This window comes from Sedimenticola selenatireducens DSM 17993, assembly GCF_000428045.1.
Lineage (GTDB): Bacteria > Pseudomonadota > Gammaproteobacteria > Chromatiales > Chromatiaceae > Sedimenticola > Sedimenticola selenatireducens.
In genome coordinates this window covers 1-57671 of sequence record NZ_ATZE01000023.1, presented here as the reverse complement: position 1 = coordinate 57671, position 57671 = coordinate 1, and the positions used below count along the sequence as shown (strand labels likewise).

At 57.3% G+C, this 57671-nt stretch carries 42 protein-coding genes, 3 tRNA genes, 2 rRNA genes and 2 pseudogenes (1 of these 49 running past the window's edge); 34 read left to right on the top strand and 15 right to left on the bottom strand.

Annotated features, from left to right (window positions below; all coding sequences use genetic code 11):
• From A3GO_RS0116115 to A3GO_RS0116050, 14 genes are all read left to right on the top strand, one after another.
• Positions 1 to 1243 (top strand): 23S ribosomal RNA (locus A3GO_RS0116115) (it extends 1645 nt beyond the left edge of the window).
• Positions 1244 to 1357: 114 nt separating this feature from the next.
• Positions 1358 to 1473 (top strand): 5S ribosomal RNA (gene rrf, locus A3GO_RS0116110).
• A 129-nt stretch (positions 1474 to 1602) separates the two neighbouring features.
• Positions 1603 to 3432: a M61 family metallopeptidase gene (locus A3GO_RS0116105; RefSeq protein ID WP_029134281.1), complete on the top strand. Its 1830-nt coding sequence runs from the start codon at positions 1603 to 1605 to the stop codon at positions 3430 to 3432.
• Between the two features lie 24 nt (positions 3433 to 3456).
• Entirely contained in the window at positions 3457 to 4437 is a 981-nt protein-coding gene (birA, locus tag A3GO_RS0116100; protein WP_029134280.1) for a bifunctional biotin--[acetyl-CoA-carboxylase] ligase/biotin operon repressor BirA, read from the top strand.
• Positions 4438 to 4464: 27 nt separating this feature from the next.
• Positions 4465 to 5223 carry a type III pantothenate kinase gene (locus A3GO_RS0116095; protein WP_037375668.1) on the top strand — a complete coding sequence of 253 codons (759 nt, stop codon included), beginning with the start codon at positions 4465 to 4467 and terminating at the stop codon, positions 5221 to 5223.
• A gap of 5 nt (positions 5224 to 5228) precedes the next feature.
• Positions 5229 to 6143: an SPOR domain-containing protein gene (locus A3GO_RS0116090; RefSeq protein WP_029134278.1), complete on the top strand. Its 915-nt coding sequence runs from the start codon at positions 5229 to 5231 to the stop codon at positions 6141 to 6143.
• Positions 6144 to 6163: 20 nt separating this feature from the next.
• Positions 6164 to 6239 (top strand) — tRNA-Thr (locus A3GO_RS0116085).
• A gap of 431 nt (positions 6240 to 6670) precedes the next feature.
• Positions 6671 to 8749, top strand: coding sequence for an elongation factor G (gene fusA, locus A3GO_RS0116080; RefSeq protein WP_029134277.1), 2079 nt, complete (start codon positions 6671 to 6673; stop codon positions 8747 to 8749).
• A 557-nt stretch (positions 8750 to 9306) separates the two neighbouring features.
• Entirely contained in the window at positions 9307 to 11511 is a 2205-nt protein-coding gene (locus A3GO_RS0116075) for a GGDEF/EAL domain-containing response regulator (protein WP_029134276.1), read from the top strand.
• Entirely contained in the window at positions 11504 to 11887 is a 384-nt protein-coding gene (locus tag A3GO_RS0116070; protein WP_029134275.1) for a response regulator, read from the top strand. The genes A3GO_RS0116075 and A3GO_RS0116070 overlap by 8 nt, the downstream gene beginning before the upstream one ends.
• A gap of 260 nt (positions 11888 to 12147) precedes the next feature.
• A complete protein-coding gene (locus A3GO_RS0116065) occupies positions 12148 to 12912 on the top strand; it encodes a ParA family protein (RefSeq protein WP_029134274.1) in 765 nt (254 codons plus the stop codon).
• Between the two features lie 88 nt (positions 12913 to 13000).
• The gene (locus tag A3GO_RS0116060) at positions 13001 to 13303 is read left to right on the top strand and encodes an STAS domain-containing protein (RefSeq protein ID WP_029134273.1); all 303 of its coding nucleotides are present in this window, start codon (positions 13001 to 13003) and stop codon (positions 13301 to 13303) included.
• Positions 13304 to 13466: 163 nt separating this feature from the next.
• Complete coding sequence (gene ychF, locus A3GO_RS0116055) at positions 13467 to 14558, top strand: redox-regulated ATPase YchF (RefSeq protein ID WP_029134272.1); 1092 nt, start codon at positions 13467 to 13469, stop codon at positions 14556 to 14558.
• 156 nt (positions 14559 to 14714) lie between these two features.
• Positions 14715 to 14791: transfer RNA gene (locus A3GO_RS0116050), tRNA-Met, on the top strand.
• 454 nt (positions 14792 to 15245) lie between these two features.
• On the opposite strand, the gene A3GO_RS0116045 is transcribed toward A3GO_RS0116050, so the two are convergent.
• The gene (locus A3GO_RS0116045) at positions 15246 to 15818 is read right to left on the bottom strand and encodes a lipid-binding SYLF domain-containing protein (RefSeq protein WP_029134271.1); all 573 of its coding nucleotides are present in this window, start codon (positions 15816 to 15818) and stop codon (positions 15246 to 15248) included.
• Between the two features lie 652 nt (positions 15819 to 16470).
• Between A3GO_RS0116045 and A3GO_RS0116040 the strand changes: the two genes are divergently transcribed.
• Both A3GO_RS0116040 and A3GO_RS0116035 read left to right on the top strand, forming a co-directional pair.
• Positions 16471 to 17766, top strand: coding sequence for an ammonium transporter (locus tag A3GO_RS0116040; RefSeq protein WP_029134270.1), 1296 nt, complete (start codon positions 16471 to 16473; stop codon positions 17764 to 17766).
• A 257-nt stretch (positions 17767 to 18023) separates the two neighbouring features.
• On the top strand, positions 18024 to 18725 hold the full coding sequence (locus A3GO_RS0116035; RefSeq protein ID WP_029134269.1) for a response regulator transcription factor: 702 nt from the start codon (positions 18024 to 18026) through the stop codon (positions 18723 to 18725).
• Positions 18726 to 18764: 39 nt separating this feature from the next.
• On the opposite strand, the gene A3GO_RS0116030 is transcribed toward A3GO_RS0116035, so the two are convergent.
• Positions 18765 to 21488, bottom strand: coding sequence for a cation-transporting P-type ATPase (locus A3GO_RS0116030; protein WP_037375666.1), 2724 nt, complete (start codon positions 21486 to 21488; stop codon positions 18765 to 18767).
• Between the two features lie 358 nt (positions 21489 to 21846).
• Here A3GO_RS0116030 and A3GO_RS0116025 point away from each other — a divergent pair, with 358 nt between their 5' ends.
• From A3GO_RS0116025 to A3GO_RS0116015, 3 genes are all read left to right on the top strand, one after another.
• Positions 21847 to 23280 carry an MBL fold metallo-hydrolase RNA specificity domain-containing protein gene (locus A3GO_RS0116025; protein WP_029134267.1) on the top strand — a complete coding sequence of 478 codons (1434 nt, stop codon included), beginning with the start codon at positions 21847 to 21849 and terminating at the stop codon, positions 23278 to 23280.
• Between the two features lie 178 nt (positions 23281 to 23458).
• The gene (locus A3GO_RS0116020; RefSeq protein WP_029134266.1) at positions 23459 to 24280 is read left to right on the top strand and encodes a ferredoxin--NADP reductase; all 822 of its coding nucleotides are present in this window, start codon (positions 23459 to 23461) and stop codon (positions 24278 to 24280) included.
• Between the two features lie 9 nt (positions 24281 to 24289).
• On the top strand, positions 24290 to 25150 hold the full coding sequence (locus A3GO_RS0116015) for an alpha/beta hydrolase (RefSeq protein WP_029134265.1): 861 nt from the start codon (positions 24290 to 24292) through the stop codon (positions 25148 to 25150).
• A 21-nt stretch (positions 25151 to 25171) separates the two neighbouring features.
• On the opposite strand, the gene A3GO_RS24165 is transcribed toward A3GO_RS0116015, so the two are convergent.
• The 3 genes from A3GO_RS24165 to ispB all read right to left on the bottom strand — a co-directional run bounded on the left by A3GO_RS24165 (position 25172) and on the right by ispB (position 30761).
• A complete protein-coding gene (locus A3GO_RS24165) occupies positions 25172 to 29050 on the bottom strand; it encodes a PAS domain S-box protein (protein ID WP_084610161.1) in 3879 nt (1292 codons plus the stop codon).
• Between the two features lie 656 nt (positions 29051 to 29706).
• Positions 29707 to 29783 (bottom strand) — tRNA-Pro (locus A3GO_RS0116000).
• Between the two features lie 9 nt (positions 29784 to 29792).
• The gene (gene ispB / locus A3GO_RS0115995; protein ID WP_029134264.1) at positions 29793 to 30761 is read right to left on the bottom strand and encodes an octaprenyl diphosphate synthase; all 969 of its coding nucleotides are present in this window, start codon (positions 30759 to 30761) and stop codon (positions 29793 to 29795) included.
• Positions 30762 to 30999: 238 nt separating this feature from the next.
• Here ispB and rplU point away from each other — a divergent pair, with 238 nt between their 5' ends.
• The 4 genes from rplU (at position 31000) to proB (ending at position 33895) form a co-directional block, all read left to right on the top strand.
• Positions 31000 to 31314 (top strand): 50S ribosomal protein L21, encoded by a 315-nt coding sequence (gene rplU / locus A3GO_RS0115990; RefSeq protein ID WP_029134263.1) that lies wholly within the window; start codon positions 31000 to 31002, stop codon positions 31312 to 31314.
• Between the two features lie 16 nt (positions 31315 to 31330).
• Positions 31331 to 31588 (top strand): 50S ribosomal protein L27, encoded by a 258-nt coding sequence (rpmA, locus tag A3GO_RS0115985; RefSeq protein WP_029134262.1) that lies wholly within the window; start codon positions 31331 to 31333, stop codon positions 31586 to 31588.
• Between the two features lie 91 nt (positions 31589 to 31679).
• On the top strand, positions 31680 to 32756 hold the full coding sequence (gene cgtA / locus A3GO_RS0115980; RefSeq protein ID WP_029134261.1) for an Obg family GTPase CgtA: 1077 nt from the start codon (positions 31680 to 31682) through the stop codon (positions 32754 to 32756).
• An 11-nt stretch (positions 32757 to 32767) separates the two neighbouring features.
• Entirely contained in the window at positions 32768 to 33895 is a 1128-nt protein-coding gene (proB, locus tag A3GO_RS0115975) for a glutamate 5-kinase (protein WP_029134260.1), read from the top strand.
• 9 nt (positions 33896 to 33904) lie between these two features.
• On the opposite strand, the gene A3GO_RS0115970 is transcribed toward proB, so the two are convergent.
• Both A3GO_RS0115970 and rpsT read right to left on the bottom strand, forming a co-directional pair.
• Positions 33905 to 36847 (bottom strand): DUF748 domain-containing protein, encoded by a 2943-nt coding sequence (locus tag A3GO_RS0115970; protein ID WP_029134259.1) that lies wholly within the window; start codon positions 36845 to 36847, stop codon positions 33905 to 33907.
• Between the two features lie 164 nt (positions 36848 to 37011).
• Positions 37012 to 37272, bottom strand: a complete 261-nt coding sequence (rpsT, locus tag A3GO_RS0115965) for a 30S ribosomal protein S20 (RefSeq protein WP_029134258.1) — start codon at positions 37270 to 37272, stop codon at positions 37012 to 37014.
• 236 nt (positions 37273 to 37508) lie between these two features.
• Here rpsT and murJ point away from each other — a divergent pair, with 236 nt between their 5' ends.
• The 4 genes from murJ (at position 37509) to lspA (ending at position 43552) form a co-directional block, all read left to right on the top strand.
• On the top strand, positions 37509 to 39038 hold the full coding sequence (gene murJ, locus A3GO_RS0115960; RefSeq protein WP_037375664.1) for a murein biosynthesis integral membrane protein MurJ: 1530 nt from the start codon (positions 37509 to 37511) through the stop codon (positions 39036 to 39038).
• A 108-nt stretch (positions 39039 to 39146) separates the two neighbouring features.
• Entirely contained in the window at positions 39147 to 40082 is a 936-nt protein-coding gene (gene ribF, locus A3GO_RS0115955; RefSeq protein ID WP_029134256.1) for a bifunctional riboflavin kinase/FAD synthetase, read from the top strand.
• 129 nt (positions 40083 to 40211) lie between these two features.
• Positions 40212 to 43040: an isoleucine--tRNA ligase gene (gene ileS, locus A3GO_RS0115950; RefSeq protein ID WP_029134255.1), complete on the top strand. Its 2829-nt coding sequence runs from the start codon at positions 40212 to 40214 to the stop codon at positions 43038 to 43040.
• A gap of 41 nt (positions 43041 to 43081) precedes the next feature.
• Positions 43082 to 43552 carry a signal peptidase II gene (gene lspA, locus A3GO_RS0115945; RefSeq protein WP_029134254.1) on the top strand — a complete coding sequence of 157 codons (471 nt, stop codon included), beginning with the start codon at positions 43082 to 43084 and terminating at the stop codon, positions 43550 to 43552.
• 72 nt (positions 43553 to 43624) lie between these two features.
• Here the strand turns inward: lspA and ampD are convergent, their stop codons facing one another.
• The 4 genes and pseudogenes from ampD to A3GO_RS26770 form a co-directional block, all read right to left on the bottom strand.
• Positions 43625 to 44185 carry a 1,6-anhydro-N-acetylmuramyl-L-alanine amidase AmpD gene (ampD, locus tag A3GO_RS0115940; protein ID WP_029134253.1) on the bottom strand — a complete coding sequence of 187 codons (561 nt, stop codon included), beginning with the start codon at positions 44183 to 44185 and terminating at the stop codon, positions 43625 to 43627.
• A complete protein-coding gene (locus A3GO_RS0115935) occupies positions 44182 to 44580 on the bottom strand; it encodes a CBS domain-containing protein (RefSeq protein ID WP_029134252.1) in 399 nt (132 codons plus the stop codon). Before A3GO_RS0115935 ends, ampD begins: the two co-directional genes overlap by 4 nt.
• On the bottom strand, positions 44577 to 44927 hold the full coding sequence (locus A3GO_RS0115930; RefSeq protein WP_029134251.1) for a P-II family nitrogen regulator: 351 nt from the start codon (positions 44925 to 44927) through the stop codon (positions 44577 to 44579). The genes A3GO_RS0115935 and A3GO_RS0115930 overlap by 4 nt, the downstream gene beginning before the upstream one ends.
• Positions 44912 to 46440: pseudogene (locus tag A3GO_RS26770) on the bottom strand (DUF1538 domain-containing protein). Before A3GO_RS26770 ends, A3GO_RS0115930 begins: the two are co-directional and overlap by 16 nt.
• Before the next feature lie 301 nt (positions 46441 to 46741).
• On the opposite strand from A3GO_RS26770, the gene A3GO_RS24160 reads away from it, so the two are divergent.
• The 3 genes from A3GO_RS24160 (at position 46742) to nadC (ending at position 50548) form a co-directional block, all read left to right on the top strand.
• The gene (locus A3GO_RS24160) at positions 46742 to 49000 is read left to right on the top strand and encodes a DUF1631 domain-containing protein (protein ID WP_051302463.1); all 2259 of its coding nucleotides are present in this window, start codon (positions 46742 to 46744) and stop codon (positions 48998 to 49000) included.
• A 329-nt stretch (positions 49001 to 49329) separates the two neighbouring features.
• Positions 49330 to 49707, top strand: a complete 378-nt coding sequence (locus A3GO_RS0115905; protein ID WP_394707583.1) for an FKBP-type peptidyl-prolyl cis-trans isomerase — start codon at positions 49330 to 49332, stop codon at positions 49705 to 49707.
• Complete coding sequence (gene nadC / locus A3GO_RS0115900; protein ID WP_051302461.1) at positions 49664 to 50548, top strand: carboxylating nicotinate-nucleotide diphosphorylase; 885 nt, start codon at positions 49664 to 49666, stop codon at positions 50546 to 50548. Before A3GO_RS0115905 ends, nadC begins: the two co-directional genes overlap by 44 nt.
• Positions 50549 to 50554: 6 nt before the next feature.
• Here the strand turns inward: nadC and A3GO_RS0115895 are convergent, their stop codons facing one another.
• A complete protein-coding gene (locus A3GO_RS0115895) occupies positions 50555 to 50794 on the bottom strand; it encodes a hypothetical protein (RefSeq protein ID WP_029134245.1) in 240 nt (79 codons plus the stop codon).
• Positions 50795 to 50981: 187 nt separating this feature from the next.
• Here A3GO_RS0115895 and A3GO_RS24155 point away from each other — a divergent pair, with 187 nt between their 5' ends.
• Positions 50982 to 51692: an FKBP-type peptidyl-prolyl cis-trans isomerase gene (locus A3GO_RS24155; protein WP_051302459.1), complete on the top strand. Its 711-nt coding sequence runs from the start codon at positions 50982 to 50984 to the stop codon at positions 51690 to 51692.
• A 160-nt stretch (positions 51693 to 51852) separates the two neighbouring features.
• On the opposite strand, the gene A3GO_RS0115885 is transcribed toward A3GO_RS24155, so the two are convergent.
• The 3 genes from A3GO_RS0115885 to A3GO_RS0115875 form a co-directional block, all read right to left on the bottom strand.
• Positions 51853 to 52731, bottom strand: coding sequence for a radical SAM protein (locus tag A3GO_RS0115885; RefSeq protein ID WP_029134244.1), 879 nt, complete (start codon positions 52729 to 52731; stop codon positions 51853 to 51855).
• A gap of 2 nt (positions 52732 to 52733) precedes the next feature.
• Entirely contained in the window at positions 52734 to 53921 is a 1188-nt protein-coding gene (locus A3GO_RS0115880; protein ID WP_029134243.1) for an SUMF1/EgtB/PvdO family nonheme iron enzyme, read from the bottom strand.
• Between the two features lie 63 nt (positions 53922 to 53984).
• Positions 53985 to 55454, bottom strand: a complete 1470-nt coding sequence (locus A3GO_RS0115875; RefSeq protein WP_029134242.1) for an AAA family ATPase — start codon at positions 55452 to 55454, stop codon at positions 53985 to 53987.
• A gap of 246 nt (positions 55455 to 55700) precedes the next feature.
• Here A3GO_RS0115875 and A3GO_RS0115865 point away from each other — a divergent pair, with 246 nt between their 5' ends.
• The 3 genes and pseudogenes from A3GO_RS0115865 to A3GO_RS24150 all read left to right on the top strand — a co-directional run.
• The gene (locus A3GO_RS0115865; protein ID WP_029134241.1) at positions 55701 to 56411 is read left to right on the top strand and encodes a sulfite exporter TauE/SafE family protein; all 711 of its coding nucleotides are present in this window, start codon (positions 55701 to 55703) and stop codon (positions 56409 to 56411) included.
• Between the two features lie 17 nt (positions 56412 to 56428).
• Positions 56429 to 57319 (top strand): sigma 54-interacting transcriptional regulator, encoded by an 891-nt coding sequence (locus tag A3GO_RS0115860; RefSeq protein ID WP_029134240.1) that lies wholly within the window; start codon positions 56429 to 56431, stop codon positions 57317 to 57319.
• Between the two features lie 166 nt (positions 57320 to 57485).
• Positions 57486 to 57671, top strand: a pseudogene (locus A3GO_RS24150) (IS110 family transposase); the annotation flags it as partial.

Here is a 57671-nt window from a genome sequence, read left to right as displayed (position 1 = left end):
GGTGAAGGAACTAGGCAAAATGGTACCGTAACTTCGGGAGAAGGTACGCCTTTGATGGTGATGAGATTTACTCTTTAAGCTATTGAAGGTTGCAATAAAATGGTGGCTGCAACTGTTTATTAAAAACATAGCACTCTGCAAACACGAAAGTGGACGTATAGGGTGTGACGCCTGCCCGGTGCCGGAAGGTTAATTGATGGGGTTATCTTCGGAGAAGCTCTTGATCGAAGCCCCGGTAAACGGCGGCCGTAACTATAACGGTCCTAAGGTAGCGAAATTCCTTGTCGGGTAAGTTCCGACCTGCACGAATGGCGTAATGATGGCCACACTGTCTCCACCAGAGACTCAGTGAAATTGAACTCGCTGTTAAGATGCAGCGTACCCGCGGCTAGACGGAAAGACCCCGTGCACCTTTACTACAGCTTCACACTGGACTTTGAGCCTACTTGTGTAGGATAGGTGGGAGGCTTTGAAACCGAGACGCCAGTCTTGGTGGAGCCAACCTTGAAATACCACCCTGGTATGTTTGGAGTTCTAACCCAGACCCGTTATCCGGGTCGGGGACAGTGTGTGGTGGGTAGTTTGACTGGGGCGGTCTCCTCCCAAAGAGTAACGGAGGAGCACGAAGGTACCCTCAGCGCGGTCGGAAATCGCGCATTGAGTGCAAGAGCATAAGGGTGCTTGACTGCGAGACAGACAAGTCGAGCAGGTACGAAAGTAGGTTCTAGTGATCCGGTGGCTCTGTATGGAAGGGCCATCGCTCAACGGATAAAAGGTACGCCGGGGATAACAGGCTGATACCGCCCAAGAGTTCATATCGACGGCGGTGTTTGGCACCTCGATGTCGGCTCATCACATCCTGGGGCTGAAGTCGGTCCCAAGGGTATGGCTGTTCGCCATTTAAAGTGGTACGCGAGCTGGGTTTAGAACGTCGTGAGACAGTTCGGTCCCTATCTGCCGTGGGCGTTTGAGATTTGAGGGAAGCTGCTCCTAGTACGAGAGGACCGGAGTGGACGAACCTCTGGTGTTCCGGTTGTCACGCCAGTGGCATTGCCGGGTAGCTATGTTCGGACAGGATAACCGCTGAAAGCATCTAAGCGGGAAGCCCCTCCCAAGATTAGATCTCACCAGACCTTTAAGGTCTCTGAAGGGCCGTTGAAGACTACAACGTTGATAGGCTGGGTGTGGAAGTGCAGTAATGTATGAAGCTAACCAGTACTAATTGCCCGTGAGGCTTGACCATATAACACCCAAGTACTTTGTGCTGGGTGCTGGTGAAGAACGCAACAACCCATGTACTATTTACAATCTATACCGAATGCATGCAAAGTCGCGCAAGCGGCTTGCCAACAGTTTGCTTGGCGGCCATAGAGCACTGGAACCACCTGATCCCATCCCGAACTCAGAAGTGAAACGGTGTATCGCCGATGATAGTGTGGGGCCTCCCCATGTGAAAGTAGGTCACTGCCAAGCTTTATTCCCAAAACCCCATCCGAGTGATCGGATGGGGTTTTTTTATTCCCCAAATTCCTCCATTACCGGCTCTTCTTTAAGCGCTTAATTTGGTAGAGTGCTGCAAGGATTGCCACGAGCCAAAACTAAATGATCGACTACACAATCAAGCCATTTTCTCCAGAGTCCCATCAGTTTCAGGTAGATCTCGCCATTCAGAATCCTGACCCGGAAGGGCAGCTGGTTTCATTGCCCGCCTGGATACCCGGCAGTTACATGATCCGGGACTTTGCCAGAAATATAGTTTCGCTGAGTGTGTACTGTGGTGAGACGCGGCTGGATGCGGTTAAGCTGGATAAACAGACCTGGCGGCTGCCTGCGTGCAAAGGCCCAATAAAGGTCCGCTATCAGGTTTATGCATGGGATCTATCGGTGCGCGGTGCTCATCTGGATACCACGCACGGCTTCTTTAATGGAACCAGTGTGTTTCTCCGGGTACATGGTCAGGAAGATCAGGCTTGCCTGGTGGATATCAGGCCACCGGATGGCGATATTTATGCCGATTGGCGCCTGGCTACGACCCTGACTTCCTGCGGTGCCCGGCATCTCGCATTCGGAGTATATGGCGCAAGCAGCTACGAAGAACTGATCGACCACCCGGTAGAGATGGGCCGATTTACCCATGCCGTATTTGAAGTGGCCGGCGTTCCCCATGAAGTGGTGATTACCGGTAAACACTATGCTGACATGGAGCGTATCTGTTTTGATCTTCAACGGGTCTGCAGTCAGCATGTGCAGCTTTTTGGTGAGCTGCCGGAAATGGAGCGCTACCTGTTTCTGGTGATGGCGGTGGGTGAAGGTTATGGTGGACTTGAGCACAGGAGTTCTACCGCGCTGATCTGCAAGCGTGATGATTTACCGCAAAAACGCGTGACAGAAATGAGCGACGGCTATCGCCAGTTTCTCGGGCTCTGCAGTCATGAATATTTCCATTTGTGGAATGTCAAACGCATTCGCCCGTTGATATTAAAACAGGCGGATCTGACACGAGAGGCTTATACCTCGCTGCTGTGGTTCTTTGAGGGGGTTACCTCATACTATGACGATCTTGCGCTGGTGAGATCGGGCTGTATTGACCAACGCGGTTATCTCGAATTAGTGGCAAGGACTGTTAGCCGGGTCTATCGGGGTACCGGTCGACTGAAACAATCCGTGGCGGAATCCAGTTTTGATGCCTGGAGCAAATTTTACAAGCAGGATGAAAATGCACCCAATGCCGTCGTCAGCTATTACACCAAGGGCGCATTGATAGCGCTGGTTCTGGATCAGATTATCCGAAGTAAAACAGACGAAAGGCTGTCGCTGGATGACATCATGCGGGAATTGTGGAGCCGTTATGGACGGCGTGACATCGGGCTGGATGAGGATGAAATTGAGCGGGTGGTGGAGAGCTTTACCGGCATCAACCTGAAGGACTATTTTGATGCTGCGGTGCGCGGCTGCGATGACCTGGACCTCGCGGCCAACCTGGATCAGGTCGGTATCGGGTTCAGCTTGCGGCCCGCTAGCGGATCATCAGACCAGGGGGGAATCAAGGAGACTGCCGGAAAGGACAAGGAGTCTGCTCCGCCACGACTGGTGCTGGGGGTGGCCACGCGGATTGACGGGCGGGATGTAGTTATCTCCAACGTATTTGATCAGGGTGCCGCGCAGCGTGCCGGAATCTCAGCGGGTGATGTCTTCGTTGCGATGGATGGCCTGCGTGTGACAGAGTCCAACATGGACAATCTTGTTGCCCGGGCAATCAATGGCACACCGATCGAGGTGCTGGTTTTCCGTCGTGATGAGTTGATGCGTTTTGATGTAACTCCATTACCCGCTGTTGCCAACACCTGTGAGCTCTGGTTCAAGGATGGGGTTGATGCACGGGCGCTCGAACGTCGCCAACGGTGGCTGTCTGGAACGCAGGCCAAGGCATGACAAGCATTGCCCGTGGAGTATGAGATGAACAGTCGCCGACAGCTTTTGCATTTATTGGCGGACGGCCAGTGGCATTCCGGGGAGGCTCTGGCCGGGCGGCTGGGGCTGAGCCGGGCCGCCGTATGGAAACAACTGGGTATATTGCGTGACCAGCTTGGCCTGAATATCCATTCGGTGCGTGGCCGTGGTTACAAATTACCGGAGAAACTGGAGCTGCTGGATGCAGATCGTATCCGCTCGTTACTGGCGAATACCAGCCATGACTGGATAAGTCATATCGAGATACATGACACGATCACGTCAACCAACAGTTACCTCATGGAACAGGCTTCGGCTGTGCTGCAATCCGGACACGTCTGCCTCGCCGAGCGGCAGAGCGAAGGCCGGGGACGGCGCGGCCGCCACTGGGTTTCGCCATTTGGAAGCAACATCTACCTGTCTCTGTTCTGGGCGTATGGACTGGCACCGGCGGCATTGTCCGGCATCAGTCTGGCGGCAGGCCTGGCGGTGATTCGGGCTTTACGCCAGCTAGGGGTCAGTGATATCGGCTTGAAGTGGCCCAATGATATCCTGTGCGGTGACCGAAAGCTGGCAGGGCTACTGCTAGAGGTAACCGGCGAACAGAGCGGACCAAGTCGCGTCGTGCTCGGTCTGGGTATGAATGTGCGGCTTACGGAGGCCGAAGGGGAGTCGATCGACCAGCCGTGGGTGAGTCTCGCGCGGGTGCCTGGTGGGGAGGCGCTCTCCCGCAATCGGATAGTAGCCGCGCTGCTGGATAATCTGGTGACTGTACTGTCACAGTTTGAAGAGCAGGGGTTTAACGCGATGATTTCGGAATGGCGTCAATACGACCTCTACGACGGAAAGCGGGTGTTTTTACAGTTGGGCGCGCGGCAGATCGAAGGGATACATCGAGGTGTGGAGTCAAGCGGGGCGCTGCTGCTGGAGACTGCCGAGGGCGTGCGCGCATACCATGGTGGTGAGGTTTCGCTTCGACCGGCCTGAATCGGCGGTAAGTTGAACGGGTGCTTTATGAAAAGCGACAACATATTACTCATCGATATCGGTAACACCAACCTTAAGTGGTCACTGCTCCAGGCGGGGCGGCGGTCGCCTGTCACGGCAAAAAAGCATCGCGGTGTTACGAGTGATCTCCTGGCGACCCATTGCTGGGCTGATATTCCTCCCCCCGATAAAATATTTCTTGCCAATGTGGCCGGCGCTGAACTGGAGTCCGGTCTGATAAGTTGGATGCAGGGCAGGTGGGGCAGAACCCCTCAGGTGGTTCGGCCTGTTGCGCAAGGATGGGGTGTGATCAATGGTTACCTTGATCCCGGCCAACTGGGAGTTGATCGTTGGCTGACACTGCTGGCGGTTCGCAGGCAGGAACACAGAACGGCCTGCATTGTGGACTGCGGTACCGCGATCACCGTGGACCTGATGGACAGTGGCGGCAGGCATCATGGCGGAATGATCCTGCCGGGCCTCGATCTGATGCGGGAATCACTGCTCCATCAAACGCGAATACCCAGGGTCACCAATGTACCGGTCGACACCCTGTTTGCCCGGGATACCGCCTCCGCAGTGGCCTCCGCGGCCGTCAACTCGGCAGCCGCGCTGATCGAAAGAAGCATGCATCAGGCGGCGGCCTTTTGTGGTGAATCCCCGAGGCTGCTTCTCACTGGAAGTGATGCCGAACGCATCTCAATGCAGTTGGCTATTTCCTTTCAGATTGACCATGAGCTGGTTATGAAGGGGCTGGTTGCGATAGCAGAGACGGCGGCGGGCTAAGCGCGATGAAATGGCTCTTCACTCTTCTGGTATTGGTAAACCTGGCACTTCTTGGCTGGGGCTTACAGCGAGATCCCGATGCAGCGGTCAATTTCCCCAAGGTACGCCCTGGCATTGGACATCTGCAATTGCTTGCGGAGGTCGACAACCCCCTTGCTCAATCTGCTAAAGATCGGGCGGCAGAAGCATCAATGCCCGATGCGGGTAAAATAACGGCCGATCCCGGGAGCGAGACGGCTGAGGTCGTGCCGGCAGAAGAACGGGTTGCACAACAGGAGGTACCCCCCGTTCTGGCGACCGAGGCGCGACAGGAGAGCGATTCAGTGGCGAAGCAAGCTCTGGATGGTTCGCCGAAATCCGCTGTGATAGAGGATCAGGATAATCCGCCCGCGGAACCGGAGACTACAATGCCGGCGACACCCAAGGCAGCGCCCCCGGTGTGTGGCGCCTTTGGGCCGTTTGAGCGGGGAGCCGAGGCGCGGTTACTTGCCGAATCCCTGGCAAGCCAGGGCATGGATACGTCACTGCGGCGGGAATCCATGGAGAAGCCGATCGGCTACTGGGTGATGATACCCCCGATGCAGAGCCAGGAGGCGGCCATTGAAAAGGTGAAGCAGTTACGTGAGAGTGGCATCCAGGATATCCGCCGGTTTGTTAAGGGTGACCAGAAAAACGGCATCTCTTTGGGGGTATTTTCCAACAAGAAAAACGCCCAGAGCAGGCAGCAGGAGATAGCGAGCAAGGGGCATGTTGCAAGCGTGGTGCCGAGACTGATCACGGTTCCCACCTACTGGGTGGATTATCGCTCGGACCAGTCCAGGGTAAACCGTGCAATCGCGAGAATCAGCGAGTCCCAGGGGGCAATAAAAAACGAACAATATCCCTGCTCGCGCGTTGTCACATCAGGTGGGATCTTCTAGAATAGGCCCTCGAAATTTTGGCTGGCGTAGCTCAGTTGGTAGAGCAGCTGATTTGTAATCAGCAGGTCGCGGGTTCGACTCCTGTCGCCAGCTCCATATTCCTTTTTATTCCGGTGAATTGATAACGCATTAAAAAACAATGGGCTGCCGTTGTTTTGCTGCGCTGCCAGCCGCCCCGCCCTGGTTGATGACGGCCTGTATGCGGTCTGCATACTGTTGAAAAAATCTTTCAAAATAGGCAGGAAACTTTAGCACTCGGCCAGGATTTCGGGTTAAAATAACCGGCTATTTATGGCTGGGTTGCCTTGTGCTGCGTTAATTGCAGGGGTTTGGGCAATTCATCTCGTGCTGCCACCAGCATCTGGCACGTTGATCATATTGTTGTCGGTCCGCAGATCGCCCGGGCCAATGACTCAGATGGGGTTGTTTGTGTGGAGGGGTAAAGTCCCTGGCATTCATGCTTCCTGGGTAATCTGTATTGGTGGTCGCCGGATACTAAATTTAATGTCTAACTCTAGAGTACGAACATGACAGATCTAAGCCTTTACCGAAATATCGGTATCTTCGCTCACGTAGATGCTGGTAAAACAACCACCACCGAGCGCATCCTGAAGCTGACAGGTAAGATCCATAAGCTCGGTGAGGTGCATGACGGTGAGTCCACCATGGACTTTATGGATCAGGAGTCCGAGCGCGGTATTACCATCCAGTCTGCTGCTACCTCCTGTTTCTGGAAGGATCACCGCTTCAACGTCATCGATACCCCGGGACACGTGGATTTCACTATTGAGGTGTACCGTTCCCTGAAGGTACTCGATGGTGGCGTTGGCGTATTCTGCGGCTCTGGTGGTGTTGAGCCTCAGTCCGAGACCAACTGGCGCTATGCCAATGACTCCGAAGTGGCACGCATCATCTTCGTCAACAAGCTCGATCGTCTGGGTGCCGATTTCTATCGCGTGGTCAAACAGGTCAAGGATGTTTTGGGTGCGAATCCGCTCGTTATGGTATTGCCGATCGGCGTCGAAGATCAGCTCAAGGGCGTGGTCGATCTGCTGACCCGCAAGGCGTGGGTGTGGGACGAGAGCGGCGATCCGCTGAATTACGAGTTGCAGGATGTTCCTGCTGATATGGTCGACAAGGTTGAAGAGTATCGCGAGATGCTGGTCGAGACCGCTGTCGAGCAGGACGACGACCTGATGGAGAAGTACCTGGATGGCGAGGAGCCTTCCATTGAAGACCTCAAGCGCTGCATCCGCAAGGGTACCATCAAGCTGGACTTCTTCCCGACCTACTGCGGCTCAGCGTTCAAGAACAAGGGTATGCAGTTGATTCTGGATGCTGTGGTGGACTATTTGCCCAACCCGCAGGAAGTTGACCCCCAGCCTGAGGTGGACCTGGAAGGTAACGAGACCGGTAAGTTCGCTATCGTTACTCCCGATGCGCCGCTGCGCGCCCTGGCATTCAAGATTATGGATGACCGTTTTGGCGCCCTGACCTTTGTTCGCATCTATTCCGGTGTGCTGGAAAAGGGTATGACGGTGATGAACTCCTTCACCGGAAAGACCGAGCGTATCGGTCGTATCGTGGAGATGCATGCCGACTCCCGTGAAGAGCTGACCCGTGCCCAGGCCGGTGACATCGTCGCCGTCGTTGGTATGAAGAATGTGAAAACCGGTCACACCCTGTGTGATCCAAAGAACCCCGCCACCCTTGAACCGATGGTGTTCCCGGATCCCGTTATCGCGATTGCCATTGCGCCTAAGGATAAGGCGGCCGTCGAGAAGATGGGCATTGCCCTGAACAAGATGGTCCAGGAGGATCCCTCGTTCTATGTCGAGACCGACGAAGAGAGTGGTGAGACCATCCTGAAGGGTATGGGTGAGCTGCATCTTGATATCAAGATCGATATCCTGCGCCGTACCCATGGCGTGGATGTCAGTGTCGGTAAGCCCCAGGTGGCCTATCGTGAAACCATCACACAGCGTGTGGAAGACAGTTATACCCACAAGAAGCAGTCCGGTGGTTCCGGTCAGTTCGGTAAGATCGACTACATCGTTGAGCCGGGCGAGCCAGGCAGTGGCTTCCAGTTTGAGTCGGTGGTTGTGGGCGGTAATGTGCCGAAAGAGTACTGGCCGGCCATCCAGAAGGGCTTTGCGACCAGCATGGACAAGGGTGTTCTGGCCGGTTTCCCCTGCCTGGATGTCAAGGTCACGTTGGTGGATGGTGGCTTCCATGCGGTTGACTCTTCCGCTATCGCGTTTGAGATTGCCGCCAAGGGCGCTTACCGCCAGTCCATCCCGAAGGCTGCACCGCAGTTGATCGAGCCGATCATGAAAGTGGATGTTTACACCCCGGAAGATCATGTTGGTGATGTGATCGGTGACCTGAATCGTCGTCGTGGCATGATTAAGTCCCAGGATACGGCCGCCACCGGTATTCGTATCAAGGCCGAGGCGCCATTGAGCGAGATGTTTGGCTATATCGGTGATCTGCGTACCATGACCTCCGGGCGTGGCCAGTTCTCGATGGAGTTCTCGCATTATCTGCCCTGTCCCAGAAACGTCGCTGAAGAAGTAATCAAGGAGACGCTGGAAAGAAAGAAATAATCAGCAGAACCAAAGGCCGGGCGATGATCATCATCGCCCGGCCTTTTTTGTTGCCGGTCGGTTTGATGGGTACGTATTGTCTATAATGCTACTGCCAAGCCGGGGATATGCGGGAGTGGTTTTGTCCAGGAATGGACGTGTACTGCAGAGGTCAGCCCTATTGGGTGAGATGCCTGCGGTTTCTGATTTGTCCCCGCCAGCCTGGTTGTAATAAGCGATCACAGGTATGCACGATCGCTGTTTTAGTCTGGGACGGATAGTGGTTGCTGGCCTTTATGCTTAATATTATCAATAAGTTGTCAATTACATCTTGATTTATAGGTTTAATATTCCTTAAAGGTTTTTCGGCCTGGGTCGAGATATGGTGATACAGGTTCTTATTCATGCCGATGTGACGACACGTCTGCCGTTACATCCGGTTCGATATTAATGCATGCTGGTATTTCACCTGAATAATCTTGGTCGGGGGAATGCCTCGGGGAAGCGCATTTTGATCAGTACAACCATCTTGTCTGCATCTGGCCGGTCCACGGGTGGGCGTTGTCGGGACATTCTCTATGAGTGATGATTCTGCCGGAATTGCAACTATTCTGACGATCGACGATGAGCAGGCGATCCGGGAGAGCTTCCATCTCTATCTTGAAGATTACGGATATAGGGTGCTGGAGGCGGAGAACGGTAGAGTTGGCATAGCGTTGTTCGAATCCCAAAATCCTGATCTTGTGCTGGTTGATCTGCGCATGCCGGAAGTGGATGGACTCCAGGTGCTGGACTATGTAGTGAGTAATGCGCCTGATACTCCAATCATCGTCGTATCCGGTACGGGGGTGATTGGCGATGTGATACAGGCGCTACACCTGGGCGCCTGGGACTACATGCTAAAACCGGTTCAGGATCTCTCGGTACTGCTGCATGCGGTGAAGAAAAATTTGGAACGGAGTCGGTTGAGCCGGGAGAACCGGGCCTACCAGCAGCATCTGGAAGATCAGGTCAGGAAACGGACGGCAGAACTACAGCAAGCCAATGAGGAGCTGCGGGAGGCGAACAGGCAACTGACACGGAGCGAAGAGAAGTACCGCTCAATATTTGAGAGTCTTACCGATGTCTATTTCCAGGTAGATCTCAATGGGCTTGTTGAAGAGCTATCACCGTCTATCGTCAATAATCTTAATTATCAACGGGAGCGGATGCTGGGCTGCCGGCTGTGGGATTATTTTGCCGATCCCGCTCACTGCGACAGGATGCTCGACCGGCTTGAGCAGGTCGGCATGGTGAGCGACTTTGAGGCGCTGCTGGTGAGCCGTGACGGCTCAAGGCGGCCCTGTGCCATCACCGCAACCCGTGAACAGTCGCAGTCTGGTGAAGGGCGTATTTACGGCGTATTCCGCGATGTGACTGAACGTAAGCAGGCGGAGGCGAAAATCGAGCATCAGGCGTATCACGATAGCCTTACCAATTTGCCGAACCGGAGCCTGTTGCTGGACCGCCTTGAGCTGACGCTAAATCGTTCCCGGCGTCGCGGCTACGAAGGCGCGCTGCTACTGATCGATCTGGATCGTTTCAAAACGATTAATGATTCACTCGGTCATGGCGTGGGCGACCAGCTGTTGTGTGAGGTTGCGGAACGTCTGGCCAGCATCCTGCGTGAAGAGGATACGGTGGCAAGGATCGGCGGCGACGAGTTTGTTGTGTTGTTGACGGATGTAGGCAGTGATACCCAGTCCACGGCAAGAAAGGCGCAGGGTATCGCGGAGAAAATACGGCATCTGCTTTCGCTCCCGATTCGTATCCGCGATCATGAGCTCTACATTACCCCCAGCATCGGAATCACCCTGTTCCCGATACAGGAGGAAGATGCGGATACGGTCCTGAAACATGGTGATACCGCGATGTACCAGGCCAAGCTGTCAGGAAGAAATGCCATACGTTTTTTCCTGCCGGGAATGCAGGCAGAGGCCGACGAGCGATTGGGCCTGGAGAAGGAACTGCGGCTGGCGATAGCGCGCAATCAGCTAAAACTGTTTTTTCAGCCCCAGATCAATGCTACGGGGGCGGTGTGCGGGGCTGAGGGATTGCTGCGCTGGGAACATCCGGAGCATGGACTGATCATGCCTGACCGGTTTATTCCGGTTGCCGAGGAGACCGGACTGATTCTGCCCATCGGCGACTGGGTGCTGCGCACGGCCTGTCGGTTGATCGCGCGCTGGAGTGATAGTGAGCTGGCAGGATCCCTGGGTCATATTGCCGTTAACGTGAGTCCCTGGCAGTTTAGACAGCCGGATTTTCCGGGGCAGGTGGAACGGATTCTGGCGGATACCGGGGCTGATCCGGGGCGACTCGGCCTGGAACTGACAGAGGGTGTGGTGATTGACAACGTCGCCGACACGGTGGAGAAGATGGCCTCCTTTAAATTGCTTGGTGTGAAAATATCCGTTGATGATTTTGGTACCGGCTATTCTTCTCTCGCGTATCTTAAGAGACTGCCCCTGGATATTCTAAAAATTGACCGAAGTTTCGTTGAAGAGGTGACGGAGGATGAGAGTAATGCGGCGATTGTCGATACCATCATCGCCATTGCCGATCATCTGGGGCTTGAGGTGATTGCCGAGGGTGTTGAAACTCCGGGACAGCTGGAATTCCTGCAGGCAAAGGGGTGTGGTCAATATCAGGGCTACTATTTCAGCAAGCCACTGCCGGTAGAGCAGTTCGAGGCCTACGTGGCCGAGCGGATGAGCAACAAGGGGGTCGTCGGCGTTGTCTGAACCGTTTCGCATTCTGGTTATTGATGACGAGGCATCCATCAGGGAGAGCCTTTGTGCATTTCTTGAGGACTATGACTATGTGGTCGATTCAGCGGAGAGTGCAGAGGAGGCCCTGGAAATGCTGCACCAAGAGCGGTTTGACCTGGCGATTGTGGACATGCGACTGCCCGGTGAAAGTGGTGATGTCTTCATCGTCAAGGCAGCCCGGCTGATGGAAAACCTACGTTTCCTGATACATACCGGATCGGTCGAGTTTCATCTTACCGATACCTTAAAGCAGCAGGGCATCACAGCAGAGCATGTGTATCTCAAACCACTGAATGACCTTACCGTCCTGGTGGAGGGTGTAAGGAACCTGCTGAATAAAAAGAAGTGACCAGAGGCGGCTTTTTTGCCTGGGCACCAGCCGTTTATCTGTACCTTTTATTACCATCCGACTCTTCGACTCCTTTTTGTCTTGATTCCGCATGCCCAGTCCACGGGCCGTTCGCCATGGCAACAGGTGCTGCTGCTCAACTCGTATCAGCAGGGCATGGTCTGGGTAAAGCCTGTGGGGCGAGCATTTGTTAAGATCCCGGGATTGGAACAGTATCTTTCTAAAGCTCGTGCTACAGTCACCATGAAAGTGGAATAAGCATGTACACCATTGCCGTTTTTAACAACCAGAAAGATGCCGGTAAGACGGCCATAACAATAAATCTTGGGCATGCCCTTGCGTTGGCCGGTCACCAGGTGACACTGGTGGATTTTGATCCTGCCGGTGACCTGTCGGCAGGGCTGGGACTGTTCAGGCAGCCCACTCAGGGTATCGACCAGGTGTTACTGGAGGCTCTCGATATGGAGTCTGTGGCGATCAGCACCCGGAATGAACTGCATCTGCTCCCGGCGGGCGTCAGGCTGGGGGAGCTCGAACAGGAACACGGACAAACCGGAATACAGCGGGGGCTGTTGCTGCAACAGGCCCTGGCCAGGGGGATGGTCGACCAGGAGTTCATGATTTTTGATTGCCCCTCCCGATCCGGGCTGCTTACGGCGAATGCACTGCTGGGGGTGGATATGGCGCTGATGCCGGTGACCGGGGACGAGGTCGGGGCGACCGGGCTACCGCATCTGCTGGAGACGGTCCGGCGGTTTGGCGCCAGCAGGGGGCGGGCGCTTGACTATGCCGTGCTGATGAATCGCATACCGTCGCGACGTCGCTTAACTGGTGCCGCAGCGTCAAAGTTTTCCAGTCTTGCGCCGGGCCACTTTTTAAAATCCGTGATTTGTCAGTCCGATCTGATCAACGAATCCAGAAGCATCGGCAGAACGGTTTTTGAGTACCGCCCCAACAGTCGATCCGTTGCCGATTTCAGGCAGCTTGCCAGAGAGCTGCTGATGCGCGTCCGCCAAGGCGGGTAAGAGATTACCACGGCTGTTGGTGGCCTTTTAAGCGGGTAATATTGTGCTACTAAGCACAACGGTTTGGTGCTGCCAGGAGGAACGGTTAATGGGCATTGTCGTGGTAGATTCAAAAGACGAGCAACAAGTTCTGCTCAAAGTGACCGGGCGATTTGATTTCTCCAGTCATCATGAATTCTCATCGGCATATGAGCAGTTCCCTAAAGGTGAGTGGCAGTTTACGGTCGACCTTTCAGCTACAGAGTATATGGACAGCTCTTCCATGGGCATGCTGCTACAGCTCAAGGAGCATGCTTGCGGAGAAAAGCCGGTCTCCCTGGTCAATCCCAGCGACGCCGTCCGGGAGATTCTGCAGATTGCCAGCTTGGACAAGCTGTTCGTGATTGTCTGAACGACTGTATGGGCAAGGTATAATGCGCTGCCTATCCGATACTTGGTGGAATACCGGAAATGCCCGGTTTTTATCGTCTGATGCGGCTTAAACAGCCGCTACAGGCTAGAAACTCACCGTCAATTACCCTATCCTTGCCCTTTTTCTGTCGGGGCAACACAGCATGGGTTTTAAATGTGGCATCGTCGGCTTGCCGAATGTGGGCAAATCGACGCTTTTCAATGCGTTGACACAAGCCACTATCGCGGCTGAAAACTATCCTTTTTGTACCATTGATCCCAATGTCGGCGTGGTCCCGGTAGCCGATCCCAGGCAGAACGAGCTGGCGAAGATCGTCAAACCGCAGAATATCATTCCGACCACCATGCAGTTTGTCGATATTGCCGGGCTGGTGGAGGGCGCTTCCAGGGGGGAAGGGCTGGGCAACAAGTTTCTCGCCAATATCCGCGAGACGGACGCCATCTGTCACGTCGTGCGCTGTTTTGAAGATGATGATGTGGTCCATGTCGCAGGCAAGATCGACCCGCTGTCGGATATTGAGATCATCAATACCGAACTGGCACTGGCCGATATGGAGTCGGTGGAGAAGGCGCTGCTGAAGGTGGTGAAACAGGCCCGGACCGGGGACAAGCAGGTGCTGTCACAGAAAGAGCTGCTGGAGGCGGTCAAGGCGCACCTGGATACGGGTGAGCCGGTACGCTCCATGGCGCTTAGCCGGGATCAGAGGCAGGCCTTACGTGATCTGCACCTGCTGACTATCAAGCCAACCCTTTATATCGCCAACGTGGCCGACAATGGGTTTGTCGACAACCCGCTATTGACCGCGGTGGAGGCGCTGGCGGAGCGTGAAGGCGCTGGCGTGGTCGCCGTTTGCGCTGCTATCGAGGCGGAACTGGCGGAACTCGATGATGCAGAGCGGCAGGAGTTTCTCGCCGACATGGGGCTGGAAGAGCCGGGTCTGGATCGGGTGGTGCGCGCCGGTTACAGCCTGCTAGGGTTGGAAACCTATTTCACGGCCGGCGTAAAAGAGGTGCGAGCCTGGACCATTCCTGTGGGCGCCACGGCACCTCAGGCGGCTGGCGTGATTCATACGGACTTTGAGCGGGGGTTCATCCGCGCCGAAGTGATTGCCTATGACGACTTCATCGCCTGTCACGGTGAACAGGGGGCCAAGGAAGCCGGCAAGTTACGGCTGGAGGGAAAGGATTATGTGGTGCAGGACGGCGATGTGATTCACTTCCGATTCAACGTATGAAAGCGTCCGCCATGGCAATCAGCGCCTGCTCTGGGTGTGACCTGTCAAAATCTAAGTTTATCAGTAAGATAGGCTGCGTTATTTCAGACTGCAGCTACTAATGGCATGTTTTGAATTGACAGGTGGGGGAAGCCCCGGTATATTTCCCCGCCTTCTGGCTACGTAGCTCAGTCGGTTAGAGCGACGGACTCATAACCCGTAGGTCGGTGGTTCAATTCCACCCGTAGCCACCATATAGAGGCCCCATGGCAATTGCCATGGGGCTTTTTTTAGGCTCTGTCCCAGTTAACTGTTGCCTGAGAAGTGGCGATTTTGTAGGAGCGGATTTATCCGCGAAATTCGCGGCTGAAGCCACTCCTACCGCTACGCTTGGCCGCCGGGGAGGGGGTTAACCTGTAGGAGGCCCGCCACGGGCCGAATTGGCGGCGAGGCGCCGCTCCTACCGGGAGAATCGCCAAGCTAAGCCAAAACAACACCAACAACTAATTGGGACATAGGCTTTTTTATATCCGTGGATGGTGCGGGTGGAAAGCCGTATATAAAGGTCGATGCATACCGCAGAGGCCTGCTAAATGAGCCGAGCCCAGCGGGCGCCGCCAAGATGGTGGCGGGGATGGCGCGCTTTGGGGCCCAAGAGCCGGTCGATGAGCGGGAGCGCCGTTGTTCGGCGGCATGCACAGGCACCAACTAGCGTGCCGGATCGAAGCTGAATTTCTGTCCGCCGATGGTGGCCTCATACATCAGGCCGCCCTTGGGCATGGTAAAGATGGCGACGCCGTTGTCATAGTCCGCGTCGACGGAAGCGCCCGCGGTCACCGCCACGGCGGATGCCTGGGCGTTGAATTCAAAGTTTCCGCTGGTGAAGTCATCCAGCGAATGTTTGTCCTTGAAGAAGATGATCTCGGTATAGGCCTGTCCGCCAAGCTGGAATCCGATAGTTAACTGGGAGAGGCTGGAGGTGCCGATGAACCGCCCCTGCCGATAGACTTCGCCCTCGCCGTAGGCTCCCCCGAGTCCCATGCCGGCCTTACCGACCGTGGGAAATATGGCATAGCCGTAGGCCTTGCTGAAAAACAGCTTCAGGCTGGGGTCCTTGGTCTTGAGGCGGTTGATTGCTTCATCCACCGAGCGGTTGCCGGTGTTGCTGTTGCTGGAGCCGCGCTCTTCGCGCGGGTCCCAGCCTGCCTTAACGGGCTGGATTAAAGGGATGAGGATCAGCGTGATCAGGGCGAACAGTGTGGTGGTACTTCTACGATTCATAAACCTTCATCCCGTGTTGTTTTTTCTGCAGCACTATTTAAGCACAGAATGGCAGTCGAGAGGTGTGCACAGGCGGCACCATGAGAGCCGGTAGCCCGGTTGATATGAATATTTTTTGAAAGATGGAAACTTTTATCGATTGTCCCGGTCTTTATTACCGATGCTGAGAGTATTCAGACGGCATCAGCGATAGAAGTGTACTTTTGTTCATTTAGGACTCCCCTTCAGGCATTTAGTCTGATTTATAGCCGCCCTCTCCCCGGGCGGTTTTTTTTGTCCAGGGATGGAGGAGATAGAGCGAAGCAGGAAGCCCGCCGAGGCCAGGGATGGTCGGGCGCGGCCCCGCCACTCAGGCTGAGTGACGGGGCCTTTGTCTTTCCTGCCTCCCAAAAGGTGGCCGGGTGTTTTGCGCCTGCGCCTGTAGTTTGCACATTATTGGTGCGTAGCCGGGTCTGGCTCGCCTCTTAACTGTGCACGCTCTGGTTGTTTATGGGGCGTCGTCCATCTATCTCTATGTTTTTTCAATTATTTATTCATGGGCATGGATCGTGCATTTAGCAGGGACAATCTGTCGGCTGAGGTCGATGGTCACTGTTTTTTCTGCGACGGGCACTGATGGCGGGTGCCGTTTTTTATGTTGGGGAGTGATGTAATGAAAAAACCTCTATTGATGGTATTCCTGTCGGGTCTTCTGCCCGGAATGGTTCAGGCTGAGGAGGCAGCCCTGAATGGCGCCAATACCGCATGGATACTCACATCGACGGCGTTGGTCCTGTTCATGACGCTGCCTGGCCTGGCGCTGTTCTATGGGGGGCTGGTGAGGACCAAGAATGTACTCTCTGTATTGATGCAGTGTTTTGCCATTGCCGGCGCGGCTTCCATCCTCTGGCTGGTATTTGGTTACAGCCTCGCCTTCGGTGAAGGGAATGGCTGGATTGGTGATTTCAGTAAAGTAATGCTGGCGGGTATTGGACGTGAATCGCTTGCTGGCGATATCCCCGAGTCGCTCTTTATGCTGTTTCAGATGACCTTTGCCGTGATTACACCGGCATTGATTATCGGCGGCTATGCGGAGCGCATGAAGTTCTCCGCCATGCTGCTGTTCAGCTGCATCTGGCTACTGGTGGTGTATGTACCGATCACCCACTGGGTCTGGGGAGGCGGCTGGCTGCAGCAGATGGGACTGTTCGATTTTGCCGGTGGTGTGGTGGTGCATATCACGGCGGGTGTCGCCGCCCTGGTGGCCGCCCTGGTGCTGGGACCGCGCAAGGGCTTTCCGACAACCGCCATGCCGCCGCACAATCTGCCCATGACCGTGACCGGTGCCGGTATGCTCTGGGTAGGGTGGTTTGGATTTAACGGTGGCAGTGCCTTGGCGGCCAACGGGGATGCCGCGATGGCGATGCTGGCCACCCATATTGCAGCGGCAACGGGCGCCATGACCTGGTCGGTCATTGAGTGGAAACGGTTCGGTAAGCCGAGCGTTCTGGGGGCGGTTACCGGTATGGTGGCGGGGCTGGGTACCATTACACCGGCCTCGGGCTTTGTGGGTCCCGGTGGGGCATTGATCATCGGCCTGCTGGCCGGTGGCGTCTGTTTCACGGCGACGCAGTACATCAAGCGGGTACTCAAGATTGATGATTCACTGGATGTGTTCCCGGTGCATGGCATTGGCGGCATCATGGGCACGCTGCTGGCGGGTGTGCTTTCATCGACCGAATTGGGTGTCTTCAGTGGTTTCGGCTTTGCCGAGGGTATCGACAGCATGGGTGGGCAGTTTACCGTCCAGTTCACCGGCGTGGTGGTTGCCATTCTGTTTACGGCATTGGCCACCTATCTGATTCTGCGACTGGTGGCCGTGCTGACCAGTGGTTTGCGTGTCACTGAAGAACAGGAGGTTGTGGGCCTGGATATCTTCAGCCATGAAGAGTCCGGGTATAACTACTGATCAGATCGGGGCGGTGCGGACGGGCCGCCCCTGATTGGCTCGCACTTTCAGCGTGAGCCAAAACGGCCGGTGACGGCGTTGGATGTGCTGAAACAGCATGATGCCCGATACTATTGGCACCATGGCCGGTGGAAATCACCAGGTATCTGCAGGGCTGCTGCGCGGCAGCTTAGTACATCCCGTCTGAAGTGATATGATTGTTGTGACTCTGCTTGTTGAGTTGTATCCCGTGTATCGTCCGGTTTGTGAGGTTGGGTGTGCGTATCGCCATATTGGAGGACAACCAGGACCAGCGCAGGCTGATCCAGCTCTGGCTGGAAGAGGCGGGGCATCACTGTCATCCGCATGCCGATGCCGCCGCTTTTCAACGCAGCCTGAAGCGCAGCAGTTTCGATCTGCTGGTGATTGACTGGGAACTGCCGGTTTCGTCCGGGATTGAGGTGCTGGCGTGGGTGAGAGGCCATATCGACTGGCACATCCCGGTTTTGTTCATGACCGCCCGGGATTCCGAGGCGGATATTGTCCACGCCCTGGAACAGGGGGCGGATGACTACATCATCAAACCCGCGTCGCAAGCGGTGACTCTGGCGCGGATAAACGCCTTGGCCCGCCGCTTGGGCAGCCCGCAGCGTTCCCATGAGCCGCTCGCCTTTGGCGACATCTCGATCGATATCGAGAAAGGCGAAATCCAGGTCGGCGGATGCCGCTGTGAGTTGACGGAGCGGGAGTTTCAGCTGGCCGTCATGCTGTTTAACAATGTCGGCAGACTCATTTCCCGGGATCACCTGCTGGAGAATATCTGGGGCATTACTGCCAATATTGCCACCCGGACGGTGGATACCCATGTCAGCCGGTTAAGGCAGAAGCTGCAGCTGACGCCCGAGCATGGCTGGCAGCTGAAGGCTATCTATCAGCATGGCTACCGGCTGGAGCATCTGAACGAGCCCCCAATTGCCTGAACAGGGCGGTATCCGTTCCCCGCAGTTGCGCCGCTACCGTTAATGGAAAAACCGCCTTACCACCAGCTTTTCCAACTCCACCAGCAAAAACAGCAGCACCCCCGCCGCAATGATTCGCAGCCACGCGTCGGCCGGCAGTGGGGCGGAACGGAAGAACAGTTGCATCATCGGCAGATAAGTGAACAGCAACTGGAACAGTGAGACGATGAGGATAGCGATCAGGACATAGCGGCTGCCGAGCAGGCCATTCCGGTTGAGCACCGGCGCGATGATGTAGCGCGTGTTGAGCAGATAAAATATCTCCGCCACGACCAGGGTATTCACCGCCACGGTACGCGCGATTTCGATGCTGGAACCGGCGTTGCGCTCCCAGATAAACAGGCCGAATGTCGCCAGCACCATCAGCACGGAAACAAACAGGATTCGCCAGACCATAAAAGGTGAGAGCAGCGAGTCCCGTGTGTTGCGGGGGCGGCGCTGCATGATATTGGCTTCAGCCGGCTCAAACGCCAGGGAGAGTGCCAGGGTCACGGCGGTGATCATGTTGACCCAGAGGATCTGTGCCGCTGTCACCGGTAACAGTCGCCCAAAGGCGATGGCTGCCAGGATGGTCAGCGCCTCGCCGCCGTTGGTCGGCAGGATGAAGAGGATGGACTTCTTGATGTTGTCATAGACGGTCCTGCCCTCTTCGATTGCCTTGACGATGGAGGCGAAGTTGTCGTCGGCCAGTACCATTTCGGCGGATTCCTTGGCCGTTTCGCTTCCCTTGATACCCATGGCAACGCCAATGTCGGCGCGCTTCAGGGCCGGGGCGTCGTTCACCCCGTCGCCGGTCATGGCCACCACCAGTCCATTTTTCTGCAGCGCCTTGACCAGGCGCAGCTTCTGTTCCGGGCTGGTGCGGGCAAACACATTGTTATCGCGGGCTTTCTCGCTGAGCAACGCCTCATCCATGGACTCCAGTTCCGAGCCGGTGAGTGAGTTGTCGGCGTCCTTGATCCCCATGTTGTTGGCGATGGCCCGGGCGGTGGTGACATGATCCCCGGTGATCATTTTTACCTGGATCCCGGCAGAGTAGCAGCGTGTTATCGCCTCAATCGCTTCCTGACGCGGTGGGTCGACGATACCGATCAGTCCCAGCAATATCAGGTCCCCCTCCACATCCTGGAAATTAAGCGTCCGTTGCGCCTGATCCACCGGGCGCATGGCGACGGCCAGGGTGCGTTGTCCGCGACCGGCGATGATCTCGGTCTGTTCGGCCCAGAATGCCGGGTCGATCGGCTGCGGGCCGTTGCTGGTGAATTGGCTGACACACCGGGGCAGGATGGTTTCGCTGGCACCCTTTATATAGATGCAGCCCTGCCCGGTATGATCATGGTGCAGTGTCGCCATGAAGCGGTGTTCCGACTCGAACGGGATTACATCCGTCCGCGGCATCTGCTCGGCCAGCAGTGCCTGCTCAAATCCGCCCTTCATACCCAGGACCACGAGTGCACCCTCCATCGGGTCACCGTGTAGTCGCCAGCCACCTTCCTGCTCTGTCATCGTCGCATCGTTACAGAGCATGGCAGCGCGACAGCAGGCGCTGAGCAAGGGGTGGGCGGGATCCCGGGCATTACCGTCCCGATCAACAAACTCCCCATGAGGATCATAGCCGCTACCCTCCACCTCGAAGGCCGCGTCCGCGAACACGAGTGACTGGACCATCATCTCATTTCGGGTCAGTGTGCCGGTCTTGTCGGAGCAGATCACGTCGACCGAACCGAGGGTCTCAACTGCCGGCAGGCGCCGGATAATGGCATTTCTGGCCGCCATGCGCTGCACCCCGATGGCCAGGGTGATGGTGATAATGGCGGGAAGCCCTTCCGGAATCGCCGCCACCGCCAGCCCCACGGCGGCCAGAAACATCTCTTCCAGCGAATTGCCGTGCACCAGGATGCCGAACAGGGCGGCAACCAGGGCGATCGCCAGGATGGCGATTGAGAGCCCGCTGGCAAATTGCCCCATCTGCCGGGTCAGCGGCGTGCTCAGGACCTCGACCTGCGCCAGCAGGGTGCTGATTCTGCCGATCTCACTCTGTTCGCCGGTGGCGACCACCAGGCCCGTTCCCTGTCCAAAGGTGACCAGTGTGCCGGAATAGGCCATGCAGTCTCGATCACCCAGGGGAGCATCGGGGGCGACGGGATCAATGCTTTTTTCCACCGGCAGCGACTCGCCGGTGAGCATCGCCTCGTCAATACGCAGATTGCGGATATGAAACAGCCGCAGATCCGCCGGAACCCGGTCCCCGGACTGGATGAATACCAGATCTCCTGGAACGATCTGCTCGGCCGGCAGGGTGAATCTTTTACCGTCCCGGATAACCATGGCCTGGGGTGAAAGCATGTTGCGCACGGCTTCCAGCGCCCGCTCGGCCTTGCCCTCCTGGATAAAGCCGATAATCGCGTTGATGATCACGACACCGAAAATCACTCCGGAATCGACAAAATGGCCCATGGCGGTAGTCACGGCACCTGCCACCAGCAGGACATAGATCAATACGTTTTGAAACTGTTCCAGAAAGCGTGCCAGCGCACTGCGGGCAGCCGGTGGATTCAGTCGGTTCGGACCGTACTGGGCCCGGCGCTGCTCCACTTCAGACGGACTCAATCCCCCTTCATGGCTGAAGAGGAGCTGGAAAACCTCGCTCGTCTCCCTGGTGTGCCAGTTGGCTGTTGCTGTGTCCGGTCTATTTTTTTCTTGGTGTTTGTGATTTGCAGTCATTATCAGAGCCGAGGATCCGTGTGGTGGATAGTGTCACGATGTAAGAACAGTCTAGGAGTCTGTCGGACTTAACACTGATCTACTGCGGAAAAGCCGGATTTGGCCATATTTTCCGATCTTCCTCGTTGAATAGGTCCACTATTTGCCTCGAAAGATCAAAAAATCTGTCTCAAATCGGCTTTCCCTCGCGACGATCGGTCAAGCCCGACAAACTCCTAGTAGAATCATGATACAACTGTCGCCATTACTGATTGACAGGAGTCAACAATTATACGCTGTGGTAGGACGACAGGCCGCATCCTGTATATGATTGCCATGAGTGGTATGGGTTCTTGTTCTACTACCGGAGGGAGTGCGGGTGAGTACATTGACATTTTATGGTGCGGCTCAACGGGTGACCGGTTCTTGCTATCTCATCAGAAGCGGGCAACAGCAGATATTGCTGGAATGCGGCATGTTGCAGGGAGAAAACAACAATAAAAAAGGCGGTAAAGGGAAAAAATCAACCAACAAAGAGGAGAGTGCGCCCCCCTTTCCGTTCTCCGTGAGTGAGATTGATGCGGTAATCATCTCCCATGCCCACCTGGATCATTCAGGTATGCTGCCCCTGTTGGCGAAACAGGGCTATAACGGCCCGATCTACATGACCCTGCAAACCCAGGCGCTGCTGCCGACCATGCACAAGGATGCTGCGTTCCTGCAGCAGAAGGATGCCGAGTGGGAGAACAAGCGCCGGGCCCGGGCCGGAAAAAGAGCCATAGAGCCCCTCTATGACATGGATGACGTGGAACGGGAACTGGCCCTCTGTGAGGGCATGGCCTATGGCACCGTGTCGGAGATCCTGCCCGGTATTCGGCTCTGTTTCCGTGAGGCCGGGCATATCCTGGGTTCGGCCATCGTTGAATTGTGGATCGAGGACAAGGGAGAGACCCGGAAGCTGGTATTTTCGGGCGACCTGGGTAACAGCCAGGCGCCCCTGATGCGGGATCCGGCCGTTATCACCGAGGCCGACCTGTTACTGCTGGAATCGACCTATGGCAATCGCGATCACCAGCCGCTGGACCAGACCCTGAGCGAGTTCAGCGCGGCACTGGATGCGGCGGCACAGAGTGGCGGCAATGTGCTCATCCCATCCTTTGCCGTGGGCCGGACCCAGGATCTGATCTATCACCTTGGCCAGCTCTATCACTCGGGCCAGCTGAAACAGAACAATATCTTTATCGACAGTCCGATGGCCACCAGTATCAGTGAGATTTATGAACAGAACACCCGGCTGTTCAATAAGGATGACCCGGAATTTCGCGAGATCATGACTCATGACTGGCAGCAGTGGCTGCCGATCCTGCGTTTCACCCGCAGCGTCGAGGAGTCAATGGCGCTCAACAAGATTGCCGGTGGCGCCATCATCATCGCCGGCAGCGGCATGTGTCACGGCGGGCGTATCCGTCACCACCTGAAGTACAACCTCTGGCGCAAGAATACCCACCTGATCATTGTCGGCTTTCAGGCCCGTGGTACGCTCGGCAGGCTGCTGGTGGACGGGGTGAAAAAAGTAAAGATCCTCGGTAGTGAAATTGCCGTGAAGGCGCAGGTCCACACCCTGGGTGGCTTCTCCGCCCATGCCGGGCAGTCCCAGTTGCTGGCGTGGGCCGGCCATATGCGCAAGGCCATGCCCCGTCTCTACCTGGTTCATGGCGAGAGTGAGAGCATGCTTGCCCTGCAGAAACGGTTCGTCGAGGAATATAACTGGGATGCGTCGATTCCTACACTGGGAGAGGTGATCCATTTCTAGGAGTCTGTCCGGCTTTTCCGCAGCAGATCATTGTTAAGTCTGACAGACTTCTAGACGCTGGCAATGATATGACCGGGGGTATTTGACATCGCCGGCATAATGGTATCGAATGAAACTAATTTACCCGGGCTGGTGGCCGGGTATGTTTGTATTGGATCAGACATTTCAAAAAAAACAGATGAAAACAAGTAAGTTCAGTTATAACGCTACCGTGAGTCGATGTATTGAAGTTACCGGAGAGATCCGCATCCTGCAGGTGCGCCTGGATCAACCGGGATTTAAATTCAAGGCCGGGCAGTACACCATGCTGGGACTGCTCCAGGACGAGCCGAGGATTCCCGAGGCGCAGCCCGAGGATAACGGCGCCGAGCCGGGTGGCGATCCGATGATCAGAAGGGCCTACTCCATTGCATCAGGCAGTACTCAGCAGGAGTATCTGGAGTTTTACGTTTCAATCGTCTCTTCGGGTGCCCTGACCCCGCGGCTGTTCGCCCTGCAAGAGGGTGACCGGCTCTATGTGGCGGAAAAATCCAAGGGGCTGTTTACCCTGGACCGGGTGCCGGTCGAAAGTAATGTCCTGCTGGTAGGTACCGGTACCGGTCTGGCGCCCTACGTCAGTATGCTGCGCAGCGAAGTGCTGGCGAACCGGGACCGGCGTATCGCGGTGCTGCACGGCGCCAGTTTCTCCTGGGACCTGGGTTATCGCCGCGAGCTGGAGTCGCTGTCCCTCTACAATGATCACTTCAGCTATATCCCCACCATCTCCCGCCCGCATGTCGATAAGGACTGGCAGGGATTTACTGGCAGGCTTCCTCCGTTTCTGGACGATCCTACGCTGGAAGAGCTGTGTGGTTTTGCGCTCGAACCGGGGCCGAGCCATGTCTTGCTCTGTGGCAATCCCGCCATGATCGAAGATGCAACGGTACGGCTTGAGGCGCGGGGCTATCAACAAAAGCGTCCCCGTGAACCCGGCAATCTGCATATGGAAAAGTACTGGTAGGGGTTGCTGATGCTTTCAGGCAGAACAGCCAGCGCGGAAGTGAATGGCATCTCCCTGAGTTACCGGGAGTGGCCCGGTCAGGGTAAAACCATCATCTGTCTGCCCAGTTTCGCCGCCCACAAAGGAAGTTTTGATCAACTTGGTGCCGCCCTTTCCCCGCGCTATCGAGTGATGGCCATGGATCTGCGCGGTCGTGGTGACAGTGATAAGCCGGAGGAAGGCTACGGCTTTGCTTATCATGTGAGCGATATTTTGGCACTGACCCGGCAGTTGGGTGTGGAGGCCTTTTCCATTGTGGGGCACTCCTTTGGCGCCACGGTGGGGACCTATCTCGCCTCGATACGCCCTTCTCTGGTGGAGGCCATTGTTCTGCTGGAGGGAGGGGCGGATCCGACGGAGCGGGTACTTGAGGCGATACGTCCCAGCCTGGTTCATCTCGAATCACCCTATCCCTCCATGGATGTCTATCTAGAGGCGATGCGGGCGATGCCGTTTTACGGGCGACAATGGGGCGGAATGCTGGAGAACTACCTGCGGGAGGATGTCTATCTGCTTGAGGATGGGGCGGTACAACCGAAGGCCTCGGCACAAGGGCTGCACAAGGATCTGGATCTGCACTTTCTCTACAGCATGTGCCTGCACTTTCCCGCCATGTCGTGTCCGGCTTTGTTTGTCCGTGCGGATGAAGGGCTGATAGATGCCAGGCGCGGACATATCTTCACAGAGGCGGAAACCGAAGCCATCGTCCGCTGGATACCCAAGGGGCAGCGGCTGGATATTGCAGGGGTTAATCATTTCACCCTGTTGCTGAATGACCATAACCCCCTGGCCGGTCCCGTGAAATCGTTTTTCGATCAGAATTTGCGTTAGCAGGTTTGTGCTGTGGGATGGCTACTCCGTGGATAATGCCGGCTGTTCTGTGATCAGCGCCTCCACGGCTTCCGCGGTGATCGGCTTGCTGTAAAGGTAACCCTGACCCTCCTGGCATCCGGCCTGTTTCAGGAACTCCGCCTGTGCCTCGGTCTCCACCCCCTCGGCGATGACCCGCAGGCCGAGACTCTTCCCCATGGCGATAATGGCATCGGCAATGGCCATATCATTGCGGTCGTGCGGGATGTCGCGCACAAACGACTGGTCAATCTTGAGCTTGTGGATCGGTAGCTGTTTCAGGTAACTGAGAGAGGAGTAGCCGGTGCCGAAGTCGTCGATGGACAGGGTCAGCCCCAGTTCACGCAACGCCTGCAGCTGGGTAATGGCCGATCCTGCCTGCTGCATGATAAAGCCTTCGGTTACTTCCAGTTCCAGGCGGTCAGTTGGAAGTTGTGTCTCGTCCAGTACAGCAATCACCTCATTAAGCAGGTTGCCCCGCTGCAGTTGAGGGCCGGCGATATTGACGGCTATGCGGCCAAAGTCGATGCCCTGTTGCTGCCACTGCCGGCCTTGCCGGCAGGCGGTCCTGAGTACCCATTCACCTATTGGATGAATTAGGCCGGACTCCTCTGCCAGCGGGATGAATCTGGCCGGGGAGATGGTTCCCAGTTCCGGGTGAACCCAGCGAATCAAGGCTTCCAGGCCGATTATTCGGCCGCTTTGCAAGTCAAACTGGGGTTGGTAGAGCAGGCGAAGCTGCTCCTTCTCGATCGCCTGGCGCAGATTATTTTCCAGCGATACCCGCTCAAAGGCGTTGCGGGTCAGCTCTTTGGTGTAGAACTGGTAGGTGTTGCGCCCCTCTTCCTTGGCCCGGTACATGGCGGAGTCGGCGTTGCGCAGCAGGGTGGCGGAATCCTTGCCGTCCTGGGGGCAGATGCAGATGCCAAGGCTGGCGGTGATGCGTATCGCCTGCTGCTCCAGTTGGAACGGTTCGGCAAATACGGCAGCCAGTTTCTGCGCGGCGATACCGGCATTTTCCGGTTTGCCGATGTCCTCCAGCAGCAGCACGAATTCGTCCCCGCCGATGCGGGCTACGGTATCGTCCTGCCGGGTTGCCAGTAAAAGTTTCCGCGCCACTTCCTGCAATAACTGATCACCCACCGGGTGGCCCAGGCTGTCGTTGATATGTTTGAAGTTGTCCAGGTCGAGAAAAATTACCGCAAGCAGGGTATCGTGACGCTCCGCGTGCTTGATGGCCTGGTCGAGGCGCTCATTTAGCAGCAGACGATTTGGCAGGTCGGTCAGCGCGTCGTGATGGCCAAGGTGGTCCAGCTTTTCCTGCGACTGTTTGATATGGGTGATGTCGGAAAAGATACCGACGTAGTGGGTCAGGTTGCCGTTGCCGTCGACAACACTATTGATGGTCTGCCATTTTGGGAACAGTTCGCCATTCTTGCGTCGATTCCACATCTCGCCGCGCCAGTGTCCGGTCTCTGTCAGGGAGTGCCACAGGTCGCGATAGAAACTCTGATCATGATGGCCGGATTTGAACAGGCGGGGATTTTTCCCGATTACCTCCTCGCGTGAGTAGCCCTGTATCTGGCTGAAGGCACGATTTACATCCAGGATATTGCCGTTGCTGTCGGTAATGATTACTCCCTCGTCAGTGTTTTCAAACACGCTTGCGGCGAGGCGCAGTCGCTCCTCTACCTGCCTGAAGTGGCTCAGGTCATGCAGGCTGATCAGCATGCCAGTCTCAATACCGGACGCATCCCGCACCAGTTTCAGTTTTACCTCGATCGGTTTTTCGTCTGGATTGTGGGCGTCATTTGCCTCCAGGGTGATCGCCGTTTCACCCCGCTCCTCCAGAATTCTGCAGATCGGACAGAGCTCTTCCTCACCTTGCGGATGCATCAACTCCACTATCGAGCGGCCCAGACTCTGTTCGGGATTCAGTCCGGACATTTGATAAAATGCCGTGTTCGCCCTCAGCAGATGCTGCTCCATATCCAGCAGATAGATGGCGTCTCCGAACTGATCCATGGCCTGGGTCCATTCGCTGTCGGCGCGCGCCAACTGCTGTTCCGCCCGTTTTCGCTCGGAAACATCACGTCCCAGAACAATCAGGCCTTTTCGAGTACCGTTGTCCTCGTAGAGTGGGACTTTGATGATATCGTAGACCCTGGTCGTCCCATCCGGTTTGGAAATAATCTCTTCGCAGCGGCAGCCTCCCTCCGTTTGCCAGGCCTGCTCATCGCTTGCCTCGCAGCTGAGGAATGCATCCCGATACAGGGGATCGGTGAATTCGGCCAGCTCCCGGTCGGTCTTCCCCCGGTAATCAACATCGCCCAGTGAAAACAGTTTTAGGTCAGCCTCATTGGCCTCCAGCCAGCGACCCTTGCCATCCTTGAAACAGATAATATCCGGGGTTGCATTGATCAGGGTGCGTAGTTGTTGCTCACTCTCCTGCAACGCCGCCTCTGCACGCTTGCGTTCAGTGATCTCGACCACGACCGCGATGTAATTGCCCGGTTCCTCATGAGATTGCCAGGTAGCGGACGCGGTCAGATTGACCCAGACGATGGAGCCGTTTCGGTGGACGTAGCGTTTTTCCCTACTGAATTGACCTATTTCGCCGGCCAACATTGACGCCACATTGTCCAGGTCTTCCGGGAGATCATCGGGATGGGTGATTTCCCGGAATGTCTTGCCGTTGGTCATCTCTTCCATGGTGTAACCGACCATATCGCAGTAGCGCTGGTTGATGCGCAGGAAGCGCCCCGATCTTGACTCAATCAGCGCTACGCCAACGGCTGCCTGCTCGAAGATGGTACGAAAGCGCTGCTCGCTTGAGGACAGGGCCTGTTTTGCCTGGTGCTGGCCGGTGATATCCCGAACAATACAGATCAGCTGGTCCTGTTCCGGGAGTCTTATCAGGCGCGCTTCGTAGTGACGAGATGTTTTGAAGACAATGAGATCATACTCGAACACCTGCATCTCATCGGTCTTGCAAGCCCGGATGATTTTGCTTGCCAGCAGTCGGGTGAATTCGGCAGGCAAAACATCCTGGGCCCGCTTGCCGAGAAATTCCTCGGGGGGAACATAAAGCTCTGAACTGTTTTGTGCCCGATAGTCCAGTATGGTGCCGTCAGCGGATAAGCGGAAGTACATGTCCGGCAACGCCTGAAATACCGCCTGCAGTTCGACTTCACGCTCTTGTGCGTTGTGCAGTCCCGTTCTTATCTCATCCTCGGCCTGTTTGAGAGCAGATATGTCGCGGGCAATGGCAAAGATGCCCTCTATTTTTCCTTCAATCACCAGCGGACCCTTGGTCGTCAGGTAGGGCAGGGTCTTGTCCTTGGTGGTTACCGTCTCGTGATAGGTCTCGGTCTTGCCTGAGTCCATGATGCGCCGGTCGTCCTGACAGAACTGCTGTGCCACCGGGTCAGGAAAGAGTTGGAAATCATCCTTACCGATGATGGTGTCCAGCGGTCTGTCCAGCAGCTCTGCCAACGCAGGGTTGGCAACAATATAGCGCCCCTCCTTGTCCTTGATGAATATGGCGTCAGTCGAGTTATACGTGATCGAATTAAGCAGTGTCAGTGTACGGAGCTGCTCTGCCTGTAAGGCCTGCTCGCGCTGTGCCGCCCCGGAGATCTGTCCTGCCAGTCGGCTCATCAGCAGATAGAGCAGTAATGAAGTGATCAGGATGAAGAGCCACCCCTTGATGGTGCTGGCAACGTTAATCGCCTCGGGTGCACTGAGGAGCTGGCTGACCAGCGCGTCGGAAAACAGAATATAGAGCATGGAGATCCCGGCGTAGACCAGGACAATCCGCAATACTCCCTTGCTGGAACGGCTGCCGTTGTTTCGTTTGGAGTGAGGCGACCCTGATTTCATGCTGTACAGGTCGACTTGTGAGGTGAGGATTTCATCATGTCCTATATGCCAAATGTTCCAGGTTTTATTCGCTTAGCCATGAGTGATGATGCACGATTATTTAACAGGAATTTATATATATGTCGCTCTGGACATGATTATGGTAGTCGAAATTTTGCCGGCCAGCCCTGAAGCACCGGCCATAACGGCGTTCAACTGATATCGTTCGGTATATAAAATCCTATTGTGCCAAGATTATAGCGTCACTTGGGAGGAAAGCTTGAACTAGCCTAAGGGTGTTGTTGCAGATGCGGGGTGGTTCTGCGTCTTAGGCCCTGGTGGTTATGTATGCATGGCTGCCGATAATGGAAACAGGTGACTTGACGGACTCTTCGATGGTTACGATGACCGAACGATAGGTGTCTGACGCCCGAAAACACGGGTAATGCCGCCATCCGTATGAGAGTGTTGGGTTACGTTTGAATCGCGCTGACGGATAAAAACGGCTACCGTTTGGTAGCCGTTTAATATGCTTGGTCGGGGTGAAAGGACGACTCGGGTCGTTCTGGCCCTCGCCCTTCGGTCGAACCTCTAACGGTTCGAACCCTCTCACGTGAGGCCCCGGTTTTATGTTCAATGCCGTAGCGGCGTTTGTGGTTAGGGTTCTGAAAAGAATTTGGTCGGGGTGAGAGGATTCGAACCTCCGGCCCCTGCCTCCCGAAGGCAGTGCTCTACCAGGCTGAGCTACACCCCGAATTCAGGTTCAACTCCTGCGTCTGACGGCGAAGTCGGCCAGGGCAGCGAGTGCGTCGCGGAAGGGTGATTCGGGAATTGCTTCCAGGGCCTGTTTGGCCTTGTCGGCTTCCTCCGCGGCGAGGCGCGCAGTGTACTCGATCGCATCGGTGGATTCAATGGCCGCCATGACGATATCGATATGTTCCCGCCCGCCTTTTTCGATCACCTCCCGCAGGACTGCCCGCTGTTCGGCGCTGCCTACCTGCATGGCTCGCAGGATCGGCAGGGTCGGTTTGCCCTCTTCCAGGTCATCGCCGATATTCTTGCCGATCTCCTCGCTGGAGGTGCTGTAGTCGAGGGCGTCGTCAATAATCTGGAAGGCGATGCCCAGATGCAGGCCGTAATCAGCCATGGCCTGCTCTTCCTCCGGTGTGGCACCACCCAGTACCGCCCCGAGCCGGGAGCCGGCCTCGAACAGAGTGGCTGTTTTGCGCAGGATTACCTCGCGGTATTTCTCTTCCGTGGTGTCCGGGTCATTGCAGTTGAGCAGTTGCAGGACTTCGCCCTCGGCAATGCGGTTGGTGGCGTGGGAGAGTACTTCCATCACCCGCATGCTATTCATGTCCACCATCATTTCGAACGAGCGTGAGTAGAGGAAGTCGCCCACCAGTACACTGGCGGCGTTACCCCAGACCGCGTTGGCAGTATCCCGGTTGCGGCGCATGTCCGATTCGTCGACCACGTCATCGTGCAGGAGGGTGGCGGTGTGGATGAACTCGATCACCGCCGCCAGGTCGATATGTCCCGCGCCCGGATAACTCAATGCGCGGGCGGCCAGCAGCACAATCATCGGGCGCAGGCGTTTGCCTCCGCTGTTGACGATGTAGTGTCCGACCTGGTTGATCAGTACCACATCGGACTGGAGCCGGCGCAGTATCAGGGCGTCAACCGCCTTCATATCTTCCGCAACCAGCTCGCGGATTGTGCTCATTTCCATGGGGTCTGTCTTAAACTGCTTTGGTTACAGGGTATATTAGGAGTGGAGCATGCTAGGAGCCTGCCATGGTGCTGTCAAGCGTGGGGTCCATCGGTTCTTCAGGGACGCGAGCTGTTTTTGCGGTTTTTTGTGTGTGGTGATTGACCTGTGCCGCTGTCACGGGTAGAATTCCGCCTCTTTCGTTGGCGCGTTGTCTATTTGCGCGCCGAAATTAGCAGATTTTTTGCGGAGATTTGGTATGTATGCCGTAATTCAGACCGGGGGTAAACAGTACCGGGTTTCCGAGGGCGATACACTTAAAGTTGAAAAGCTGGGTGCTGAAGAAGGCGCTTCGCTCGATCTTGATAAAGTGCTGATGGTCGCCAACGGCGAAGATATTAAGATTGGCACGCCCTATGTGGCCGGTGGCAAGGTCACCGCTACGGTTAAATCCCATGGGCGGGCAAAGAAAGTGACGATCCTGAAGTTCAAGCGGCGTAAGCACCACATGAAGCGCCAGGGACATCGTCAGTGGTACACAGAACTCGAGATTACCGGAATCAGCGCAGGCTGAGGGGCAGGGTTAGGCAATGGCACATAAAAAAGCAGGCGGTAGTACACGTAACGGCCGCGATTCTGAGTCGAAGCGTCTTGGCGTGAAAGTATTTGGTGGCCAGACTATTAATGCCGGCGGCATCATTATTCGCCAGCGTGGCACAGCGGTGCACAATGGCGTTAATGTGGGTTGCGGTAAAGACCACACGCTGTTCGCTAAGGTGGACGGTGTAGTGCAGTTCGAGGTTAAAGGACCGAAAAATCGTCGCTATGTCAGCGTGATTCCGGCCTGATCGCGCCACCGCTATAGAACAAAAAAGGCCTCGTCTTGTGACGGGGCTTTTTACGTTATGACGATAGATTTTTACAGCCGCGGGCACGCCCATGAAATTTGTTGATGAAGCCACGATTCGCGTAGAAGCCGGCAAGGGCGGTAACGGCGCCGTCAGCTTCCGGCGCGAGAAATATATTCCCCGGGGAGGCCCCGATGGCGGAGACGGTGGTGATGGGGGCAGCGTCTATCTGGTGGCCGACTCCGGGCTGAATACGCTGGTGGATTTTCGCCATCAGCGGCGTCACCGGGCGCACAGCGGTCAGCAGGGGATGGGGCGCAACTGTACCGGTCGCAGCGCCGAGGACCTGTTTATCAAGGTGCCGGTGGGTACCCGGGTGACCGACCTGGAGACCGAAGAACTGATAGGTGAACTGTTGAGTAACGGGCAGCGACTGCTGGTGGCCAAGGGCGGTTTTCACGGTATCGGCAATGCCCGCTTCAAGAGCAGTACCAATCGGTCGCCGCGCCAGTTTACCCCCGGCTCTATGGGTGAGGAGCGGGATATCCTGCTGGAGTTGATTCTGCTGGCGGATGTTGGCCTGCTGGGTATGCCCAATGCCGGCAAGTCCAGCCTGATCAGCAAGGTATCCAGCGCCACGCCCAAGGTGGCGGACTATCCCTTCACGACCCTGCACCCCAATCTGGGGGTGGTCAGTCTGGGTACCGGCAACAGTTTTGTTATTGCCGATATTCCCGGGGTGATCGAGGGCGCGGCCGAGGGGGCGGGGTTGGGCCTGCGGTTTCTCAAGCACCTGAATCGCACCCGGCTGTTGCTGCATCTGGTGGATATGGCGCCGATGGATGACGGGGTCTCGCCCGCGCAAGAGGTGCGCCTGATCGCCTCCGAGCTGGAAAAGTATAGTGATGATCTGTATGAGCGGGAGCGCTGGCTGGTGCTGAACAAAATGGACCTGATGACGGCTGAGGAGTTTGCGGAGAAACGTGCGATCGTGCTGGAGGAACTGGATTGGCAGGGGCCGGTCTATTCAATCTCGGCCCTGTCGGGAGAAGGGACTCGTGAGCTGATGCAGGCCCTGATGAAGCGGTTGAAGACATTGCGTGAGCAGGACAAGCCGGTTGAAGTGGTAGAGAAGGCCGAAGAGCCCTGGGATCCCCTGAAAGAGTAGTTGGCAGCAGTATGAATATGTCCCGAGAAAAATTCACGTCGGCCAAGCGCTGGGTAGTAAAGATCGGCAGCGCCCTGTTGACCGCCGATGGCAAGGGTCTGGCGCGGGAAGCGCTGGCCGGCTGGGTTGAGCAGATGTCCAGTTGGGTGCTGGCGGGCAATGAGCTGATCCTGGTCTCTTCCGGGGCTGTGGCCGAGGGAATGAGCCGCATGGGCTGGACCGCCCGGCCGACTACGCTGCATGAGTTGCAGGCGGCGGCCGCTATTGGCCAGATGGGACTGGTGCGTGCTTACGAAACCTGTTTCCAGAAGCATGGTCTGCACACCGCCCAGGTGCTGCTGACCCATGATGACCTGACCAATCGGAAACGTTACCTGAATGCCCGCAGTACCCTGCGCACCCTGATTCGCCTGGGGGTGGTGCCGGTGGTGAATGAGAACGATACCGTGGCCAATCAGGAGTTGCGCTTTGGTGATAACGACACCCTGGCGGCATTGGTGGCCAATCTGGTGGAGGCGGACCTGCTGGTGCTGCTGACAGATCAGCAGGGGCTTTATGATTGTGATCCGCGTTACAACCCCGAGGCGGTGCTGATCGACGAGAGCCGGGTCGATGATCCCATGCTGGATCAGGTGGCCGGCGGAAGTTCCGGTCTGCTTGGGCAGGGTGGCATGGTGACCAAGGTGCGGGCCGCCCGGCTGGCCGCACGTTCGGGCACCGCCACCATAATCGCCCCCGGGGTGGGGGATAAGGTATTGACCCGGATTGCCGCTGGGGAGCCGGTCGGCACATTATTATTGCCGGTACAGGAGGCGGAGGCGGCACGCAAGCGCTGGCTGGCCGGCCACCTTCAGGTGCGTGGACGCCTGGTGGTGGATGCCGGTGCGGTGCGTGTGTTACGGGAGTCCGGCCGCAGCCTGCTGGCGGTTGGCGTAAAACAGGTGATCGGCAAATTCTCTCGCGGTGAAATGGTGGTCTGTGTCGATGAGCAGGGGCGGGAGATTGCCCGGGGCCTGGTCAACTACAACTCAACAGAGAGTGATCGCATAAAGGGAGTTGCCTCCGGCCGCATCCAGGAGATTCTGGGGTATGTGGATGAGGAAGAGCTGATTCACCGCGATAACCTGGTCCTGGTCTGATCCATCTTGTCAAATCAGCAGGTCGACCCTCGGTGCGGCCTTCTCCGCTGTTTTCTCCATCCGCGGCTGACAACTGACCAGGCGCTCTGTCTTGGTCTGGTGGGTGATTGACAGATAGCGCTCAATGCTCGTAGCGCGGTCAACGGCCAATTGGTTGAGTTGTTGGTCACTGATTTCGATCGTGGGTGGTGGTGCAGGGGGTGGCTGTTTTCGGCTGCTCTCTGATCGGTTCTTCTCTTTTTCCGTTGCCGCTTCCAGGCGCTGGCGCTCGGCCTGCCGCAGGGCCTCGATATCGGTCGTCGCCGAGACGCCGCACAGTCGAATATATATCTCCGGGCGATCATTCAGGAGTTGGGCTATCTTGGTCAGATATTCATGCTGGTCGGGATTTAACTGGCTGGAGCCAGGGTCGAACGGGATGGGGTCCAACTGAATCTTCGCTGCCGCGTCCCCGGCCAGTTCCACCAGGGTAAGTAGGGTGCCGAAAGGAAACAGGGCAGTTGCCAGGTAGGTTCTGGCACCCTTCTTCATGGCTCTCCCGATCGCCTGGTTGATGGCGTCACTCGGGTCGACCTGGATGTTATCGATAGCGCCGCTGACCGGCAGGTTCAGCTTGATCTGACTGTTCTTGTCTTTGAGCATGCCGAGGGCGGTTTCCAGTGGAATGCTTAACTGCTGTTGCAGTGCTGCCATCTTTTCAGAATTGAGCGGCTCCACCTGCAGCTGGTTGAGGACCAGATCGCTGCTGCCGTCAATCTGTCCCGCCTTTGCCGTAAATTGAATGTCGCTGTTGGCCTTGCCGCTCTGAAGCCGGTAGCCCATCAACGGAATGGTATAGGCGGAGAGCGGGGGCAATTCCAGTCCCTCGATACGGCCCTTGAGTGTAAAGGTGGGTTCTGCTGCGAACAGTGCCAGGTCGCCGTTCAGCTCCAGGATGGAGCTTTTGTCCAATATACCCTTGAGCTGAAAAGTGGCGGGTGTGTCTGCCGGGGTATTGGTGATGCCATTCATGCGGAACAGCTCGGGTTTGAGGCGCAGATGATAGACGGGGTCGGTAGTGCGATCCTCAAAACCGAGCAGGCTGTCACCGTCGAGGGTGAGTTGATCGATCATGACCGGCAGGGGTTGGTCCGATGATTCTCGAGCTGTCTCGCTGTTATTCTCGATTAGTCGCCGGATGGCATCGGCCAGTTGCTGGAGGTTAAGGCTTTTGTCCGGCTGGCGAATCAGCGCTTGTTTCAGGCCGGTGGTCTCGATCTTGTTGATCCGCAGTCCATTGCTAATGGAGTAGCCGGGTTGCTGAATTTGCATGCCTTCCAGGGTGAGCATGGCCGGGTTGTCCCTGCCGGTATCCGCTAATCCCGCCCCGGCACTGATCGATCGGACATCGATCAGTGCCGCCGTCACCGCATTTTTATCGTCGCCGGCCAGACGGTCGATACGGAGAGATTCGATGGAAAGCAGTTGCAGTTTGGCGTGGCTATCGATCGCCTCAAAACCCGTGGCCGTGAGGTCGCCGGATGGTTTAATGCGGTTTCCATGCTGATCCTGCTCGAGCTCCAGTCCGCCCTGCCAGGTGAGATTCTGCAGCGCTATCGTGGCCTGGTTTTCCGATGATTTCAGCTGTAGTGGGCCATCTTCCAGGGAGCCTTCAAGGGCAAGGGTGGTCAGGGCTTCCTGCCGGTTGAGCTGTACGGTGCCCTCCCAGTTCAGAGATTCGTTGATCAGTTCCCGGGTTGGTGTAGTGAGACTGATCCCCGCCAGTTTCAATCCGCCTGGCAATCGGGTCGACAAATCCTCCCCCGACAGTGTGAGGGTGGCGTTTTCCAGTGACAGCCCGATTTGTTCCATGGCTGAGCGGCTGTCCGCCAGGCCAATTTCCGGCGCCTGGATATTGAGGCGGCTGTTGCTGCTGATGTTCTGTGTGGAAGCCGTTGAGTGAATCTTCAGGTCGCCTTGCCACTCCAGCTCTCTATGGTGGTGGCCGTTATCCCCGTCCTTTGAGTTGAACCTGAATTCTGTCGAAGTGAGGCTGCCGTTGAGTGACAGGGTATCGGTGTCGTGGCTGAGGTGGCCTTTCCAGGAGAGTTGGTCGCCGGTTATCACCTGACCCTGGTAATTGACCTGATAGCTGGCCAGGTTGAGAGCGCCGTTATGGGTGATCCGGGGAGTGCCTGATTGCCGGGTCAGCAGGGAAATGTCGCCATCCATGCTCAGCTTCCCCTTCAGCAGCTCAAGCTGCGGCTCCGCCAGCTTGGCGTAGGTGTCGAGTACCAGCGATTGAATCTGGATATCGCCCTTGAAGGAGGGATGGTCGGCGAATGGGGTGAATCCCCCGTTAAGCTTGACCGGTGCCTGGTCGATGCTGCCCTGCAGCTCCACTTGGGCAATGCCGGCCTTATTGTCCGAGGCAATGTCGGTGAGGCTCAGTCTTTCGATCTGGACTTGAGTGGAGAGCTTGGCGCCCTGGTAGTCGATCACCACATTGCTAAGGCCGATGCGATTCAGCCTGACGGCCCAGGGTGTCGCTTCTGTCGGTTCCTTTTTTACGGGTGCGGAAAACTGCATCCCGCCAATCTGCAGTTGGCTATCGGTGCCGTTCTGGATCAGTTTCAGCACCACGCCCGACAGATCCATGCCGGTAATGACTACTTGTTTATTGAAGAGTGGACGCCAGGCCAGTTGCAGGTCAAGTCTGGGCAGGGTGAGTTTGTTTTTGCCCTGATTGGTTACCTTCAGATCATCCAGTCTGAGGGTGGCGGAAAAGGGATTGAAGTCGACATTGGCGACCGACACCTGTTCGCCGCCGTGCTGTTTGATCCATTGTGTGAGTCCGTAATCGATGCCAAGCGGCAGCAGGGAGAGGGTGGCGGTAACGAGGATCAGCAGGATTGACAGAATGATGAAAAGGCGATGGCGGCGTTTTTTGCTACTGCCCGGTGCTGCTGCCATGTTGGTTCATCCCTCTGCTGATGGTCCGATGCGTTGACCGGGGAAGTATAACTCAGGCGGATCGGTTGTTTACCGATGCCGTTTTATTGCCGGGATGGGGTTTTGTTACAGGCAGAAAAAAACCGGCTTTTGGCCGGTTTCTCTTGATGCACAGGCGCTACTGTTTACAGCGATTTGATCTGTGCATTCAGGCGGCTTTTATGACGGGCAGCCTTGTTCTTGTGGATAAGGCCGGTGTTTGCCGCACGGTCGATCACCGGTACCGCCTGTTGGTAAGCTTCGGTAGCCTTTTCCTTATCGCCAGTCGCCAATGCCTTCACTACGTTTTTCAGGTAGGTACGCATGTTGCTGCGACGCGACGCGTTGTTCTGGCGATGCTGTTCGGCCTGACGCGCACGTTTGCGGGCTTGTGGTGAGTTGGCCAAGGTCTGTCTCCAAAAAATTCAGTAAATGAGTATCTCGTTAAAGAGCGCGGTATTCTGGGGGCTGGGTAGCCGTTTGTCAACAGCTAATTGTCGGTATTGAGCCTGTTCCGGTGAGGTGACACCGTCAGCAGGTAAGGTGGGGGATTCTAACGGATTCCCCTGAAAATAGGGTATAAAAAGCCTATAATCCGCCCTTTGGCCGCTGGCGGCGGCATTTACAGGTAGCACTCAAACGCATGTTCAGATCACTGGCCAAGGTGGGCTCCAATACCCTGCTGTCGAGGATTCTCGGTTTTGTCCGTGATCTGGTGGTGGCGCATACCTTTGGTGCCAATGCCGGAACCGATGCCTTTTTTGTCGCCTTCAAGATCCCCAATTTTCTGCGCCGCCTGTTCGCCGAGGGGGCCTTTGCGGTGGCTTTTGTGCCGGTGCTTACTGAATATAAGGAGCGCCGCAGTTTTGCGGAGCTGAAGCGTTTTGTTGATCACGTCGCCGGTACCCTGGGAGCGGTGCTGCTGGCGGTCACTCTGGCGGGGGTGCTGGGAGCGCCGGTACTGGCGATGATCTTTGCGCCGGGGTTCATCGGCTCGGCGGGCAAGCTGGACCTGGCCGTGGATATGTTGCGGCTTACCTTTCCCTATCTGCTGTTCATCTCCCTGACCGCTTTTGCCGGTGGTATTCTAAATGCCCACGGCCGGTTTGGTATTCCTGCCTTTACCCCGGTTTTGCTCAATGTATCGCTGATCAGTTCTGCCCTCTGGCTGGCGCCGCAGATGGATCGTCCGATCATGGCGCTGGCCTGGGGTGTGCTGCTTGCCGGTATCCTGCAACTGCTGTTTCAGTTCCCCTTTCTGCGCCGGATCCGGCTGCTGCCGCGGTTTGTGTTTGCGCCAAAAGATGACGGTGTGCGGCGCATCGGCCGGCTGATGCTGCCGGCACTGTTCGGGGTCTCGGTGACTCAGCTCAATCTGCTGCTGGATACCCTGATCGCCTCGTTTCTGGTCTCCGGTAGCATCTCCTGGCTCTACTACTCCGACCGGTTGATGGAGTTTCCCCTGGGCATTCTGGGGGTGGGGCTGGCTACGGTGATACTGCCCAACCTGTCGAAAAAACACGCCACGGAGTCACCTGAGGGCTTCTCGCATGTGGTCGACTGGGCTTTGCGCTGGGGACTGTTGCTGGGGCTTCCCTCGGCGGTGGGGTTGTTTGTGCTGGCTGGGCCGATGATCGCCACCCTGTTCCAGTCGGAGCTGTTTGATGCCACCGATGTGGCCATGTCGCGGCAGAGCCTGATGGCCTATTCGCTGGGACTGCTCTCCTTTATCCTGATCAAGGTGCTGGCACCGGGTTACTACTCCCGGCAGGACACCCGGACACCGGTGCGTATCGCGGTGATCGCCATGGTGGTCAATATGGTGATGAATATTATCCTGGTATTCCCCCTGGCCCATGCCGGGCTGGCGCTGGCCACCTCGCTCTCCGCCACCCTCAATGCGTTTTTGCTGTATCGCGGGTTACGCCGGGAAGGGGTCTACCAGCCGGAGGCTGGCTGGCCGCTGCTGATCCTGCGGGGTGTCCTCGCCTCGGCCGTGATGGGTGGGCTGCTCTATTGGGGGGTGGGTGATCTCGCCTCCTGGCTTGGGGGGGCCACCTGGGACAAGGTGTGGCGCCTGCTGCTCTGGGTGTTGGCGGGTGTCGGCAGTTACTTTGCCGCATTGGCGCTGCTGGGCATCGGACCGCGCCATTTTCGCAACAGTGCCTCCTGAGTTGGGTGTGGGTTACGGATTGCGCCGACGGGTCCGATGCAGGAACAGGGACTTGTGATAAAACATTGCCTATAATGCAGCGTTTTGGACTCTATTGAGCAGGCTTCGATGCAGGTTATCCGCGGTCTCCACAATCTGCGCGCTGAACACCGGGGCTGTGTCGCCACTATCGGTAATTTTGATGGTGTGCATCTCGGGCATCAGGCGGTGTTCCGGAATCTCCGGGAGCGGGCGGCCGCGTTCGGTCTGCCGACCACCGTTGTCACTTTTGAGCCACAGCCGCAGGAGTTCTTCGCACCGGATGCCGCGCCGGCACGACTGACCCGGATGCGGGAGAAGTTGCAGGCCCTCAAGGATGCCGGGATCGATCGGGTGGTGCTGCTGGAGTTTGGCCGGAAACTCGCCTCCATGTCGGCCCGGCAGTTTGTCCAGCAACTGCTGGTCGACGGGCTGGATGTGAAGTTCCTCTATGTCGGGGACGATTTCCGTTTTGGCCGCGGTCGGGTGGGTGATATCAATCTGCTGCGCCAGGTGGGTGAGGCGCGCGGCTTTGAAGTGGCCAACATGAATACCTTTATGGATGGTGAGGCGCGGGTCAGCAGCACGCGTATCCGTGAGGCGCTGGCGCAGGGAAACCTGGATTTGGCCGAACGTAACCTGGGCCGTCCCTACCAGATCTGCGGCCGGGTGGCCCATGGTGACGCCCGGGGTCGGACCATCGGTTTTCCCACCGCCAATATCGATCTGCACCGCAAGGTGAGTCCGGTACATGGCGTGTTTGCGGTGATGGTGCATGGGCTGGCCGAGGGCTCGCTGCCCGGGGTGGCCAATATCGGCAATCGTCCGACAGTAACGGGTGATTCACGTTATCTGCTGGAAGTGCACCTGTTTGATTTCTCACGCGTCATTTACGGTGAGCATGTGGGGGTGGAATTCCGTAAGTGGCTGCGGGATGAGCGGCGTTTTGAATCGTTTGATGCCCTGCGTCAGCAGATCGAACGGGACGCCGCGCAGGCCCGGGCTTTTTTTGACATTGATAAGTAAGTGAATCGGATTTAAATCAGTGGTGTAATTGCCACAGCAGCATCGCCATTGAACGGTTCGGCGATAACCACCAGAAATTTGACTAGACAGATCGCGCGGCCGGATTCGGCGGCGACAAGGCATTCGATAGTGACTGATTATAAAAGTACCCTGAACCTCCCCAAAACCGGATTTCCCATGAAGGCCAACCTGGCCAATCGTGAGCCCGAGATGCTCAAGCGCTGGGAGGCGATGGGGCTGTATCACAAAATTCGCGAAACCTTCGCCGGCCGCCCCCAGTTCATACTGCATGACGGCCCCCCCTACGCCAACGGCGAGATCCATATTGGCCATGCGGTCAATAAGGTATTGAAGGATATCATTGTCAAGAGCCATACTCTGGATGGCATGGATTCCCCCTATGTACCGGGTTGGGATTGTCACGGCTTGCCGATCGAACTCCAGGTCGAGAAGAAGGTGGGCAAGCCCGGCGGCAAGGTGACGGCGGCCCAGTTTCGTGTCGCCTGTCGCGAGTACGCCGGCAAGCAGGTGGACAGACAGCGTACCGATTTCAAGCGCTTGGGCGTGGTGGGTGATTGGGAGGATCCCTATCTGACCATGGCCTTTCAAACCGAGGCCGATATTGTGCGGGCGCTAGGGCGCATTGTCGAGAACGGCCACGTGCACAAGGGCTCCAAGCCGGTGCACTGGTGTACCGACTGCCGCTCGGCGCTGGCGGAAGCCGAGGTGGAGTACAAGGACAAGGAGTCGTTCGCCATTGATGTGCGCTTCGAGGTGCTGAATCCCGAGACTCTGATGGCCAGCTGCCACTCGGTGCCGGGCGGTCACGGTGACGGACCGCTGTCGCTGGTTATCTGGACCACTACTCCCTGGACCCTGCCGGCCAACCAGGCGGTGGCACTGAATCCGGCGTTGGATTATGTGGTGGTGCAGGCGAATGGCCCACACGGCCGGGAGCGCCTGATCCTGGCTGAGGGGATGCTCAAGGACAGCATGCTGCGCTGGGGTATCGAGGATTACAAGGTGATCGCCTACGGTCGCGGCGACGCCTTTGAGGGCCTGAGGCTCAAGCACTGTTTTTATGATCGCATTGTGCCGGTGATCCTTGGCGAACATGTGACCCTGGAAGCCGGTACCGGTGCGGTGCATACGGCGCCCGGACACGGCCTGGATGATTATATCGTTGGCCAGCGCTATGGGCTGGACGTGGATAATCCGGTGGGGGGGGACGGCCGCTTTGTCGAGGGAACCCCGCTGTTTGCCGGTGAGCATGTGTTCAACGCCAATGAAAAGGTGATCGAGGTGTTGAAGTCCCGGGGCGCCCTGGTGCAGGAGGCGCGGCTGGCCCACAGCTATCCGCACTGCTGGCGCCACAAGACGCCCATTATCTTCCGTGCCACGCCCCAGTGGTTTATCAGCATGGAACAGAAGGGCTTGCGCCAGACCGCGCTGGCGGAGATCGACAAGGTGACCTTCACGCCCGACTGGGGACGTGCCCGGATCGAGGGCATGGTGGCGGGCCGGCCCGACTGGTGTATCTCCCGGCAGCGTACCTGGGGCGTGCCGATCACCCTGTTCGTGCACAAGGCGACCGGTGATCTGCATCCGGATACCCCGGGCTTGATCGAGCAGGTGGCAAAGCGGATCGAAGAACAGGGTATCGAGGCCTGGTTCGCCCTGGATCCGGAAGAGCTGCTGGGTGAACAGGCAAAGGATTATGACAAGGTGCAGGATACCCTGGATGTCTGGTTTGACTCCGGCGTGACCCATTTTGCCGTGCTGGAACCCCGCCAGGAGTTGCGTTATCCGGCAGACCTCTATCTGGAAGGTTCCGACCAGCATCGTGGCTGGTTCCAGTCATCACTGCTGACTTCGGTGGCGATCCACGATCGGGCGCCCTATGCCGGTGTGCTGACCCACGGCTTTACCGTGGACGCCAAGGGGCACAAGATGTCCAAATCCCTCGGCAATACGGTCAGTCCCCAGGATGTGATGAAACAACTGGGCGCCGATATTATTCGACTCTGGGTGGCGGCGACCGATTACCGCGGCGAGATGACCGTTTCCGACGAGATCCTGAAACGCACGGCTGACGCCTACCGGCGTATCCGCAACACCTCGCGCTTCCTGTTGGCCAATCTGAACGGCTTCGATCCGGCAACCGATATGCTGGCGCCGGGAGAGATGGTGGAACTGGATCGCTGGGTGGTGGATCGGGCGCTGCAGTTGCAGCAGGAGATCATCGAGGCCTACAAGGGGTATCAGTTCCATCTGATCATCCAGAAGATCCACAACTTCTGCGGACCCGAGATGGGGGGTGTCTATCTCGATATTATCAAGGACCGCCAGTACACCACCCAGGCCGACAGCCGTGCCCGCCGTTCCTGTCAGACCGCTATTTATCATGTGATGGAGGCGATGGTGCGCTGGCTGGCACCGATACTCAGCTTTACCGCCGATGAGATCTGGCCGTTTATCCCCGGCCAACGCAGTGAAACGGTGTTTATCGAAACCTGGTACGAGGGGCTGTTTGCGCTTGATCAGGGGGACAGCTTCGACCGCGATTTCTGGGGTCGGGTTATCGCCATTCGCACGGCGATCGGCAAACAACTGGAGCAATTGCGGGCCGCTGGTGTGATCGGCTCCTCCCTGGACGCCGAGCTGGATCTCTACTGTGACGATCAGGCACGCGCCGACCTGGACAAGCTGGAGGATGAGTTGCGTTTTGTGATGATCACCTCTTACGCGCGGGTCCATAGCCTGGCGGAGAAGCCGGATGAGGCGGTGCAGACCGATCTTCCCGGCCTGTACCTGTTGGCGCGCGCCTCTGAGTACGCGAAGTGCGGACGCTGCTGGCACCACCGTGAGGACGTGGGTAGTCATGCGGCACACCCGACCCTCTGCGGGCGCTGTGTGGAGAATGTGGACGGCAAGGGTGAGATCAGGCGGATTGCCTGACCCTGTAACACGACGGAACAGGCAGCAGTAGGGGCGGATCTATGCATCGTTGGCTCTGGCTATCACTGGTAATCGTGGCACTGGATCAGGTCAGCAAGCAGCTGGTTGAGTCCAGCCTGATGGTCTATGAAACCATCCCGCTGTTGCCATTTTTTAATCTGACCCTGGCCTATAACGAGGGCGCTGCGTTCAGTTTTCTGAGCGATCAGGGGGGCTGGCAGCGCTGGTTTTTTGCCCTGGTGGCCGCCGTGGTCGTCATAGTGCTGGTGGTCTGGCTGTCGCGGCTGAAACATGAGCGGTTGTTGGCCGTTTCACTCAGCCTGGTGATCGGCGGGGCGCTGGGAAATCTGCTGGACCGGTTGTTGATCGGTCATGTTATCGATTTCCTGGATTTCTTCTACCACACCTATCACTGGCCGGCGTTCAATGTGGCGGATATCGCCATCACCCTGGGGGTGGTGCTGATGTTTGTCGACGCCTTGGTCGGGCGCAAGGTTGATTCGAAAGCATAGCCGGTCCGTGTCGGCGCCCGTCCCGATATTGTAGGGTGGATGCGCCTACCGGCTTATCCACCCTGCGCAACTTCACCCTTCACCTTTCACAAGCAGCCGTTTCAGGTGTTGCCAGTCGAAGGCCGGTCCCGGGTCGGTCTTGCGGCCCGGGGCGATGTCGCAGTGCCCGGCGATCCGCGTATCCGTGATCGCCGGGTAGTGCTGCTGAATCTCCCGGATGGTCTCGGCCAGTACCCGGTATTGCGCGTCGGTATAGGGCGTGTCGTCACTCCCTTCCAGCTCGATGCCGATGGAAAAGTCGTTGCAGCGCTCCCGCCCGGCAAAGCATGACTGGCCCGCGTGCCAGGCGCGCCGGTGCAGCGGGACATATTGCACCCGTTCACCGTCCCGGCGGATCAGCAGATGCGAGGAGACCCGCATTTGATGGATCTGGGCAAAGTAGGGATGCTCGTCCGGGGGGAGCTGGTTAAGGAACAGCCGGTCGATCCAGGGGCCGCCGTATTGGTCCGGCGGCAGGCTGATGCCGTGAATCACCAGCAGATCAACTGCGCAGGAGTCGGGCCGCTCATCCTGATTGGGTGAGGGACATCGGCGTGCCGATTCCAGCCAGCCGGACCAGACTGCAGGATTCATTTTTTGATACCCTTTACCACCATGTCGGAGAAGCTGACCACTCCCAGGATCTCGCCTTTGCTGATTACCGGGGCGCGTGACAGGTGCAGGCGGTCGAACAGCCGAGCGCAGTAGCGGATATCCATGTCAGGTTCGACGGAAATCACCGGTTTGGTCATTATTTCATAGATATTGACCCTGGATGGCGGGCGATCCCTGGCCAGCACCTTTCTCGCGATATCGGAAAACATGACAATGCCGTAGGCGTCGTTCTCGTCCCGCTTGTTGACCACCAGGGTCTTGGTCTCGACGTGATCCATCTTCCGTAATGCGGCCTCGACCGTGTCCATGCCATCCACGGTATCCACGTTCTGTTTCATGACATCCCGGACACGGATGATCTCATGTTTGCTCACAGCTCGTCCTCCACGACGCGGGTCAGTTGCCTGATCTGATGACTGACCCCGACAGCATCCTCAACATCGATCTGGAAGGCGATACCGGTGCCGGGCTTGTCATCGAACTCACCGACCTCGGCAATGGTTTCCAGAATGCTGCGGCTCAAATGCTCCTCAACCAGAAACAGCACCATGTCGCGCTGTACTTCCAGGCTCAGGCCGAAAAAGGTCTTGCTCTTCTGCAGTCCCTCGCCCCGGGCCTGGTTGATCACGGTGGAACCTGTGGCGCCGGCATTTCTGGCGGCATCGACCACAATATTGGTCTTGCTGTCTTCAATCAGTGCAATGATCAGTTTGAAATGCATTGTTCTTCCTTCGCTCGGGTTGCTCTTGCCCGTCGGGCAAGCCATTCACTAAGTTGTGCATAGCCCATGACGCTCATGATAGGAAACAGGCTGGCAAAGGCGATCAGCCCGAATCCATCCAGCATGGGATTGCGCCCGGGGATCGTACTTGAGAGACCCAGCCCCAGGGCCGCGACCAGCGGTACGGTTACGGTGGAGGTGGTGACGCCACCCGAATCATAAGCCAGGGCGATAATCGCCTTGGGGCAGTATAGGGTCTGGATCAGCACCACAACATAGCCGGTAATGATGTAGTAGTGCAGCGGGGTGCCGGTAACGATGCGATAGGCCCCAAGGGCAATGCCGATCGCCACTCCCAGTGCCACCGCAATGCGCAGGCCCCAGGTACCCACCGCGCCGCCGGAGACCTGATTGGCCTTGATTGCCACCGCGATCAGGGAGGGCTCGGCGATGGTGGTGGAGAGGCCGATGGCAAAGGCAAACAGGTAGACCCAGAGATAGTGCTGCCAGTTATTGCTGAGTTCATCTGCCGTCTGGCTGATACCGAGGAATTCGGGTGCCGTGAGTTGTGCCGCCATCAACTTGCCAAGGGGAAAGAGCGCCTCTTCCAGTCCCTGGAGAAAAAAGGCAAGGCCAAGCAGGACCAGCAGGAAGCCGACCAGCACCTGTCCGAGGTGATTTACCCGTTTGCGCAGTACGAATAGCTGAAATCCGAACAGGATGGCTGCAATCGGCAGCACATCGGTAATGGTTGAAGTCAGTGTGCCGAGGAAATCAGATAGCCAGTTCATCACAGTAGCATTCCATAGCCCATGACAAAGATCATCGGGGTGAGTGAGGCGAAGGCGATCAGGCCGAAACCATCGGTCATAGGGTTGCGGCCGCGGATACTGCTGGCCAGCCCGACGCCCAGCGCAGTTACCAGGGGGACGGTGATGGTGGAGGTGGTGACCCCGCCCGAATCATAGGCAATGCCGATGATTTCGGGCGGGGCGAAGACGGTCATGATCACTACCCCGGCATAGCCGCCCATGATCAGATACTGTACTGGCCATCCCTTGATGATACGAATGACCCCAACCACAATGGCCAGTCCCACGGATACCGCCACGGTCAGGCGAAGACCGTCGGCATAGCGCTGCATCTCCGGTTCACTCTGGGCAATCATCCCGCCGATTGCGGCCACCCGGGCGGCCTCGTCAGAGATGGCGATCAGGGCGGGTTCGGCTACCGTGGTGCCGAATCCCAGTGCGAAAGCAAACAGCGTGAGCCAGAGGATACTGCCCTTGGAGGCGAAATCATGGGCCATCGATTCGCCGATCGGAAACAGGCCCATTTTCAAGCCCTGCACGAACAGGGTCAGGCCTATCACCACCTGCAGGGTGCCAAACAGCAAATTGCCCAGGTCGGGGATTGGTTGCCTGAACACCAGTAACTGGAAAAAAGCAATAACGACTACAATGGGTAGTAGGTCACGGATACTCTCCGCCAGGGCCTTGCTGAAATGCCGCATGAGTCTGTTCACGCGGTAACAATACACGACGGACAAATTGATGTTAATCGGATGTGTGGATTGTTTTACGCCGGGCCATTATCTTGAGTTTGTTGATGAAGGCATGCAAAGTGTAGTGAATGGCGGTGCGAATTGGGAGCTGGGTCACGTTTTTACGTGACATTTTTTTGACTTATGGGTAATTGTGACGCTTCTCACGACAGCTTACGCGGGTGGCGTCCAGACTCCATACTGTAGAGGGCTCTTTGGTTGGTTGCTCTCGGTTCTGTAATGAGAAACAAGTGACAATTGGAATCCAGTTATGAAGGCCGGAAATATCATTTCTTTTGGTGGTAAGCGTTCGGGTGATCAGGGGGTGACTCTCCGGGAGGGTTACCACGGCACCATCAACGCCTGTCGGCAGTTGCTGGTGAAATTTTTGCCGCAGCGCATGGATGCGCTGTTCGAACGGCTGGACGATGTGCTGTATACCCATGCGGATAAGGCGGGGAACGACAAGAGCCAGGCGGCCTATTTTGAAGCAATGCGTATCCTGCGTCGCGAGCGTGAGCAGATACAGAGCGCTTTTAACAAGGGTGTGCTGGGACGCTTCGACCGTTTCTGGACCCATGGTCCCGGTTCGGTTCCGAACGATGCGCCGGATGCCTCCTTTACCAGTGATGAGTTGGGCCTGGTGGAGAGTGACGATCTGGAAGAGGGGTTGGCCATCACGGGCATGGTGTCCAAGGGCAACAACAGTTTTTATCGGGATCTGTACGCCCTGGATGAGCGGTTCAGTTACCTGCTGAACGGGGCGACTATTGGGGAGGCGGGCAATCCGCTTGCTCCGGCTTCTTTCGGTGCGGCCTTCAAGCAATCGATGGCCACGCTCGAAGTTACGCTTGCCGTCAAGCTGGTGATCTACAAGCAGTTTGAAAAAGAGGTCATTGGCCAGCTAGCTCCCCTTTATGATCAGATCAATGCCGTCCTGGCCAAGGCCGGAATCCAGCCGGAGATCAAGCCGACCGTGCGGCGCAATTCACCCTATCGCGCCTCCGGTTCGTCTGGATACGGCGCTACGGCTGAGGGTGCGGCCTATACACCGGGAGAGGATCCCGGCTTGCAAGCCGAGGTGTTCGCCACACTCCAGCAGTTGCTGATGCAGCGGCGTCCGGCCACGCAGTCCGTGTCGACCTCGGTCCAGTATGTCGATTCGATGAACCTACTTTCAGCGCTCTCCGTGCTGCAGCACCAGGGCGACCAGGTGGCGGCTGCCGGACAGGCGCTGGATGCCGGGGCCATGCGTAATGCGCTGCTGAGCATGCCCCAGATAGGTCGGGCGGCTTCCGGAAAGGTTGCGATTGGCCGTTCGGACGACGACACCATTGATGTCATCTCCATGCTGTTTGAATTCATCCTTGAGGATCCAGGTCTTTCCGACGCCATGCGCGCCCTGCTGGCGCGGCTGCAGATCCCGATGCTCAAGGTAGCGATTCTGGACAAGAGCTTTTTCAGCCGCAAGGATCACCCGGCGCGGCGGCTGCTCAATGCCATGGCGCAGGCGGCGATCGGCTGGACGGAAGAGTCGGGTCGCAGTGGTGATGGATTGTATGCCCATATCGAGTCAGCGGTCGGGCGGATACTGACCAAGTTTGATGATGACCTGACTCTGTTTGATGAGTTGTATGAGCAGTTTGCCGCCTTTCTTGAGCGTGAGCAGCGGGGGGCTCATGTCGCAGAGGAGCGGGCCGCCCAGGTGACCCAGGGCAAGGAGGCGCTGGTAGAGGCCAAGCGTCATGTGGCGGATGAGATAGGACACTGTCTGTCAAATTATGGCGCCGTTCCCGATGTAGTGCAGAACCTGGTGCGGGATGGCTGGAATGATGTCCTGCTGTTGATCTACCTGCGCAAGGGTCGGGAGAGCGAGGAGTGGACCGATGCGGTAAATCTTATGGATCGCCTGGTCTGGAGCGTGATGCCCAAGCCCAGCCACAGTGAGCGTCAGGAGTTGTTGCGTTCCATACCCGAATTGTTGAAGGCGTTGCGTGCGGGGCTTGCCGGGATCTCCTATAACCAGCACAAGATGACCCGCGCCTTCAAGGGACTGCAGGCACGTCATCTGGCCTGCCTGCGCGGAGGTCGCGCCCTGGAATCCGCAGATGCCGATCAGGCCGATGAGGATAATCAGGTTGATGGGGCGGGTGATGTCATGGAAGAGATCGTCCTTGAGTCGGTGGATGCTCGTAGTGCCCCGATTGAGAGCGAACCCGACCAGTTCGACGCGCAGGCCAGGGAGTTGGAAGTGGGTACCTGGCTGGAGCTGACCGAGGAGGATGGGACGGTGGTACGTGCCAAACTTTCCTGGCGCAGCAACATCAGTGGCAGTTGCCTGTTTGTTAACCGCAAGGGAATGAAGGTGGCGGAGGTGACCCAGCAGGGACTGGGGGTATGGCTGCGTAGCGGTAAGGCAGTGGTATTGCCGGCCGTCAGCGTGCCGCTAATGGATCGGGCGCTGAACTCGATGTTGGCGACCCTTAACCGGTCGGCGTCGACAACACCGGGTGGAAAGAAAGAAGAGTGAATTTGTGAGTTGAATTACTGTGCCGTTAACGCCCCCGCCCTGCGGGGGTATTTTTTGTCCAGGGATGGACTTATGCCGCGGACGACTCCATGGATGGAGGAGGTAGAGCGAAGCAGGAGGCCAGAGCCGAGCACAAGGATGTGCGGGAGCGGCGTTGCCAGGGATGGACTTATGTCGCGGAGCACGCTCCTGCTGTTCGCTGATAAATTCACCGGTATGAGTCGGAGTAGGGTTGTCTGGCTGGTGAATGAGATTGTCGGCAGTATACAATAAGAAAACTTGTCACTATCTATCCTGCATCTTGAGTTTATCGGGATAGCTGAATAGTTATGAAAATTCATTCAAATCCAGAGGGCATTAAAATGGCGGAAAAGATGACCGATTCCGGTCTGAAATACGATGACATGGTAGAGGGTGAGGGTGCGGTCGCCGCCGCGGGTCAGCGAGTAGTGGTGCACTATACCGGCTGGCTTACCGATGGCCGCAAGTTTGATTCCAGTCTTGATCGCAATGATCCTTTCACTTTTTCACTGGGCGCCGGGCAGGTGATTCGTGGTTGGGATGAAGGTGTGCAGGGGATGAAGATCGGCGGCAAGCGCAAGCTGACCATTCCGCCCCAGTTGGGTTATGGTGCACGCGGTGCCGGCGGTGTGATTCCGCCCAATGCGACCCTGGTGTTCGAGGTGGAACTGCTGGAGATCGGTTGAGTTGTCCTTGCCGAATCTGGAAGATATCCGGGCCCAGGTGAGACTGGCGCTGGCGGAGGATCTGGGCACGGGCGACCGGACGGCGGCGCTGATTCCGGCTGACGCCCAATCCCGGGTCAGGGTAATCTGCCGGGAGACCGCAGTGATCTGTGGAGTCGCCTGGTTTGACGAGGTGTTTCGGCAGCTTGATCCAACGATTTCTATCGACTGGCGTTGTCGCGATAGTGAAATGATCGCGCCTGACCAGCTGGTTTGTGAGTTGAGTGGCAATACCCGCGCCTTGCTGACGGGTGAGCGTACGGCGCTGAACTATCTGCAGACTCTCTCGGGTACCGCTACCCTGGCAAAGCAGTACGCCGATGCGGTAGCAGGTACCGGAGTGCGCATTCTGGATACACGCAAGACGCTGCCGGGTCTGCGGCTACAGCAGAAATACGCCGCCACCTGCGGGGGCTGCCACAATCACCGGATCGGTCTGTTTGATGCCGTGCTTATTAAAGAGAATCACATAAAGGCCGCCGGATCGGTGACAGCGGCAGTCAAGCTGGCTCAACAGCTGGCGTCAGATATTGAGATAGAAGTGGAAGTGGAGTCGCAAGACGAGCTGGAGGAGGCGCTGGCGGCCGGTGCCCGGCGGATTCTACTGGACAACTTCACCCTTGAGGCGTTGCGGCAGGCGGTCGGTCGAGTCCAGGGGCAGGCACGTCTTGAGGCATCGGGTGGTGTCACGCTTGGGACCATTCGCGAAATTGCCGAGACCGGCGTGGATGATATCTCGGTCGGCGCCCTGACCAAGGATGTGAAGGCGATCGATCTGTCGATGCGCTTTTTTGATGCGTAGATTGGGTCACGCCTTCACGTCAAGCAGGGAACCTATCAGGGCGTCGGTTGTCTTGAAAGCCTTGACCGACGCGCTTGTCTGGAGACTGCTCTGGTGAAGTTCGACCAGGGCGCGAACGGCGTCCTTGGTTGGTGTTTTTGCGGTGAGCTGGTTTGCGCTGGCAATATCCGTCGCATTGCGGCGCATCTGGCGCATGCCGCGTTGAATGCCCTGAAGGGCGGTATCCGAAATGGAGTTGATTGCCATAATGGGTTCCGGATAGGGCGTACCGTTTCCAGTACTAAGGTCAAATGGGCGCTTGCCAAGGATAAGATAGTCAATATTGTGACTATTTGCAATTATTTGACGAATATTAAAGGATATTTTTTCTCAACGCGTTCGATTGTACCCACGGGCCCAAAGGGGCCAATTTTAATCACACAAAGGAAAATCAATGTCTGTGTCTATAAAACCAATCATCACCGCGGCGGTTTTAGCGACTGCTACCCTTTCGGTCCAGGCTGCCGATCTGACCAGTCTGGAGCAGCGGTTCAGCTATGCCCTGGGTTATCAATTCGCCCAGCAGCTGAAGCAGCAGGGCGTAACTGTCGAAGGGGCTGCCTTTGGTGCGGCGCTGGATGATGTGCGCAATGGCAATACCACACAGCTGACCACGGAGCAGATGTCCGAGGCGTTCCGTCAGACCAAGGAGGAGATGGCCAAGCTCAAGGCGCAGGAGTCGATCGCTGCCAAGCAGGCAGGAGAAAAGTTCCTGGCGGACAACAGTAAACAGGAAGGTGTGGTCGTTCTGCCCAGCGGATTGCAGTATCAGGTACTGCAGGCGGGTGAAGGTGACAAGCCCATGGCGGGAGCAACCGTCACCGTGCACTATCGTGGTACGCTGATATCCGGCCAGGAGTTTGACAGCTCCTATGCCCGTGGTGAACCCACCAGTTTCTCGCTGGATGGTGTGATTCCCGGTTTCCGGGAGGGCATCAGCCAGATGAATCAGGGTGCCAAGTGGAAGTTGTTCATCCCCTCCAGCCTCGGGTATGGCGAGGTGGGTGCTCCTGGCGCCATCGGACCCAATGAAACCCTGATCTTTGAAGTGGAACTGCTCTCCTTCGAGGCACCCAAAGCCCTGGAAGAGAAGAAGGGCGAATAAGACTGCGGTGCATTTTTGACCCGCCCGAAATGGGGCGGGTCGATTTCAGCATAGGACGCCCCACGGGCGCCGTGCGCGGCCCTCCCTATGGGAAGCCGAGTCCGCTGGCTGAGTGCATCATACCTGCGGGTATTGGGCGGGCAACCTCAGTGGGTTGCCCCTACAAACCGCGCAGCTGCCGGGGGCGCAACTGTTCTCCATACGTCAACGCCTGGTCGATCCGGGCCAGCAGTCGTTCCCGGTCCCGTGGCAGGTTGCCAGCCAGCGCCAGGGCGTTGGAGGCGTGGTTGGAGCGGAAGATGATTGGGTTGGGGGGCTCGATACCGGCCACCAGCCGGCGTTGTTCCCGCAGAATGGCCTGGTCGTCCTGGGGGCAGAAGGGTTCGCCGAACTTGTCCAGGAAGTGCTGCCGCTCGCCGGTTTCCAGAAACAGCTGCAGGGTCGACAGGTAGGTAACCGGGGCGCGGCTCAACAGTTCGATAGTGCCTTGAATATGTTCCTCTGAACGGGACTTGCCGCCCAGGCCGAGAATGACCGTGGCCGAAACCTTTAGGCGGCAGTTATGCGCCTTCTCCAGGGCGGCCCGGATGCTTCGCGGGCTGGCGCCTTTGGTGATTTTTTTCAGGATGGTGCCCGAACCCGACTCGATGCCGACATAGAGCAGGTTGAGCTTATGTTCCCGCAGACGCGCCAGTTCGGTCTCCTGCTTGCGCAGGATATCGCTCGGGTTGGCGTAGCAGGAGACCCGGCTGAGCCGGGGAAACGCCTTGGCCAGTTTTTCCAGAATCGCCAGCAGATGATCGGTCGGCAGGGTCAGGGCATCGCCGTCAGCCAGGAACACCCGCTGGGCGTCCGGCCAGGCCCGGGCGGCCTCGGTGATTTCCGCGAACACCGTCTCAAGCGGTCGGATGGTGAAACGCTTCTGCTTGTACATGGAGCAGAACGAGCACTGGTTGAAGTGACATCCCAGGGTGGCCTGGATAATCAGGTTATTGCCCTCGCTGGGGGGGCGGTAGAGCGGCATGTCGTAACTGATCATCGTTACTGTTCCTTGGGGGGAAAGACCAGCCGGGTACCGGCGAACAGGGTTCTGTCCCCGGCCGCGGCGTGATGCCTGAAACTGAGGCGCCGGATCGACGGCTGGCTGTGCAGGCAGCCGCCCCGCAGCACATAATGTCCCTGAGCGAACTGCTCGATGCCGCCCTCGGGATCGAGTCCCGGCTGAAATTCACTGTAGGCCTCAAAGGGATTGGCGCACCACTCCCAAACCCGGCCGTATGTCTTTACTGCCCGAGTGCGCAGGGCGACTTCCCACTGGTATTCGTGCTGCAGAACGGCACCGCTCAGTTCGCCACCCAGCGAGGCGACCCAGCGGGCATAGGCCTGTGCCTCGTGCTGGGAAATGCCCATGACAGGATCTTCCGGCAGCAGATCGGCGGGGCCGTTCAGGCTCATCCCGTACCAGGCGCCATGGTTATCGCGGCGCCAGTGATGGGGGTGGCTATCGACGCCTTGGCGCCAGCCCCAGCCCTGCTCGCTCCAGTACTCCCGCATGGCATAGCCCCCAGCCTGCATGAAAGCGAGCCAGGCGGCGTTGCTGGCCGGTTGCCGGTCGATGCGGAAATTGCTCAGGTTGACCACCTGGGCCGGTTGCTCATTATCGCGGGCGGCGGGATCCCCCTTGGCGCCGATCCGATAATGTCCCTGGGAGACGCCGACCTGGTCTGCTGTCGGGGCTTCAGCGATGAGCGGGCGCACTACCCGGTAGGCTTCCGCCTGTTGCAGCCGCTGCTCCACCAGCGTCTGCAGCATCTGCTCGTACAGCAGGGCGCGGGACTGGTTGATCAGCAGTATCAGCCGGTTTTCCGCCAGCAGCGGATGATCTGGTAGTCTGTCCAGGTTGGCCAGTCGCATCAGGTTCTCGTCCTGCAGTTCCAGCGCCCAGTTCAGCAGATGATCCTTGGGGGGGAGTCGCTCCCATTGAGTTTCGGGCGGCAGCGCACCAGGGGTAAATATGTCCGCCACGCGGTCGGTGATATCCGTCTCTCCCTGAATCTGTTGTCGCAACAGCCAGGTCTCCAGATAGACCGCGCGGCCGTAATCCCAGAGCAGGGGGGCAAGTGAAGGGTGGTAGCTGTGGCGACACTCGCGGTCGCTGAGCGGCTCAAGCAGCTGAGTCATCATCTGTTGCAGCGCGCTGAGCTGGCCGAGGGGATGTGTGGTTTGCATGATTCCAGGATAACTTCTGTTGTTACTGCCATCGGGTGGGCTATGGTATCCGGTTTGCGCGTTTCAGTCTGCCGCTACGGTCCGGCCCGCTGCCCACTCCCGCTGTTGCGTGATCTTTTCCGCCATCACCACCGAGAGCGGGCGGGTCCGTTCTATCTCGGCCAGCAGGTGCCGGGTATCCAGCTTGCTCTCCTGCGCCTGGGCTGCGTAGAGGGCTGAGACGATAGCCTGTTCGATCTCCGCGCCGGTGAAACCCTCGCTGGCACTGGCCAACAGTTCCAGGTCAAAACCGCTCGGGGCTTGATTGCGCCGACGCAGGTGGATATCAAAAATCTCCCGGCGCACCTCTTCACCGGGCAGATCGATAAAGAAGATCTCATCCAGCCGGCCCTTGCGTATCAGTTCGGGCGGCAGGCGCTGAATATCGTTGGCGGTGGCGACGATAAATACCTGGCTGCGGTTTTCCGCCATCCAGGTGAGCAGGGTGCCCAGTATGCGCAGCGATACCCCGTCATCCGCCTGGCCGGGAGAGACGCCCTTTTCTATCTCGTCCATCCAGAGTACACAAGGTGCCATGCTTTCGGCGATCTCCAGGGCGTTGCGCAGGTTCTTCTCGGTTTCGCCAATGTATTTGTTATAAAGGATGCCGAAATCAATGCGCAGCAGTGGCACGCTGAAGGCGCCGGCGACCGCCTTGGCGGCCAGACTCTTGCCTGCCCCCTGGACCCCCAGCAGCATGATGCCCCGGGGCTGATCCAGGCTGCTGGTCTGCCCGGCGAAGGACTTGTGGCGATGGCTCAACCACTCCTTGAGGCGTGTCAGACCGGCCACCTCGGCAAAGCTGGCGGTGTCGTATTCGAAGGCGATAACGCCGTCCTGATTGATCAGTTCATACTTGGTCTTCATCAGTCCGGGCAGGTCGTCACGGCTGATGGCGCCGTCATTTTCGATCGCCGATCGAATCAGGCGACGGGCGTCAGTGGCGGTGACGCCGGTGAGGTTGGAGGCCAGCCGGTCCACGGCCATGGGATCAGCCTGCACCTTGCGGCGGTTCTGTGACTGCCAGCGTCGCGCCTCCTCCTTGATCAGCATCTTGATGCCGGCGCGATCCGGCAGACGCAGATTGAAGCGTGCCGTAAGGTGTCTGATTTCCGCCGGTATGGGGATATCGTGGCTGAGGAAAATCAGGGTCTTGGCAATCTGTTCGTGTTCCTGGGCAATCTCCTTGATCAGCCGCACATGGATCGGGTCGTCCAGGAAAGGGTGGAAGTCCAGTAGCAAAAAATAGCCGGGCCGTGACAGGGCCTTGATATGTTTCAGGACTTCCCGTGGTTCCGAGGTGAACTTCTGCACGCCGAGATCTGCCTCCAGTCGCTTGAGTCCTTCGGTAACCGTCCACTGGTACATCGGGCGGTCCAGGCGCAGGCCGAGTTGGGTGAGCATCTGCGTGACCCGTATCTCTTCCAGTGATTCGATCACGATGACCGGTGTATGGGATGTCAGGATCAGTTCAAGATCGTGCAACTCTTTCATTATTATTCCTGTGACTCAGGCGGCCCGCTCACTTTATCAGTCTTTCCCGGCAACCGCAGTAGCAGGGAATTGTGCCGTATGATGGGAGCAATTGTTATTGATCAATCCATATTGGTGGAGAATGGCATATCATAGCGATGCGAGAAGATGTTGTGCAGGTGATGGCACTGACGGGTCATCACATCGGCGGGTGACACGGGCCACTCCGTGCTACCCGTGGGCCGGATAAGAGATGGTGGAACACAATTGGACCTGTCATTGCCACTGGCGTTTACTGTCGGGCTGTTCAGTGCCGTGCACTGTATCGGCATGTGTGGGGGCATTATGGGGGCGCTAAGCTACGGTTTGCCGCCCACCCTGCGACAGAATAATGTTAAATTTTTGATTTTTCTGCTGGCCTATAACAGTGGGCGGGTGCTCAGTTATGCGGCCGCCGGGGCCTTGATCGGTCTGCTGGGCAGTGCACTGCTGGAGGCGCTTGGTCCCGGAGAGGGACATCGCTGGTTGCAGTGGTTTGCCGCGCTGATCATGGTGCTGATTGGTCTGCATGTGGCGGGTTGGCTGCCGCGTCTGGCGCAGGTGGAGCGGCTCGGCGCCCCTTTGTGGCGTTGGCTCGAACCGCTGGGCCGCCGACTGATGCCGGTTGAATCGATTCCACAGGCGGTGGCCTATGGGGCGGTCTGGGGATGGTTGCCCTGCGGACTGGTGTATACCATGCTGATCTCCACTGCTACCAAGGTGGGGCCGGTGGATGGCGCACTCTATATGGCGGCCTTCGGTCTGGGCACGCTGCCTTCGGTGGTGGCAACCGGCATGCTGGCCGGACGGCTCTACCGCTATGCGCAAAATCCCTATTTGAAGGTGGCGGTCGGGTTGATTATTATATTGCTAGGTCTGTTGACCCTATGGTTTCCGGGGTTGCTTGATGTGACTGCATATCAACAGACACCCAACTAACAGCGAGTGATACGGATATGAACAGTGTTGCAGAAAAGATGTATGGCAGCTCACCCGTATTCAATCGGGCGGTAAATGCCGCCCGTATGGTGGCGGGGACGGATGTTACCGTGCTGATTACCGGGGAGCCGGGGTCGGGAAAGGCGTCAATGGCCCGGGAGATCCATAGTGCGAGCCGGCGCTCGAACGGTCGCTTTCGGATGATCGGTTGTGCCGGTATCGACGAGCGGCAGTTCGAGGCGGATTTGAAGGCTACGGCCAGTGGTTCCACCCTTTATCTTGATGAGGTGGCGGATCTGTCACTGGAAGCGCAGGCCAAGCTGCTGCATTTCATCGAGTCGGTGGAGGCGCGCCATGCCGGTTACCCCGATGTGCGGGTGCTGGCCTCTACCTGCACCGACCTGTTGTCACTGCAGAAGTCCGGCGAGTTCCGCGAAGACCTCTATTATCGGCTGCATGTGGTGCCGCTGGCGTTGCCGCCGCTGCGTGAGCGTACCGATGATATTGTGCTGTTGCTCAAACAGTTTACCGCCGATCTGGCAAGGCATCATGGCCGAAAGGCCCCGCGCTACTCGGTTACTGCACGCAATCTGGTGAAACAGTATCGTTGGCCCGGCAATGTGCGGGAGCTGCGCAATTTCTGTCAGCGCATGGTGATCCTGATGCCTGGGGCCATTGTCCAGCCCGCCGATATGCCACTGGAGATGCGACGGGATAACGCCACCGCGGCCAAGGCGGGATTGTTCTCCCTGCCGGAAGAGGGGGTCGATCTGTTTGCGCTGGAGGGCGATATCATCCGCCAGGCGATCTGCATGAGCGGTGGTAATCGCAGCAAGGCGGCGCGTCTGCTGGGGCTGACCCGCGATACCCTGCTCTATCGCGTCCAGAAGCACGCCATAGAGATCTGATTCAATTCATCGCTGGTAGGGGCAGGCCTCCGTGCCTGCCCCTATTTTTATGGGCGGCTATTCTCAGTGGTAGGGTGATGAGATGGTCTCCTCCCCACTCCAATCGGCGTCGCAATGCGCCAAGATAAAAGCATCCCTTTTATCTAAATGAGTTGAGGAGGAGACCATGAATAAGCTTACGACCATCGGGATCGATCTAGCAAAGAATTTGTTTGCGCTGGTGGCCTTCAAGCCCAGTGGCCAGGAGCTGTGGCACCGGAATCTGCGGCGTCGGCAGTTGCTGAGATTTCTGGCCAAACAACCACCCTGTCACGTTGCCATGGAAGCTTGTGCCGGGGCTCATTATTGGGGG

Excerpts from the sequence above, each read along its gene's own strand:
- A3GO_RS0116105 (WP_029134281.1), top strand. The coding sequence starts at position 1,603 with ATGATCGACTACACAATCAAGCCATTTTCTCCAGAGTCCCATCAGTTT.
- birA (WP_029134280.1), top strand. The coding sequence starts at position 3,457 with ATGAACAGTCGCCGACAGCTTTTGCATTTATTGGCGGACGGCCAGTGG.
- A3GO_RS0116095 (WP_037375668.1), top strand. The coding sequence starts at position 4,465 with ATGAAAAGCGACAACATATTACTCATCGATATCGGTAACACCAACCTT.
- A3GO_RS0116090 (WP_029134278.1), top strand. The coding sequence starts at position 5,229 with ATGAAATGGCTCTTCACTCTTCTGGTATTGGTAAACCTGGCACTTCTT.
- fusA (WP_029134277.1), top strand. The coding sequence starts at position 6,671 with ATGACAGATCTAAGCCTTTACCGAAATATCGGTATCTTCGCTCACGTA.
- A3GO_RS0116075 (WP_029134276.1), top strand. The coding sequence starts at position 9,307 with ATGAGTGATGATTCTGCCGGAATTGCAACTATTCTGACGATCGACGAT.
- A3GO_RS0116065 (WP_029134274.1), top strand. The coding sequence starts at position 12,148 with ATGTACACCATTGCCGTTTTTAACAACCAGAAAGATGCCGGTAAGACG.
- A3GO_RS0116060 (WP_029134273.1), top strand. The coding sequence starts at position 13,001 with ATGGGCATTGTCGTGGTAGATTCAAAAGACGAGCAACAAGTTCTGCTC.
- ychF (WP_029134272.1), top strand. The coding sequence starts at position 13,467 with ATGGGTTTTAAATGTGGCATCGTCGGCTTGCCGAATGTGGGCAAATCG.
- A3GO_RS0116045 (WP_029134271.1), bottom strand. The coding sequence starts at position 15,818 with ATGAATCGTAGAAGTACCACCACACTGTTCGCCCTGATCACGCTGATC.
- A3GO_RS0116040 (WP_029134270.1), top strand. The coding sequence starts at position 16,471 with ATGAAAAAACCTCTATTGATGGTATTCCTGTCGGGTCTTCTGCCCGGA.
- A3GO_RS0116030 (WP_037375666.1), bottom strand. The coding sequence starts at position 21,488 with ATGACTGCAAATCACAAACACCAAGAAAAAAATAGACCGGACACAGCA.
- A3GO_RS0116020 (WP_029134266.1), top strand. The coding sequence starts at position 23,459 with ATGAAAACAAGTAAGTTCAGTTATAACGCTACCGTGAGTCGATGTATT.
- A3GO_RS0116015 (WP_029134265.1), top strand. The coding sequence starts at position 24,290 with ATGCTTTCAGGCAGAACAGCCAGCGCGGAAGTGAATGGCATCTCCCTG.
- A3GO_RS24165 (WP_084610161.1), bottom strand. The coding sequence starts at position 29,050 with ATGAAATCAGGGTCGCCTCACTCCAAACGAAACAACGGCAGCCGTTCC.
- ispB (WP_029134264.1), bottom strand. The coding sequence starts at position 30,761 with ATGGAAATGAGCACAATCCGCGAGCTGGTTGCGGAAGATATGAAGGCG.
- rplU (WP_029134263.1), top strand. The coding sequence starts at position 31,000 with ATGTATGCCGTAATTCAGACCGGGGGTAAACAGTACCGGGTTTCCGAG.
- rpmA (WP_029134262.1), top strand. The coding sequence starts at position 31,331 with ATGGCACATAAAAAAGCAGGCGGTAGTACACGTAACGGCCGCGATTCT.
- cgtA (WP_029134261.1), top strand. The coding sequence starts at position 31,680 with ATGAAATTTGTTGATGAAGCCACGATTCGCGTAGAAGCCGGCAAGGGC.
- proB (WP_029134260.1), top strand. The coding sequence starts at position 32,768 with ATGAATATGTCCCGAGAAAAATTCACGTCGGCCAAGCGCTGGGTAGTA.
- A3GO_RS0115970 (WP_029134259.1), bottom strand. The coding sequence starts at position 36,847 with ATGGCAGCAGCACCGGGCAGTAGCAAAAAACGCCGCCATCGCCTTTTC.
- murJ (WP_037375664.1), top strand. The coding sequence starts at position 37,509 with ATGTTCAGATCACTGGCCAAGGTGGGCTCCAATACCCTGCTGTCGAGG.
- ribF (WP_029134256.1), top strand. The coding sequence starts at position 39,147 with ATGCAGGTTATCCGCGGTCTCCACAATCTGCGCGCTGAACACCGGGGC.
- lspA (WP_029134254.1), top strand. The coding sequence starts at position 43,082 with ATGCATCGTTGGCTCTGGCTATCACTGGTAATCGTGGCACTGGATCAG.
- ampD (WP_029134253.1), bottom strand. The coding sequence starts at position 44,185 with ATGAATCCTGCAGTCTGGTCCGGCTGGCTGGAATCGGCACGCCGATGT.
- A3GO_RS0115930 (WP_029134251.1), bottom strand. The coding sequence starts at position 44,927 with ATGCATTTCAAACTGATCATTGCACTGATTGAAGACAGCAAGACCAAT.
- A3GO_RS24160 (WP_051302463.1), top strand. The coding sequence starts at position 46,742 with ATGAAGGCCGGAAATATCATTTCTTTTGGTGGTAAGCGTTCGGGTGAT.
- A3GO_RS0115905 (WP_394707583.1), top strand. The coding sequence starts at position 49,330 with ATGAAAATTCATTCAAATCCAGAGGGCATTAAAATGGCGGAAAAGATG.
- nadC (WP_051302461.1), top strand. The coding sequence starts at position 49,664 with ATGCGACCCTGGTGTTCGAGGTGGAACTGCTGGAGATCGGTTGAGTTG.
- A3GO_RS0115895 (WP_029134245.1), bottom strand. The coding sequence starts at position 50,794 with ATGGCAATCAACTCCATTTCGGATACCGCCCTTCAGGGCATTCAACGC.
- A3GO_RS24155 (WP_051302459.1), top strand. The coding sequence starts at position 50,982 with ATGTCTGTGTCTATAAAACCAATCATCACCGCGGCGGTTTTAGCGACT.
- A3GO_RS0115885 (WP_029134244.1), bottom strand. The coding sequence starts at position 52,731 with ATGATCAGTTACGACATGCCGCTCTACCGCCCCCCCAGCGAGGGCAAT.
- A3GO_RS0115880 (WP_029134243.1), bottom strand. The coding sequence starts at position 53,921 with ATGCAAACCACACATCCCCTCGGCCAGCTCAGCGCGCTGCAACAGATG.
- A3GO_RS0115875 (WP_029134242.1), bottom strand. The coding sequence starts at position 55,454 with ATGAAAGAGTTGCACGATCTTGAACTGATCCTGACATCCCATACACCG.
- A3GO_RS0115860 (WP_029134240.1), top strand. The coding sequence starts at position 56,429 with ATGAACAGTGTTGCAGAAAAGATGTATGGCAGCTCACCCGTATTCAAT.